Genomic DNA, 53,408 nt, shown 5'->3' with positions numbered 1-53,408 from the left:
CGACACGCTCACCTCCCACTCGCATCGATCACCATCCCGGCAACAGGAAGCGGTGGCACACACGACGGTGCGTGCCACCGCTTCACCATGCCGTCGTTGACAGGCCGACCTCCATATGAGGCGACTACCGCACACAACTGCACACGGCCCATCAACTACTATGTTGCATAGTAATTGAGATGCAATCGTCGAAAGGGTGTGGCGGTGTGACAGCTGATCAAACCCCGGCGCTCACATCGCAGGGACGGTTACGCAGAGCAATCGCTGCGGTGCGCAACAGGTGGCGGCAACTGACCTCGATGCGAACGGCACTGGTGCTGCTGTTTTTGCTCGCTATCGCAGCAATCCCAGGCGCCCTGCTGCCACAGCGCAATCTCAACACCCAGGCGGTTGATTCCTACATCGCAGCGCGCCCGGCTCTCGGGGCCGTCATGGACACGCTGGAATTGTTCGACGTATTCGGAAGCTTCTGGTTCACCGCCATCTACGTCCTACTGTTTGTGTCGTTGATCGGCTGCCTGACTCCCCGAATGATCGAACACGGTAAAGCCCTTCGCGCACAGCCAGTTCGCGTACCCCGAAACCTTTCGCGACTACCGCTTCATCATTCGGGCGCTCTCGCCGGTAGCCCGAAAACCGTCATCGACGACATCGCGCCCCACTTGAGAGGGTGGCGTACTGCCGTTAGGCCCGAGCCCGATGGGGCGCTCACCCTCTCCGCCGAGAAGGGCTATACCCGCGAAGCGGGAAACCTACTTTTTCATTTCTCGCTGATCGGTCTGCTCGCGGCCATCGCCATCGGCAAGCTCTTCGGTTACGAAGGATCGGTCATCGTCATCGCCGACAACGGGCCCGGTTTCTGCAACACCTCGCCCGCCATCTACGACTCCTTCCGGGCCGGCAACAGCACCGACGGAACCGGGCTGGAGCCGTTCTGCATCAGAGTCAAGGACTTCAACGCCGACTACCTTGAGAACGGCCAGGCAGAGATGTTCACCTCGAACATCTCCTACCAGTCCGCCGACGACATCGCCGCAGACACCTGGCGCGACTATCAACTCAAAGTCAACGAACCCCTCCGGCTCGGAGATGAACGCATCTACCTCACCGGCCACGGATACGCCCCGGAATTCACCGTGACCTTCCCCGACGGTCAGAGTCGAACCGAGGCCCTGCAGTTCCGGCCCGACGACGCCACCACGTTCCTGAGTAGCGGGGCGTTGCGTTTCGATCCACCCGGCGGGACCTATGCCACCGCCGATGAGCGACGCCGCGGCCAGATCGCCATCGAAGGCCTCTTCGCTCCCACTGCGCAATTCAACGGAACCCTGCTCTCCTCCCGCTTCCCGGACTTGGTCGATCCTGCTGTGGCAGTGGATATCTACAAAGGAGATACCGGCCTCGACACCGGCATACCCCAGTCGATCTTCTCCCTGGACCAGGAGATGATCAACCAGGGCCGACTTGTCAAGCAGGATCGGGTGAACCTGCGTCCCGGTGAATCGACGACCCTCACCGACGGCACCAACATTCGATTCAACGGCGCCAAGGAGTTCGCCAACCTGCAGGTCGGATACGACCCCGCACAGTTGTGGGTGCTCGTGTTCGCGATCACGATGATGACCGGACTGTTGGTCTCGCTGGTGATCAAGCGACGTCGAGTCTGGTTCCGTGTACTCCCGGCCGAAACAGGCCGATCGAGCGTGGAGATGGGCGGGCTCGCCCGTACCGATCACGCCGGATGGGGACCCGAATTCGAGACCCTCCGCACCGAAATCTGGACGCCGCGGACAAAGAACCACTCCGAGACCCTCGATACAGAAACGGTGTAGCGCCATGCCGATCGACGACAACCTCGCCCGCTGGAGCGACATCAGTTTCGAGACCGCCTTCGTGGTCTACCTTCTCGCCGCGATCCTGTTCATCGCACAACTCGCAACGACACGAACAGCGACTCTGAGCCGGGCCTCGAGTCTGCATCCGCAACTGATCGCAGCGACATCATCGACACCGGGATACGTGCCGGTCCCCGAGCGAAGAGCCCCGTCCGAACGCCTGGGCCGCACGGGACTCGCCCTGGTAATGCTCGCACTCACTTTGCATATCGGGTCGATCGTCCTGCGCGGGATCGCCACTGGCCGCCCGCCGTGGGGAAACATGTACGAATTCGTCTCCGTCACATGCGCGGCCGGCATACTTGCCGGACTGATCGTGCTGCGCTCGGAGCAACTGCGCACACTATGGTTGTTCGTCCTCGTGCCGACCTTGATCCTGCTCTTCATTGCCGGAACTGTGCTCTATGCCAACGCGGCGCCCGTCGTACCAGCCTTGCAGTCGTATTGGCTCCCCGTGCACGTCTCCGTCGTCTCGCTCGGCAGCGGGGTGTTCCTGATCTCCGGTGCAGCCAGCACATTGTTCCTGATCCGGATCCGATATCCCAACAACAACGCCGTCCCCGACAGCAGAGTGGGCCGGATCGTCGCTCGTCTCCCCTCGGCGCACTCGCTCGACGTGCTGGCGTACAAGACCACCATCTTCGCGTTTCCCCTGTTCGGAATCGGTGTCATCCTCGGCGCGATCTGGGCCGAGGCCGCGTGGGGTCGGTTCTGGGGCTGGGACCCGAAAGAGACGGTCTCATTCATCGCGTGGATCATCTACGCCGCGTACCTGCACGCCCGGGCCACCAGCGGGTGGCGTGACACCCGGGCCGCGTGGATCAACATCGCCGGATTCGTGGCCATGCTGTTCAACCTGTTCATCATCAACATGGTGGTCTCCGGACTGCATTCGTACGCGGGTTTGAACTGATGTCGCCTGCTAGCCGCCGCCCTGTGCTTCGGCGAGGTCATGCGGCACCGGTCGCGTCAATCCCGCGTCGACCCGGCCGGTGTTGCCGACCGGGTATCGACCGGACCAGGATCCAGGAGCCACGACCACGATCCGAATCAACTGACTGCCTCGTGTCCGTAGTGCATTCCGGAGAGGGAAGTCACAGTGCCCCGAGCTTCGTCACCGGCCAAGACTGGGGCATCGACCGCGTCACCGATCCCACGATGTTCGAGACATCGGCGCAGATCCGTACTGCAGCAAAGGCGTCGACTTCATGAGACTCGGCCGCCCTACGGGGGCTCGCACACGCGAACAGAGCAGTCTGCCCGCCACGGCAACGGCATCCATCCTTGCCGTTGTACTCCTGGTCTCCGGATGTTCCGCAGGCGCCGACGCCGTGCCCTCCGGAGGTAGCTTCGATTTCGTTGCACCCGGTGGTCAAACCGACATCGTCTACGATCCCCCCGAAACGCGCGGAACCATCGGTGAACTCGCCGGACCCGATCTGATGGAGGAAGGTAAGAACACCGCTCTGTCGGACTATGACGGCGAGGTGGTCGTGATCAATCTCTGGGGTCAGTGGTGCGGCCCCTGCCGCGGCGAAGCCGACGACCTCGAAGAGGTCTACGAAGCAACCCGCGAGCGCGGTGTGCAGTTCCTCGGTATCAATGTTCGAGATCCGCAGAAGGACAAAGCGCAGGACTTCGTTGTCGACAACAATGTCTCCTACGCCTCGATCTACGACCCCTCGATGCGGACGCTGATCGCCCTCGGCGGGAACTACCCGACCAGCGTGATTCCCTCGACGCTGGTACTCGATCGAGAGCACCGGGTGGCGGCAGTGTTCATGCGTGCCCTCCTCGCCGAAGACCTGCTCCCTGTCGTCGAACGGATAGCAGACGAATGACTGTTCTTCTTGCCCAAGGCGGCGTTGGCTCGACGTTCCAAAATCTGGCATCGAGCGGACCTCTGGTACTGGCGATCGCCGCATGTATGCTCGCCGGGCTGGTCTCGTTCGCGTCACCGTGCGTGGTGCCCCTGGTGCCGGGCTACCTGTCGTACCTGGCGGGCATCGCAGGTGCCGACGTGCCGTCGCTCGCCGCCGCCTCGACTGGTGAAGCACCGCCGAAGCTGGCAAGCCGCTGGCGCGTGGCAGGTGCAGCGGGGTTGTTCGTCGCCGGCTTCACCATCGTCTTCGTCCTCGCCACCGCCTCGATTTTCGGGGTCATCGGCACCCTGCGCATCAACGAACAGGTGCTTCAGCAGGTCGGCGGTGCCATCACGATCATCATGGGCTTGACGTTCATCGGGTTCATTCCCGCATTCCAACGCGACACTCGATTCGCGCCGCAAACCATCTCGTCTCTTGCTGGAGCGCCGCTGCTCGGTGGCGTGTTCGCGCTCGGCTGGACGCCGTGCCTTGGCCCCACGCTCGCCGGGGTGTTGTCCGTTGCCGCTGGCACTGAAGGCGCAACCGCAGCGCGCGGCGTCACTCTCATCGTCGCCTACTGTCTGGGACTCGGTCTACCGTTCGTGGTCCTCGCGTTCGGCTCGAGTTCGGCGATGCGCGGTGTCGGCTGGCTACGGCGGAACTCGCAGAGAATCAAAGTGGCAGGCGGAGTGATCATGATCGCCGTCGGTGTCGCCCTGCTGACGGGGGTGTGGGGTCTGTTCATTGCCTGGATACGCAATGAATTCGTCAGTTCGGTTGTATTACCCATCTGAGAAGGAAACCGAGCAGCCGCACGTGCAAGACCACGCCTCCCCAACTGCCAGTGCCGGTGGTATCGAACCCACTCTCTGTCGACGGCGCGCCCCCGCCGGGCCGCGACGACCCGATCCGAGAGCCGCCCCCTGTCCCTACCGCGGATCTGCGTGTCCCAAGGACCCCGCAGGCGGGTGCATCAGCAGGGGAGGGCATGTTTCCGGGGCCGTGTTGATCGGTGTGGCAGCTAAAAGGGCCAGGTCCTTCGAAACCGAAGGGCGGGGCTCGGTATTAGCCGAGCCCCGCCCTACGGTTGATAGTTCCCAGAATTGAGAGTTACTGGGCGAGCAAACTTTCCATTGTGGAGATTTCGCTCTGCTGCGCATCGATGATTGTGGAGGCAAGCTCCTTGGCATCAGCATTGGAGCCGTCGGCCAACTCGATCTGAGCCATCTCGATTGCCCCCTTGTGGTGCTCGATCATCATGGTGAGCCACATGGAGTCGAACTCCGCTCCGTTAGCGGCCGACAACATGTCCATGTCTTCCTGGCTCATCATGCCGGTCATGCCACCGCTCCCCATGTCCATACCGCCCATGTCCATTCCGCCCATGTCCATTCCGCCCATGTCGGCGGACGCTGCGGGCTGTCCCCATGCGGTGAGCAGGGCATTCATCTGCTCCATCTCCGGTGCTTGAGCTGCTTCGATGGCCTGGGCCAGCTCGATGACCTGAGCATTCTCGGTTCGGCCGTCGACAAGTGAAGCCATCTCCACCGCTTGTGCATGGTGGGGGTACATCCCTTCGACGAACGTGACATCGGCATCGTTGAATTCGGCCGATGCTTCGGCGGAATTCTCGGAGGACGACGAGGCCGGTGTATCGCTGCTCGACATGCCGGGCATGTTCATTTCGCCGTCGTTACTGCTGCAGCCAGCGAGAACTGCGGCGGCGACAGCGGAAGCCGCCGTTATCGCGATCGTGAAACGGGTAGATCGATTCGAACGCATAACAAACTCCTGAAATTATGGTGGGGTGGTTCGGATCGACAGGCACACTGACCCGTCGACATCTGTGTCTCACACAACGGTGAGTCACCTGTCAGATCCGAAGCACAGACAATTCGGAGAGAGTGAAAATGGTCCAGGGCGGCGGGTGCCCGGTTCGACGACGAACTGCCGACAGCCGCGCAGCGTGGACGAGAGAACCGGCGAAGCCCACAACGATTGCCCGTAAGACGGCCAACGCCGCGACAGCACCGATGATAGCCAGACACAGATGCATGACCGAGCTGTGATCGCCACAGCCGTTCCCGCAGTGTGCTGCGGAACCACTCTCCGATGCTGTCGCAGATGATGCTCCCGAATGCTCGTCGACGGCAGGTGGAGCGCTCACCGTCGAGGTCATCGAGTGTTCGCCGATACTCGTCGCCGTTGCGAACGACATCGGCGCAGAATGCATGAGAAGGACTCCGAACAGCACTATCGAAGCGCAAACAGCACCTAGGAGCCACTTCTGGTTCATAGGTTCCGTGGCTGAAGTCCTCACCGGTTCGATCTTACCGGTCTGCCACACGGGCATCCGGTCTCCTCGCAGTCGCGGCGTCCGGACCGTGGACATCGAATCAGGTGGCGATGGGCCGGTTGATTGCGGTCACTTCATCCCAGGGAACGGGCGCGACTTTGACGACGTCGCCGCCGGTGGGGGCGTTGACGTATTTCCCGTCGCCGATGTAGATCCCGATGTGTCCGATCGGTGAGTAGAGAGAGATGAAGTCACCCGGTTGCACTGATTCGCGGGAGACAGGTGTGCCCGCTCGTGCTTGGTCTGCGGCCACGCGTGGAACGGTCAGTCCCAGTTGTTTGTAGGCGAAGTAGATCAGTCCGGAGCAATCGAAGGACCCCGGCCCGGTAGCTCCCCAGGAATAGGGTTTGCCGAGTTGGTCGAGGGCGATGCGCATCGCCTCCGCTGATGTTCCACTCGCAGCCGAGACGGCGGCGGGTAGCTCGGAAGGATTCGTGGTGCCGGGGCTGACGATGGCAGCTCGATCCGCATCGGTGAGGGCGGCGAATTGGTCGGTGATTTTGGCGATCTGATCGGCCAGGTCGGTCTGGCGTTGCTCGAGGTCGCGTTGTGTACGTGCGGCGTCCGCCTCGGCTACCGCAGCGGACGCCTGTGCTTGCCGGGCTTGTTCGAGCTGGTCTCGCGCTTCGTCGTCGATCTGTGTCGAGTCGGCGAGTGCAGCGGCTCGATCGGCGAGGATCCGGTCCAACAACACCATCTGATCGAGTAGTTGCTGTGGGCTGTCCGCGACCAGAACGGCCCCGAGAGGGGATTGCGGTACACCTTTGTACGCGGCGTCGACAGCTGTGGCCAGTGCTCGACGGTTGGCAGATGCGGCCACTTCGGCTTCCCGAGCCGCCGCCGAGGTCTCGTGGGCGAATTGAACTGCGGTACTCAGTTCGCCGCGGCGACGATCGAGGGTGTCCTGCGCGGCGTACATGCTCTCGGTGAGAGTGAAGGCGGTCGCATTGAGTTCAGCGAGTTGTCGTACGGCTTCGGATGCGTTCACCGGGGGTGCAGCAGGGTCCGCCGAAGCTGGAGCATTTACCGAAAATGCCGCGGCAACAACGATGATCGAGGCGATCAGGGTAGCGCGGACACGCCGCGTCGGGCCTGAAAAAGAATGCACAGAAGAAATCCTCTGGGGTCGGTGTGGGTTCCCTGCGTCACCAGCGAAGGAAACGGAGCGCGGCGAGAGCCGCATGGGACTGTGTCCGGCCTCGCCGGTCACCATTGTCGGGTATCGGCAGTCGTAGACGGTTCCTCACGGTCGGCTGAGGCTCGCGTCGACGCTCGACGCCTGTGCCGTATGGGCGGCGAGTCGGCGTCGATTGACGCCGACTCACCGCACCTGCAAACTACTATCATTCATAGTAGATGGTGGGGTGGTATCCGCTGACCGGGAGAGGGATGACGACTGTGACGATGCGTGACTGGCCGGCGCGGCGTTGGGTGGCCGCGTTACTGGGCGCGACGGTGGCCGCGCTGGTCGTGGCGATCCCCACCGGGATCATCCACACTGCGTTCTACGTTCGAATGACCCCGGTGTTGTGGTGGAACTATCCGGTGTGGATTGCCACCGCAGTTCTCAGTGGCCTCATTCTTGCGACATACGTGAGCACTGGGCTGGCGTCGTCGGTTTCTTCCCGTGTAGGGGTCAGTGCGAATGCGTTGTCGTTGTTGGCAGTCGGATGTCCGATATGCAACAAACTGGTAGTGGTGGCGGTCGGGGTGAGCGGTGCTCTGGATCTATGGGCACCCGTGCAGCCCGTAATCGGAGTGATGTCGGTGGGGGTGATGGTGTGGGCTCTTCGACTGCGAATCCGCGGGGAACGCGCGTGCCCTACTTCTCGCGTAGGTCAGGAGTTCGGCAACTCCGCTGGCTTTGGCGGTGCAGGCGCAGCAAAATTGTAGGATTTCTCGCCACGTCCTATCCGCGGTCCGGCAGCAACAGACGACGAAGGCGACCGCTTCTCGATGCGCCATCTGCGGTGTTGGGCTGTGCCTGCGACACCGGCAGGCGGGCGTCGGCCAGCAATCCTGCCACCCCGGCGGCCACGCAGGCCGACGTCACCACTATCAATGCCGGATTCGTTCGCCCGGTCAAAGCGTCCCCGAACAGCACCGCGGCGATCGTACCGGGCAGAATCCCCACGACAGTGGCCGTCGTGTAGGGCAGCAGGCGCACCGCGGAGAGTCCGGAGCAGTAGTTGACCAGGGCGAACGGTGCCGGGGCAATGAGCCGCAAGGACCCGACGGCCAGCCACCCCCGCCGAGCCAACCGGGCATCGATGGACTTGACCGCAGGATTCGTCAGCCGCTCCTGCACCGCGGTGCGCCCGAGCGCGCGCACCAGCAGCAACGCCAGCACAGCGCTGACAGTTGTGGCGGCGATCGTGACGGCGACCCCGGTGGCGGGACCGAACAACAGTCCGGCGCTGAGGGTGAACACCGTGCGCGGTACCGGGGCAATCGTCAACACCGCCTGGGTCAGAAAGAACACCACCACGAACGACGGGCCCATCGACTCCGCCCACTCGCGCACCACAATGATCGACGGGCGGGGTACGAGGGCGGCAGCCACTGCCAGTATTGCCAGCGCTGCCACGGTGGCGAGGACTCGGCGATCGCGCAGAATCGCCGATACGGTTTCGGTCATGACGGTCTCTGCCTGCGCCGCCTCGCCGAGGTTTCCGACAAGCACGCGGGAGTGGACGGCGAGGAATGGCTTCGCACTGCCGGTGCTCAGGAGCGGACGAGCCGTGAGATCGCGTCGGTGGCCTCTTTGATCTTCGCGTCGGCTTGGGGACCGCCGGCGATGGCGGCGTCGACCACGCAGTGGCTGATGTGAGCTTCGAGCAGGCCCATGGCCACCGCCTGCAAGGCTTTGGTCATCGCCGAGACCTGGGTGAGGATGTCGATGCAGTACTTGTCTTCCTCGACCATGCGCTGCAGTCCTCGGGCCTGGCCTTCGATGCGCTTGAGGCGTTTGAGGTAGGCGTCCTTTTCGGTGATGTAGCCGTGCGCGGCGTGATCATGGCCGTCGGTCTCGGCGGGTGCCTGCGCGGCCGCGGGAGTGGCCATGGTGTCCTCCTGGAATCCGAGTGTCATGCCGAGCATCCTCGATTATGCCCGCCCGGGGTATGGCGCGAGAGGGTCGGTCCGTCGAGTCGTCGCTGGGCCGCCGCCGCAGCGCACATCACCGCGCAGCGGGCCACCGCTCGGGTCGCCGGGTGCCGGGTGATCTGCACCAAGGTCGTTGTCACGAAGGACATGGCCCTCTCCTTTCGTAGGCTGCATCGGGGTTGTAGCGGTGGGGTGGGGTGGCGCGCCTGCATGCCACGCCCACCCCAGCCTTTTGGGTGCTTGTTCTACCCGCGCGGTTATCCGGTGAGGGACTTGAACCGGCGCAACCGCAAGCTGTTGCTGACCACGAACACCGACGAGAACGCCATCGCTGCACCGGCCAGCATCGGATTGAGCAGCCCGGCCGCAGCCAAGGGGAGGGCGGCCACGTTGTAGGCGAACGCCCAGAACAAGTTGCCCTTGATGGTGCCCAACGTTCGGCGGGACAGGCGGATAGCATCCGCTGCTGCGCGCAGATCACCGCGCACCAACGTCAGATCGCTGGCTTCGATCGCAACGTCGGTACCGGTGCCCATCGCCAGACCGAGGTCGGCCTGCGCCAACGCGGCGGCGTCGTTCACGCCGTCGCCGACCATCGCCACTACCTTGCCCTGCTCCTGCAGCCTTTTGACGACGTCCACCTTGTCTGCGGGCAGCACCTCCGCGATCACTTCGTGGATGCCGACCTGGTCGGCGATGGCACGCGCGGCGGCTGCGTTGTCGCCGGTGAGCATGATCGGCGTCAAACCCAGGCCCCGCAGCTGCTCGATCGCCTCGGCGGAGGTGGGTTTGACCGCGTCGGCGACGACCAGTACTCCGCGAGCCCGACCGTCCCAACCGACTGCGACGGCGGTCTTGCCCTCGGATTCGGCTGCACGCATCGCACTTTCGAGTTCGTCCGGCAGCTGCTGCGCCCGGTCGGCGAGGAGGCGGGCCCGTCCGACGATCATTGCGTGGTCGTCGACTATGCCCTGCACCCCGAGGCCTTCGATATTTATAAACTGCTCCACCGGTGGCAGGGCTCCGACCTTCTCGCGGGCACCTTTGGCGATGGCCTGGGCGATGGGGTGCTCGGACGAATCTTCGAGTGCACCGGCCAGGCGCAGCACCTGCGCGGTGTCCTCGCCGTCGGCGGTGATCACGTCGAGCAGAGTCATCTTGCCGGTGGTGACGGTGCCGGTCTTGTCGAGTACCACGGTGTCGACACGGCGGGTCGATTCGAGCACTTCGGGACCCTTGATCAGGATGCCGAGCTGAGCGCCGCGGCCGGTGCCGACCATCAGCGCGGTCGGGGTGGCCAGGCCGAGGGCACACGGGCAGGCGATGATCAGGACGGCGACGGCTGCGGTGAACGCGGCCGCGATCCCACCGCCGGTGCCGATCCAGAAGCCGAGTGTCGCCGCGGCAAGGGCGATCACGATCGGGACGAAGACTCCGGAGATCTTGTCGGCCAGACGCTGAGCTTGGGCTTTACCGGTCTGAGCGTCTTCGACGAGTTTCGCCATCTGTGCGAGCTGGGTGTCCGAGCCGATGCGGGTCGCCCGGACCACGATTCGGCCACCGACGTTGACCGTCGCGCCGACGACCAGATCATCGGGTCCTACCTCGACGGGCACGGATTCGCCGGTCAACATCGAATTGTCGACCGCGGAAGAGCCGTCGGCGACCACGCCGTCGGTGGCGATCTTCTCCCCGGGGCGGACGACGAACTCGTCACCGACGATGAGTTGATCGGTGGGGATGCGCTGTTCGACACCCTCGCGCAGGACGGAGACTTCCTTGGCACCGAGCTCGAGCAGGGCACGCAGGGCGGCACCGGCGCGTCGCTTGGAGCGTGCTTCGAAGTAGCGGCCGGCGAGGATGAAGGTGGTGACTCCGGCTGCGGCCTCGAGGTAGATGTTGCCGGCCCCGTCGGAGCGGGAGATGGTCAGCTCGAACGGGTGTGTCATGCCGGCCGTTCCGGCGGTGCCCCAGAACAGGGCATACAACGACCACCCCAGTGCTGCGATGGTGCCCATCGAGATCAGGGTGTCCATCGTTGAGGTGGCGTGCCGCAGATTGGTGAAGGCGGCCTTGTGGAACGGCCATGCCCCCCACACCACCACGGGTGCGGCGAGGGTCAGGGAAAGCCACTGCCAGTTGGTGAACTGCAGTACCGGAACCATGGCCATCGCGATCACCGGCACGCTGAGCACCAGCGATATGAGCAGGCGTTGGCGCAGCGAGGCGGTGGGGTCGATCTCGGCTGGCCCGGCCGCGTCGGGGTCGGTGGAGGAGGCGGCGGGCGCGGGGACCGTGGCGGTGTAGCCGGCCTGCTCGACGGTGCCCACGAGATCCTCGGTCGAGACATCACCGACGTAGTCGACGCGTGCTTTTTCGGTGGCGTAGTTCACCGTCGCGGTGACACCGTCGAGCTTGTTGAGCTTTTTCTCGATCCGGTTCGCGCAGGAGGCGCAGGTCATACCACTGATGTCGAGTTCGACCCGGCCGTCGGCGGTGGGGTGGTGCGTGACGGGATTCATCGTCGCTCCTCTCGGGGTGTGGTGGTGTGTCAGTGTCCGTGCCCGGCGGGCATCGGCTCCGAGGCGGCGGGCACCGCGGCGTATCTGCTGTCGGTGACCATCAATCCTCCAGGTCTCTGATTGGCGACGGGCCCGCCCGCAGTGGACACCGCGGCGGCGTCGTGAGTCGAGGTGTCGTGTGTGTCGGGTGGTGCGGCACCTTCGGGGCCGAAGGCGTCCCCGGCTCCGAAGGCGAGCCCGAAGACCGCGGCTAGGGCGATGGTGAATCCGACGAACTTCGATGATGCGTTCATCGTGCGAATCTCCTGTCCGGGTCTGGTGTCGATCAGGAGGCGAGCTGGTAGCCGGCCTCGTCGACTGCGTGGGCGATGGCCGTCTGCTCGATCGGGGTGTCCGAGTCGATATCGACTCGGCCGCTCGCGAGGTCGACATTCACGGCGGTCACACCGGGGATGCCGCTGATCTCCTCTCGGACCGAGGAGACGCAGTGCCCGCAGGTCATTCCGGTGACGGTGACGGTGGTGTTCATCGATGCCCTTCTTTCTTCGATTCGGAATGTGATCGAGGTCGTCGCGACCCACTTACAGATTTACCATACCCCCCTACGGTATGCAACGAGATGTGCCGCACCGGTGCTACGGCATGACCCTGGGCACTGACCGGAACACCGCCCTCGGATGCGGGAGCGGCACCCAGAATCGAACGTCGCACCAGAGCCTGCATCGGCGGGCGTCCTCGACTCCGGCTACTACGAACGCGGATTACGCGCGCGCAGAGATGCCCACAATCTTCTCGATGATGTCGCTTCCGTCCTTGCCGACGTCGAATCTCGTGCGGACAGAGTGTTCTTTGGGTGATGATCATCGTCATCGCCATACTGGCCACGATCATGCTCTTCGTATACGAGCGTTCGGCCATCACACCGGTAGTCGGTACGCAGGCAATCCATTCGGCGTTCTGTCGTGGCTGCGCTCGGCGTCGCTGCACTGACCGTACTGGCGTTCGACCTCGGGATGGGTGGCTGGATGCTGCTGCTGTACTACACCGAGACCATGCCACCGGCCACCGACGCTGCGTTCTGGATGCTCATGCAAATCGGTATCGTCCTCGGGGTGGTCACGGGTTACCCCGTCGTCCGTCGCCTCCAACGTCACCGCAACACCCCCGCCTGAGGCGTGGGTGGCCCGCATTCGTGTGAATGCGGGCCACCGGTCGGTGGATAGTCGTGAACGGTGCCGCGTCACACCCTCTGTTCGGCAACCATCGTCGAGGTCTCGGGTGTGGGCAATGCAGGCCACTTCTCGGCGTGCACTGCCGCTAGCCGGTGGCCGGTACCTCGCCGCTTTCGGTCACCGTGGTCTCGGTGGGGGGTGGGGTGAGCCGGTCGGATCGATCGAGCGCATAGAGAGCGGCCACAGATGCCGCCCCGACCAGGGTCAGTATCGCCCAGATCAGTGCACCCAGATGCGCGTCGCTGAGAAGCCCGAAGACGGCTCCTGTACCCAGGTTGCCGAGCAGGATGCCGACCCCGACGATGGTGTTGTAGAACCCGTAATGGGTGGCCACCAGCTTCCCGCCCGACAGGGTCACCACCGTGTCCATCTCGAACGGAAACACCGCGGCGGTGCCGACCGCCAACAGTGCAGCGGTGAACACCAGGGCACCGGCGGCGGCCCACCCGCCCAGCGCGGCCGGGCTCGGCAGCACGATCAGCGGGAGGAACGCCAGCGCCATGATTGCCATACCGACCACCACGCTTCGCCCCGAACCCCACCTGCGGGACAACCAGGACGTGATCCGGAACTGCCCGGCGATCGCGACCACGCCGGAGACCACGAACAACGAGGTCACCAGAGCGGTGTCGGACCTGCCGTTACCGACTACCACCGCAGCCTGCAGCGGCAGCGCAAGATAGATCTGGAACGAAAGCACGTAGGATCCGATCATCGCCAGCGCGAACAGCACGAAGGGTCGGTTGGCCATCACCACCCGCCAGTCCTCGAGTACCGATGTCGTGGCCCCGGTCGTCTCGGCCCGGTGCGCGGGGAGCGTCCAAATCTGCACGATCGTCAGAACAGCAAAAATCGCGGCCGCTGCCAGTGAGGTGACTCGGAAGTCGAGGGTGGTCAGAGCGAGACCGATCAACGGGCCCAGCAGAATCCCGGCCTGATAGAACACGTTGAACACCGCGAACGCCTCGACCCGCCGTGGCCCTGCGTCGGCGGCCAGATACGCCCGCACGGCCGGGTTGAACAGCGCACCGGCGAACCCGGTCGCGGCCGAGGCGAGCAGGATCGCCGGCAGCGATTCCACGGCCGCGAGCAGTACGAAACCGGCAACTCGCAGCAGGCAGCCGGCGACGATCAGGGGTTTGTATCCGAGGCGGTCGGCGAGGGTGCCGCCGAGCAGGAACATCCCTTGCTGGGAGAAGTTCCGCATCCCCAGCACCAGCCCGACCGCCCACGCCGCCAGGCCCAGGGAACCGGCCAGATACCCGGCCAGGTACGGCATCAGCATGTAGAAACCGACGTTGATGGAGAACTGGTTGACCATCAACACCTGGCTGGGCCGGTCGAAGCTACGGAACTTGGTCAGAAAAGTTTTCATCGAACGCTCTCGGTGGGATCGACGACGGTGGGATCGACGACGGTGGCGCACCGCGTCCACGACGTCACAGTCTCATCGGTGGGGTGGGCGATGGTCGTCGGCTCGGTCGGCGGGTCAACGTCGAGCAGGCCGTGCTCGGTGCAGTAGTCGTCGTTGTAGATGGTGTCGAAGTAGCGCTGCGGTCCGTCGGGGAAGACGGCCGCGACCCGGGTCTCCGGCGGGCTGGTGCGAGCGATCCAGCCGGCCGCGAGGGCGACGGCCCCGACGCTCCAGCCGCCGCTGGCGTGGTGCGTCGCCGCCAGGGTGCGGCACGACCACACCGCTTCGTGCGGGGCCACCCAGTGCACCTCGTCGAAGGCGGGATAGTCGATGTTGTCGGGATAGATGCTCGAACCCAACCCGCGCATGAGCCGAGTGCTGGCGGGTTGCCCGAAGATCGTCGATCCGATGGTGTCGACACCGACCAGTTTCAGGTCGGGGCAGAACTGCCGGAGCACCCGGGCCACCCCGGCGGAGTGCCCTCCGGTGCCCACCGAGCAAACCAAGGTGTCGACGCGTCCGAGCTGGGCGATGAGTTCGTGAGCGAGCGACTCGTACGCCTCGACATTGTCCGGGTTGGTGTACTGATCCGGGCACCACGACCCTGGATGTGTATCGAGGAGCTCACGGACCTTCTCACGCCGGGCCTGCTGCCAGCCGCCGTCGGGGTGCGGTGTGGTGACCAGTTCGACGCGGGCACCGTACGCGGCGAGCATCCGGTGCACGATCGGTTCCAGTCCCGGGTCGGCGACGAGGGTGACGGGGTGGTGATGGGTGATCCCGGCCAGGGCCAGACCCAGGCCGAGGGTTCCGCTGGTGGATTCGATGATCATCGCGCCGGGAGCGAGGTCGCCGCGGGCCTTGGCTTTTTCGACCATGTGCAGCGCGGGGCGGTCTTTCATCCCACCGGGATTGCTGCCTTCGAGTTTCGCCCAGAAGCCGCGGCCGGAGTCCGCGAACGGTTCACCGATCCACAGAACGGGCGTGTTGCCGACCATTGTGCTCGGTTCCGGGCAGTTCTTGGCGGTCGCCAACATGTGGCCGGCGGAGGACGGTGGCACGAGTGTGGAGCGAACAGCACTGTTCATGATGAGTAGTCCCTGTATGTGATCTGCGAGGAGCGCAGTAAGTGAGTGATGGGCAGCACGAACTGGGCCATGAGAGGAGAAGTCCTCGGATGGCCCGCGGGCTGCTGATCAGCACCTGTTGATACAGAGTTCGTTCAAGACGGTTCGGCCGTGCCGGATCGGAATGGGTAGATCCGGTGGGGCTCGCGAAATGCGCGGGGCAGACATCGCCACCAACACCACAGCGAAGGCCATCGCTGCGACCGCGGCGATGGTCGATGGGCGGGGCGGGTTGTCGGATCGGGGCATTGCGATGACGGTGTTCGTATCGTGCGCCATGTGGGGCGATCCGTCGTCGATGTGCGCGTGGTTGGGGGAGAGTTCCGCGGCGGCCTGAGACGAGGACGAAACGATGTGTACGCCGTCGCTGTGATGGTCCTGTTCCCAGGCGATGCCGCATTGAGCGATGGTGTGAGCCAACAAATACAGGACAGCGGCGACTGCGATAACCGTCCGCAGGCGCGGCGGGCCCAGCACAGAGATTCTCACAACGCCTCGATGGTAGCAGCCGGAAACTGGGTTGGCCCAAACCCATTCAGGGTGCCCCTGATGTGCCGCCGCCGAATCGGGCGGTCACACCGCCCGCCCGCAGGCACCACATGTTTCTGGTCACGTCGAACACGGCCAGGACGATCGGGGCGGTGATCATGATGGCCGCCAGAGCAGATGCACCCGCATATGTCGGCGTGCTGCGGCGCGGTAGAAGCCAGTCTCCATCCCGGGGTCCAGCACGCATCTTGTGCGAGCCGAGGGTGGTCCGTGCACCGGTCGATGCCCGGCCACGAAGGGCACCGCGAAGGACAAAGGGCACAGCGAAGGTGCGCGGTCGATATCCCGGGGTATGCATCGACGTCGCAGAGGCGCGGTGTCGGCGGGGGAGCCGGTCCGGGCTCACCGCTGTTACTACTATCGTGCATAGTAGTAACCGAGGGTGGTCAGGTGGCGCTATGCCGTACATGAGAAAAGAGCCATGCAGGCATGCTCGATATCGAGTCCAGCGCAACAACAATGAACCGTCACCGACGAACCCGACGTCGTGCGTTCACCGCGATAGCAGGCAGGTCATCGTCCGCGGTATCTGCTGGTGTGCTGTTGTACGCGGGCTTTCCACCTCGGTCGCTGTGGTTCCTCGCGCCGCTGGGTATCGGGGTTCTTGTTCTCGTCATCCGCGGCCGTTCTATCCGGGCGGCATTCTTCTATGGGTATCTGTCGGGGCTTGCGTTCTTTCTGCCCCTTCTGCCCTGGGTGGGCGTCTACGTCGGCGCCCCGCCGTGGCTGGCGCTCGCGGCGATCCAAGCGATAGCAGTGGCACTGTTCTGCGCTGCAGCGGCCGCAGTGTCCGGGTTGCGCTTCGAAGCGCTGTGGATCGCCGCGATCTGGACCGCCACCGAAGGTCTGCGCGCACGGATTCCGTTCGGGGGATTTCCGTGGGGGAGATTAGCTTTCGCCCAAGCAGACGGCCCTCTGCTCTCGCTTGCCGCGTTCGCCGGTGCGCCCGGTGTATCTTTCGCAGTCGCAGTGATCGGCGCGGCACTGGCAAGTGTGGTCCGCCAGGTACGCTCGCCGACGTCGCGATTCGCAGTCGGATCGGTGGCCACTGTGGTGATCGTGCCAGCTCTGGCTTTCGCGCTCACTCCCGCTGGCGACGCAGGCGCAGCGCGTGCGACGGTCGCCGTTGTGCAAGGCAACGTTCCGCGGTTGGGTCTGGACTTCAACTCGCAACGTCGAGCAGTTCTCGACAATCACATCGAGCGAACAAGGCAACTCGGGGACGACATCACCGTCGGCAGTGTGCCCGCTCCCGACCTGGTGATCTGGCCGGAGAATGCATCCGATATCGATCCGCTGCGCAATGCCGACGCCACTGCCGGGATCGACGCTGCAGCGCGGTCGGTCGGGGTGCCGATTCTGGTCGGTGCGGTCCTTGGCAACGACGACGGCACCTCGACGAATACCTCGATCGTGTGGGATCCGGTACTCGGACCGGGGGAGCGACACGACAAACGCAAACTTGTTCCTTTCGGAGAGTATCTCCCGATGCGATCTGTGATGACGGCGTTGTCCTCGTACGCCTCGCAGGCCGGTAACTTCGTTCCCGGGTCGGGCGACGGTGTCGTCGATATCGCCGGAATTCCGACGGCCGTCGCCACGTGTTACGAGGTCGCGTTCGATGACCTGGTCACTGAGTCCGTGCGTGCGGGGGCGCAGCTGATCACGGTCCCCACCAACAATGCGACGTTCGGGCGCACCGACATGACCTACCAGCAGTTGGCGATGTCGCGGCTGCGGGCGGTCGAGCACAACAGGACTGTTCTCGTTGCGGCGACCAGTGGGGTCAGTGCCGTCATCGACCCACAGGGGAAGGTCGCAGATCGTTCGGGCTTGTTCACTGCGCAGACGTTGGTCGCTGATGTTGCCCTGGAAACGAGATCGACGTGGGCGACAAAGCTGGGACCGCTTCCGGAGTACGCCGCGGTCGTTCTTGCTGTCGTGGGGTGTGCTCTCGCATGGAGAAGGCAGCGTTCGCCGGCCGATGGTCTCCGACCGTCGACGTCCGGTGCTACCGCGCTGTGAGGCACGAAACCACTGCGGGGGACATCGAACTACTAACCATGATAGTAATTACCCCACTCGTCGTGTATCTTTTCGTTATCGCGTCGTGATCCGTTCGATACATCAGTGAGGTGCGCACGTCGATGATTACGCCTCGCTCCATTCGATTTCCGAGGACTCTGCTGTGGCACAACACCGTATGACCCGCATGACCGACCGACGTCGACAGTTGATGGACTGTGACGTGCAGGGAGTGGCGGTGACGCCGAGAGGGCGGCATCGCGCTCGGGCGCGCGCCACCGAGCGCCGCGGCAGTGTCGCTGTCGGTATTGCGGTGGCAGCGGGCGCTCTGGTCACGGCGGGTGCCCAATATGCGAGTCCCGCACAGGCGCAGGCAGTCCCCGTGCACGAAGCGACACCGATGCAGGACCCGGTGGCCGAATACTTGCCTCAGATCCTCGCCATACCGGAGATCTCCAATATCAACGATGCGATCGAGCAGTTGGCGAAGGGGCAACGAAGGGCAGAGGAGAGCGCTGCGCGTGATGCAGCGGCGCTGCGACCACTCGTCGTTCGTCCGGTCGCCGGGACCCTGACCTCGGATTTCGGTCCACGATGGGGGACTACGCACACCGGGCTCGACATCGCCAACGCTATCGGAACTCCCGTCTACGCGGCAGCCGACGCTACCGTGCTCGACTCCGGTCCTGCAGACGGATTCGGCCTCTGGGTACGTCTTCAACATGACGATGGAACGACAACGGTCTACGGGCACATCGATCAAACCTTGGTGACAGTGGGGCAACGAGTACAAGCCGGTGAGCAGATCGCCACCGTCGGCAATCGTGGCCAATCGACCGGGCCTCACCTGCATTTCGAGGTCGTCGACGCGGCGGGGAGCAAGGTCGATCCTCAGGAGTGGCTCGCCTCTCGGGGTGTCGCGCTGTCCGACGCGGCTGTTCGGTCGTAGGCCCCCGTTTCACCTCTCGGGCTCGCAGTAGGTACGGCGAACTTACCGGAATGCGGGCGATCGTACTGCGCTCCCGCTGAACATGTCGAGGCACCGAGGGTTCAGGTCTGATGGTGAAAACGAGACCGCAGAGACGCATCCGAAGTCAGTGCAACAGTGCGGAATTCGTTCCCATCGGCGGGCCGTGCGGTCGAGGCTCGGCTACGAGTCACGATCCGAACCGGTGATGGTGGCTCCGCGTTCCGCGAGCCAGGGTCTGGGGTCGACCTTGTTGCCGGCGGGTGTGTCGACCTCGAAGTGCAGATGTGGACCGGTGGAGATACCCCGGTTTCCTACCGTCGCAATTTCTTCACCAGCAGTGACGCGTTGACCTACGGTCACGAGGTTGTCGTTGTTGTGCCCGTAGGTCGTTACGGTGCCGTCATCGTGGCGTATACGCACCCAGAGTCCGAAGCCCTGGGCCGGTCCCGCGCTGATCACCTCGCCGTCCGCAACGGCGACGATCGGTGTACCGGTGGAGTTGGCGATGTCGATTCCTTGATGGGCGCGGCCGTCGCCGAAGGTCGAGGTCAACGTTCCTGTTGTCGGCGCACGATACTTTCCGTTGCTCGACCCTGTTGTGCCGGTAGGGGATTGCGGGGCGGCCGACGAATGATCGCCCGCCTCGGGTGTCGTGGTTTCGGGTGTCGTTGTTTCAGATGACGTGCCGGGTGCCGACGTTTCAGGCACAGTGGCGTCGGGTTCGAGCGCGGGCAGTTCGGGCGTCGCCGAGTCGGCCGACTCGGCGGCCGACTCGGGGTCCTGAGTGTCCTGGGTGCCTTGGGCGGTCGGTTGTTCGGTCGAGGGCTCGGCGTTCGACCTGCCGGGTGGGACCGCCGCATGTGCGCGCGACGAGGTGTGCGGGGTGGCCGGATCGTGGGGAGTCTCGGCGGCCGCGAGTGTGGATGCAAGTGTGGCGACGTCCATCGACGACACCAGTCGGGGGAGAACTGTGGGGTCGATGTCGTCGATCGGCGCGAGACAGGGGATCAGTCGCGAAAGGGCTCCCGTTGGTCCGTCAGCTGTATCGGTTGGCTCCGATCGTGCCCACGAGGCAGGAGACGATGCGGCTCTGTGGGCCGGCCAGGTCGTCGAGAGCGCCGTTGGCGCGAATCTCGCGTAGTGCGCCGACGACGAGATCGAGGACCTCCTGTTGGACGTGCGGGTCCGATTGGGCCTGCGCGGGGAAGGCAGGCGGCGGCGCAGCCGGATCGGCGTCCGGGGCTGCAGACGCCGTGGGTGCCAGCGCGAGGATGCCTCCCACGAACGCGGTACCGACGAGGATGCGAGTACCCCACCGAGTTCGGTGCGCCATGTACGAGGACGAGGGTAGAGGTCTCATGTCGGTGGTCCTCCTGGACGGCAACTGCATACCTGGCAGTAATTCAGGTCGCCTTCGAGTCAAGGCGACACGCCGCATCACTATTACACTCTTTCCGCACAAGCACCATCAGTCACAGTGAATTACATCGGTAACATTCGCACCCTGCGACCCATTTCGATCGTCGGGTTGTTTCTCGGGAGCCGGGGTTCATGTACGTAATATCTTCTGCGCCAGAAGGACTCGGCGTCGCTGGACGGCCTTCATCGTGCGCCTCGATGGGGGCGGTCGTCTTCGGCGAACGGCCGGAGAGCTGTGTGCTGGCACTGTGAGGCCCGAGGGTGAAGGGGGCCGCGAAAGCGTTGACGGCGTGCAGGATCCACGTTGCTACTATCGAAGATAGTAGATCGTGTAGTATGACGCTGACAGACCGGAAGACATCGTCGAGGTGAACGAGACAGAGGTGCAGGGTGCAGCGGGTGACGACACGCTGGTCCCTACTTGCGATCATCGTCATCGTGACAGTTGTTGGAGCGCTGGCATTGTGGTCTCGAGATCCCTCGACCCAGTCGGTGGGGTCCGCAGGATCGGCACCTCACGTCGAGGACGAGGATCTCCCGTCGGCAGTGATCGCTACCCGTGCTGCCCTCGAGCCGTGCCCGACCTCGTCGCCGGTTCCGTCCCCCGTAACTGGCGAGCTCGTCGGTACGTCCGCACGATGCTTGGGAACGTCGGACTTATCCGATCTGGGGACCTCCCTGGCTGGGCAACCCACATTGCTCAATGTCTGGGCGTCGTGGTGCGGTCCGTGTAGACAGGAGATTCCGGTTCTGGCCCAGTACGCCGCAGAACCGGATGCGGTTCGGGTCGTCGGTCTCAACGTCCAAGACGATGCCGATGCGGCATTGAGCCTGCTCACCGAGCTGGGAGTGCACTATCCCTCGTTCGATCAGGCCGACGCGGCGTTGCAGACACTTGACGCGCCCCCTGTCCTGCCCCTGAGTTTCTTGGTCCAGAGCGATGGAACGATCGAGCGCATCACCTCGACGCCGGTGTTCTACGACCCGAGTCAGGTGCGGGAGGCGGTAACAGCGCTTGTGCGCTGATCTCAGCACGAGCACGAGCACGAGCACCAGCACCAGCAACGCGGCGAGGATCGAACGCCCGCCGGCGGACGGACTTCTACAGAATTGGGAGATGTGTATGACCAGGCAGCGGGCAGGTGCGTTCTCGCTCACGCGCCGCAACTTTCTCGCGCTGAGCGCGGCCGGAACGAGTGCCGTCGTGTTGGGGGCATGCGGCAATGGCTCGTCCGCAACAGCAGTCGTCGGACCGGACTCCGATGTGGTGGGACAGGCCGAGGACGCGCGCCGCTCGGCTACCGGCAGACAAGTCGATATTTCCTTGAGTGCTCAGCCCAGCACGATCGACCTCGGCGGAGTGCAGGTACAGACCTGGACTTTCGGCGACAGACTCCCCGGTGCCGAGATTCGCCTGAGCCGAGGTGATGTGTTGCGCGCACAGCTCGACAACCGCCTCGAGCAGGAGACGACGATCCATTGGCACGGAATCGCCTTGCGCAACGACATGGACGGAGTGCCGGGCCTGACTCAGCCGGCTGTGGCTTCCGGTGACTCGTTCGGCTACGACTTCACCGTGCCCGACGCGGGCACGTACTTCTTTCACCCTCACGTCGGTACCCAACTCGACAGAGGACTGTATGCACCGCTGATCGTCGAGGACCCCGCCGACGGCTCGGACTACGACCTCGAAGCCGTCCTGGTCCTCGACGACTGGCTCGACGGGGTAGCCGGCGACCCCGATCGAGAACTCGAACGGCTGCGCAGCGAGGGCATGTCGATGGGCGGCATGTCGATGAGCGCGCCCACCGCCCAGTCGCCTCTCGGTGGCGACACCGGCGACGTGAGCTACCCGTACTACCTGATCAACGGCAAGATCGGGGCCGATCCCATCGTGCTCGGCGGACGGCCGGGCCAGCGGCTGCGCCTGCGCATCATCAACGCAGCTGCCGACACGGCCTTCCGTTTCGCAGTGGGGGGGCATCCTCTCACTGTTACTCACAGCGACGGATTTCCGGTTCAGCCCGAGCAGGCGCAATGCTTGTTGATAGGGATGGGAGAGCGTTACGACGCAATCATCACCTTGCAGGACGGGGCGTTTCCGATTGTCGCCGCCGCGGAAGGTAAGGACGGGAGCGGGTTCGCTGTGTTGCGTACCGGGCCAGGCGCCGCGCCGCAGTCCTCAGTCCGGCCTGCCGAACTCTCTGCAGCCCCGGTGATGGCTGATCGACTGAGGTCGCTCGATACGGTCCGCTTGTCCGCACGCGAGCCGGATCGCACGTACGACATCGCTCTCGGGATGGAGATGGGCGGGTACACCTGGACGCTCAACGGTGAGACGTACGAGCAGCACACCCCCCTCGACGTTCGCGAAGGCGAAAGAGTACGACTTCGCTTCGTCAACGCCACCACGATGTTTCATCCCATGCATCTGCACGGACACACCTTCGAGGTTGTCAACGGTGCCGGATCAGGCCCCCGGAAGGACACCTCGCTGGTCTTGCCGAACCAAACTGTCGAAGTCGACTTCGACACCGACAATCCCGGCCAGTGGCTTCTGCACTGCCACAACCTCTATCACGGGGAAGCGGGAATGATGACATCGGTGTCCTACCTGGCGTGAGCCTACGGCCGCATTCGTATTCGAGGCATGCAAACCTCTCGGACCAGGGTGCTCGCTACCGAAGGATCACGTAGCTGGCTCGTTCGACGGGATAGAGTGAACACGCGCCTAGGAGGCACTCATGCAGGGTTTGGGAGAGCTCGAAGCTCTGGTGATGGACGTGGTGTGGAATACCAGCGCCGCAGTCCGGGTTCGTGATGTCATCGATCAACTCGAGGACGGTCGAGAACCGGCGTACACCACGATTCAGACGGTGCTCGACAATTTGCACCGTAAAGGCTGGGTACACCGACAACGCAACGGACGGGCATATTGGTACGAAGCCACCCGAAGCAGGGAAGAAGCCGCCTCCGACGCCTTGCGAATACTTCTCGAATCGACCGGCGACCCGACGAGCGTGCTGCTGCACTTCGCCCGCGGCGCTTCCGATGACGAATCGAAGGTGCTCACCCGCGGTCTGAAAGAGCGTCAGAGGTGACTGCCGTACTCCTGTGGGCCCTCGGTGGGCTGTTGGTTGCGGCTGCCGCGCCATTGCTGATGAGGTCGATGATCGACAGAGGTATCGATGCGCACGTCACGCTCTTGACGTGGTCGGCGCTCGTTGTGGGCACCTTGGTCAGCATTGCGGTACCGGTCGTGCTCAGTGCGATCCCCAGTCATGGGGGCGTGACGACCCTGGTCGACATCGCACACCAATGCTGGCTCGCCCTTCAGGGCGACATACCTGCCCGCGTCGAGGCCATCGTCGGGGTTGTCGGGATTGCGATGTTGGGCTGCGGCGCAGTCCGCTGGATCGTCCACCTGAGGCGCGCAGTGTGTGAGCGACGGCGAGTGTACGAGCGGCACATCGATCTGCTGCGCATCATCGCTGGAGGCGTCGGGTTTTCCGGTTCGAATCAACCCGCGTCGACCTTGTGGCTTCCGTTGGACAGTCCTCTCGCGTACAGCGTCGCGGGACGACCGGCGATGGTCGTGGCCAGCGAGGGGCTGCGTACGCAGTTGACGCCTGCTGAAGTCGAGGCGGTCCTCGCACACGAACGTGCACACATCGATGGCCGGCATCATCTGCTCGTAGGCATTGCCGAGTCGGTGGCCTATGCGTTTCCGTGGCTGCCGATCATGCGGCAGTCCCCTGCACTCGTGCGAGCTCTCGTCGAACTCGACGCGGACGCTCGGGCAGCACGCTCGCACGGGCGAGACCCGGTGCGGCGCGCTCTGACTTCTCTTCGCCCGCACCCTGTTCCCCTGCCCGCCCTCGGTATGGTGTCGGACGCGACCGCTGTGCGGCTCGATCGTCTCGCCGTGGACCGAGTGATCCCGCATGCTCCCTTCCGGTGGGCGCGCGCGTTCGCCGCGTGCACCGCCGTCGCCCTGCCCGCGTTACCGGTACTGACTCTGCTGGGGGCCATGACGTTGGCATCCTGCGCCGTGGGATGAGACGAACTGCGACCCTGTCGATCACGTTCGCTGGCCCGCCGTACTCACCCTCTGCTGCCCGGGGTGGGAAGCGATCGTCGTGAAACGACGCGCGGCGAGGACCATCGCCATCGGATGGCCTACCGCGAGATCCTGCCGCTCGGCGTTCGGAAGTGACCCGAAGCTGCCCGAGATGACGTGGGTCGACCCGATCACGACACCCGCTATCAGTGCCACCCAGCCCCGACCTCGACGGCGTCGCTCACGCTCGTACGCCTCGGTGTAGGGGCCGCCCGCGTCTTCCGACGACCGGCCGTCTCGTTCTTCGCCTGACATCGCGCGCTGCCAGCACGTCCATACGTTGTCGATCGTGAGCGAGTCGGCCGACGGAGCCGAACCACCGCCGAGGAGAAGGCAACCTGGGGCGAGGGCACGCCTGCGCTGGTAGCACTGAGGGTGACAGCGGGCGAGGTTCTGATTCGCCGGTACAGGCCGGGGCCCGTTCGACGTCGTTTGCGCCCGCTGGCAAACCGATAGGTTCACTTCCCGGCAGTAGCGGGACCATCGGCGAAGTGTCCGGTCCCGACCTGGTAAACCCTGACCAAGACGATCTCGGCATTCGATTTCACCGGATCGGTTCTGGTGCTCGACCTTCGGGGGCGGTGGTGCGGAACGTGCGTGATCATTCTCCGATGGTTCGTCCGGTGTTTCGCCACGCGAGCATGCCGCCTTGTAGTTCGACGACATCGGTATAGCCGAGAGAGGCCAGTTCTTTCGCAGCGGTGGCGCTCATTGTCCCGGTACGGCAGTAGATCGCCAGCGGCGTGGTCCGGTCGGGCGGCAACGTCGCGGCCTGTTGTCGGATCTGGTCGAAGGGAAGGCTCGAGTCGGTTCCCGGGAGCTGGCCCTCGTCGGGGGTATGGACGTTGATCGTGACTCGGGCGGGATCGGCGATTGCGGCGGCGAAGTCAGCGGGATCGAGCAGTTCCGCCCGTGTAGCAACGGGCATCGACGCGGTGGGCTCAGAGACCTCGCCGCCGGTACATCCAGCGAGTGCAAGGACGAGGACAGTCAGTATCGATGCCGGACTACGGAGCGTCGATCGGGACACCGAATGCGGTGCCATCGCATCGAGGTGATCACCGAAAGGCACACGCATAAAAATACGTTCGGTGATCACGAGAGCACCTGCGACGCTGCGAGGACGCCGATGAGGACCGCGCAGCAGATGAGCGAGACAGTGAGTCGGCCTCGACGAGTGTGCGCGTCCACCCGGAAGAGAAACAGGCCCTGCCGGACCAATGTGTATGCGGCAATACTCCCCAGGAAGACCAGCCCTCCGACGGGAAGGTCGACCTGAAGCACCACTGCGAGCGCAACTCCCGCGATCAACAGGGCTGCAGCGGCCTCGTAGAGCTGAACCGGAATCCTCCTCGTCGCCAGGGTGCGATCGGACGAAAACAGACCCCACCGAGATCGAGTCGGACGCCCCGAACAGCAGCCCGCCAAGAAGCATCCCGGACGACCGATCGCCATGCCGAGAAACAATCCCGGGGTGGTTGCATCCAGGACTGCGCCGACGTCCATACCCCCGAGTGCTCCGCCGATGACCAAGGTGCCGAGCGCAACGAGAAGAAAACCTTGTATGCACGCTCCTGCGCGGATGAAAGTAGATATCGGTCGACGGTGCAAGATCAAGTACCAAACCTTGGCACCGATATATCCCAAAACGCAACTCAGAGCTGAAATTGCAACAGCAGCAGCAACATTGGCATCCATGCGTGAGAGCAGGAATCCCTGAACAATCAATGCAACCACCGCTCCCGCGGCTACCAACGCCGGCCAACTCCACACCCGCACAGCGGGACCGTATGTCAGTAGCGCAGTGCGCGCGGTGAGCACAGAGTTCTGCTGCCGTTCGCTACTGTCTGCGCCCCCGTCGATGCGTCGCGCACTCACCTCCCACTCCCCGCTGGCAATGCCCTGAATACGGGTGGTCGCGGCGAACCGGCCTCCAGCGGCAGGACGTGATTTCACGACCAGAGTCCGATCGAAACCGACCTTCTCGGTCGATGCATGGCCCTCGACTTCCACCCGCGATCCAGTGAAGCGAATCGCCACGTCGTGGCTGGGCTCGGCATCGGCCCCGCCGACACCCCAGTACGTCACCGCAAGCCCCAGCGGCTCGACCTGGGAAATCTCATCGGTACAACTGGTGGCTGGTGAGCGCTTGGGTGCGTAACTCTGCGGTGCGGGCGCAACAGCTTCAGGCGTGCGGGCACGTGGGCGCTCCGGCGGCGCTGCAGTATCGATCGTCGGTTCTGCGGCCTGGGCCGACGCTCGCGGTGGGGTAGTGGAGTCCGGCGCGAAAGCCCGGGCGACAGTGGGATGGAGTGCACCGCTGCCGGGCGAGTGGCCCCTGCTTCGAAGATAATCGGCGGCGGCGACGCTGACCGCAGAATGTGGGGCCACCGCTGAGAGGGGATGCCTTGGCTGGGGCTCAGTACGTATGGCACCGGGGTGGGGAGCCGGTGGGCCGCCCCCGGATCGTGTCGCCGTGGTTCGTCGTTTGTGCGCTTTCGATCGCGACTTGCTGGATTTCTTTCCCACAGGTTGCCTCCATCATCGCCTGTCCGGGCGACGGCGTCTCGACAGCAGTCAACTACTATGCTCGATAGTAGCTGAACTACTAAGCGTTATAGTAGGAGCTGCGGGATGACCACACTCCGCAGGTCAGCAGGTGGCTGGTGCGAGAGTGAGGAGCAGCAATGATGAATATGGGCACCATGAGTGGCGGATGGACGATGATGGCAGGAATGGCCGCGTTCTGGCTGGTCGTGATCGCTCTGTTGATCTGGGGTGCGGTTCGGCTGATGTCCGCTCGCCCGCAATCGGGGGAGGACGCGCAGGAAATCCTCGATCGTAGATTCGCGGCCGGGGAGATAGATCGAGATTTCTATCGCGCAGCGGTCGCAGAATTGGCGACCGCTGCGCTGCGCAAGCGTGCCGACACTCGGTAAAGAGCAACTGCGGTGTGACGGGCAGGCATTTTCACCGCATGTGACCGAGTTTGCGGACTGGATATGTCGGTGCGCGCCGGCTGGCCGGTAGGGCAGGGCTCGCCCGGGGCCGGTGAGCGGCAACTGTCGGCGCGTTCGAAGGCGCACCGAAACGATCAGATCGAAAGTGGAACCGAACGTGAGTGATACACCCATCTACGACTTACTCAACGCTACATCGGCGGCGCCGCAGCCCCATGGTGAACGAGACAGTATCGCTCCACCGTCCGATCTGCGGCGTCAGCGATCGACCGAACGAGCAGTTCCGCGATCTTCGAGAGTCGACACGCGGGCTCGCCATGCGCGCCGTGACACGGCGTAATTCGCCCTGCCCTGCCTCCAGTCGGTGAGAAGACTCGTAACGGAAATCGCAGCGAACGCCGATGATCCACGCGCGTGTGCAGGTACGCCCGTCGCTGTAAGGCTCAGCTGTGCCGCGGATGCATGCGCCCCTTGACCGAATCGGTATCGACATCCATGCCCGTCCGTGAGCATGACAGCGACCGCGGGTGCACCTGGTGGCCAGCCGACTGGCGCTCACGCGTTGACAACACCCTGACGGTTCTTCCCAATGGGATCAGGAAGGGGTATGGTTCGACTTGATCAACATATACCCCTATGGGGTATATGTTGTCCGAGATGTCGAAAGCTACGCATGATCATCACGCACTGTCAGTTACGCCGGTATCGATGTACGGCCACTGTGAGCCGTCGGTCCGCAACGACGTCAACGCCGTGATCGGAATGGACACTGTCGCGTTATCGGCGGCGGCAGGGACATTCACGGTCACCAGTGCAGCCGCGCTCGTCCAGGCGCAGATCATTGTCGCCCTCGACGCCGAATACACAGCCGAACCAGAACCCACGAGTTCATGGGATGAATGGATATCGAACTCGATGGATGAGAGGACTGCACGATGAACGATCACACACACTCCGACGTCGACTCCGCGCGGACGGATCCGCCGAACAGACTGCAGCACAGCGGGCATGAAGAAGGACCCGAAATGCACACGGACGGGGCAGAGAAGGCGACTCCGCAGTCGGACCACGACACCGGCGGGCACAACGCAGAGCACGGCGGGCACACCGGTCACGGTGATCACGTCGGTATGTTTCGTCGCCTGTTCTGGGTCATGCTGGTCCTTGCCGTTCCGGTGATCGTTGCCTCGAACATGTTCGCGATGCTCCTCGGCTACTCATTGCCCGACGCAGCGTGGATTGCCTGGGTCTCTCCGGTGTTCGGAACGGTGATGTACGCCTGGGGCGGGTCCCCGTTCCTCACCGGCGCAGTCAGCGAAATCCGTTCCCGTGCACCGGGAATGATGCTGCTCATCGCCCTCGCGATCACCGTCGCATTCATTGCGTCGATGGGAGCGAGCCTCGGCCTGCTCGATCATCAGCTCGACTTCTGGTGGGAACTGGCGCTGCTGATCGTGATCATGCTGCTCGGGCACTGGATCGAAATGCGATCCCTCGCGCAGACCACCTCCGCTCTGGACTCGTTGGCGGCGCTGCTCCCGGACACCGCCGAACGCGTCGACGGCGACGATGTGGTGCCGGTGTCCCCGGCCGAGCTGCAGCTCGGTGATGTCGTCGTCGTCCGCCCCGGCGGCCGAGTACCGGCGGACGGCACCATCGTCTCCGGATCGGCGAGCATGGACGAATCGATGATCACCGGCGAATCACGCACCGTCCGCCGCAGCGACGGCGACCACGTCGTCGCCGGCACGGTAGCCACCGACTCCGGTCTGCGCGTCCAGGTCACCGCAGTAGGGGAGGACACCGCCCTCGCCGGCATCGGCCGCTTGGTCGCCGACGCCCAGAACTCGACCTCGCGCGCTCAGCGCATCGCCGACACGGCCGCCGGTTGGCTGTTCTGGTTCGCTCTCGGTGCCGCGATCATCACCGCCGCTGTGTGGACTCTGGTCGGGATGCCCGACGACGCCGTCATCCGCACCATCACCGTGCTGGTCATCGCCTGCCCGCACGCACTCGGACTCGCGATCCCGCTGGTGGTCTCCATCGCCACCGAACGCGCCGCCCGCGGCGGTGTCCTGGTCAAGGACCGGCTCGCACTCGAAACCATGCGCACGGTGGACACCGTGCTCTTCGACAAGACCGGGACCCTCACCAAGGGTGAACCCACCGTCACCGCAATCGAGGTGACAGACGGGCGCACCGCCGACAACGTTCTCGCGCTGGCCGCTGCCGCAGAAGCCGACTCAGAACATCCCCTGGCTCGCGCCATCGTTGCGGCCGCACGCGCGCGGAACCTGACCGTCCCGGCTGCAGCAGACTTCCAGTCGTCTCCCGCCGTCGGGGTCGCAGCCGACGTCGACGGCACCCGCGTGCAGGTCGGCGGGCCCGCGCTGCTCGAGCAGGAGCGCGGATCCGAACTTGCTGTCGCCGACCGGTGGCGGGGCGACGGGGCGATCATCCTGCACGTCCTCGCCGACGGGGCCGTGATCGGTGCCCTCGCGCTCGCCGACGAGATCCGGCCCGAATCCCGCACGGCAGTCGATGCGCTCCACGCTCGGGGTATCGCGGTGGTGATGATCACCGGTGATGCCGAAGCCGTCGCGCAGTCCGTCGCCACCGAGCTCGGTGTGGACCGCTACTTCGCGGGGGTGAAACCGGAAGACAAGTCCCACAACGTTGCTGAACTTCAACAGGAAGGGCGCACCGTGGCGATGGTCGGTGACGGAGTCAACGACGCACCGGCTCTCGCGCAGGCCGATGTCGGTATCGCTATCGGCGCGGGTACCGACGTTGCTATCGCGTCGGCCGGAGTGATCCTCGCCAGCGACGACCCGAGGTCGGTGTTGTCGGTGATCGAACTCTCGCGCGCCTCGTACCGGAAGATGAAGCAAAACCTCTGGTGGGCAGCGGGATACAACCTCATCTCGGTTCCGCTCGCGGCAGGAGTGCTCGCGCCGGTCGGGTTCGTGCTGCCCATGTCGATCGGCGCGATCCTGATGTCGCTGTCGACGATCATCGTCGCCGCGAACGCGCAGCTGCTTCGGCGACTCGACCTCACACCCGACACCATCACCGGAGCGGTGAACGAGGGGAGTTCCAATGCTCCGTCGCAGCGCACACCGTCACTGTGAGAGCTGATCTCGTACCGGGAACGCAGCCCTGACAATTGTGGAACGTTGATGGCCGCACCTTCTCCGCCGGAGAGGATGCGGCCATCGTTGTCTATAGCGGGCCGGGTCAGCCGAGCAGCCGCTGCATGGTGTCGATTTCCTGCTGCTGGGTGGCGACGATGGTGCGGGCCATCTCCAGGGCGTCAGGATTGGAACCGTCTGCGATTTCGGTGTTGGCCATCTCGATGGCGCCGGTGTGGTGGGCGATCATCATCGTCAACCACTGGCGGTCGAATTCCGGTCCCGACGCTGCCATCAACGCGTCCATGTCCTGAGCGGTCATCATGCCGCTGCCGGAGCTGTGGTCCATCCCGCCCATGTCACCCATGTCACCCATGTCACCCCTGTCCATGTCGGGCATGGGCTGGCCCCACTCGGTGAGCCAGGTGGTCATCTGGTCCATCTCGGGCTGTTGCGCGGCGGCGATCGCCGATGCCAGCGACAGCACCTCCGGGTTGTCGGTGCGGCCGTTCGCCATGTCGGCCATCTCGACTGCTTGGGCGTGATGCGGGTACATCATCTGCGCGAACATCACGTCGGCATCGTTGAACTGCGCCGTCGAGCTCGCCGGCGCGGACGATGCCGGCGTCGAGGACATCGATCCCATCGAATGGCCATCCATCGACGAATCGGCCCCGTTGTCGCTACAGCCGACGACGAGGAACGCGCTCGCGGCGGCAGCAGCGATCGAGGCAATGACTTTGGTACGCATGAGGAAACTCCTTGCAAGAGTGAGTAGTGCAGAGAATTGGATGTCGTTCGATCCGCCGACAGACACGCGTCTGACGGGCTCCCTGTCACACTCGCAAGGTCACCGATCTGTCCAACTCCCATAACGTCCACGGCGGCGCACGCTCAAGCGTGGAGTCGGCCCGTCCAATGATCCGGTTCACCGATGTCGGCGCCAGGTCGAGGGCTGCGCTCATCGCCGGGACCGTCAGCGCGGGCCACGACACCGTCGTGCCGACGCAGGGATGCATCATCTGGTGCCCCGACGGGCAGTCATGTTCCCCGGTCATCACCGGAACCGTGGCGTCCGTGTGGGACGGTGCTGCGAACGAGGCATGGCCGCCGCTCATTGATGTGGACATCGAGCCGGTCACGGGCATCGACATCGGTGTCACCGAATGCATCAACAGGACACCGAACACCGTCAGTGCAATCAGTAAAGCTGCCGTCGGAGCTGTGCCCCGTCGACCGTGCCGATTCACTGAGTGCATGCGGCCGATGATACCAACATATACCCCCTGGGGGTACGCCTGTCTCGTCGCGTTCGGTCGTCGAAGCATTTCGTCATGTCTTCGAGGTGTCGAGTCCGAGATCTGTTGCGCGGTTGTAGTCGTCGTCGATGAGCACCACGCTGCGATGTTCCCGGTCGAGTAGTGAGGCCGCGATCGAGGCGCGATAGCCGGAGGCGCAGTGCACCCACACTTTGCCGTCGGGAACTTCTGCGAGTCGGTGCGGCAGTTCGTGGAGGGGAATGTTGATCGCACCGGGGATGTGGCCGTCCGCGTATTCGGACTGTTGACGGGTGTCGAGCACTGCAATGTCCGAGTCCTCTGCGGCGAGTCCGGCGAAGTCGGACACTTCGTAGGACCGTACGCGCCCGTCGCTGGCGAGCGAATGAATCTCTCCGACAGCGGAGCCGGAGGGGTGGTCGATGCCGATACGTGCCAACTCCCTTGTGGCCTCGTCGATTTGATCGGATGTGTCGCCGATCAAGGTCAGCGGCGCACCCCACTGGTAGAGCCAGCCGAGGTAGGTGACGAATGTCGTCGACAGCTCGAAGCCGAGGGAACCGTCGAGATGTCCGGCAGCGAAGGCGGTGCGTGCGCGGAGGTCGACGACCCATTGTCCGTCGTCGATGCGGCGGCGTAGTTCGTCGGGGTCGACGGGTTCTGGGGTGGACAGGTCGATCGGTGCGGGGCCTTCGGTGTTGATGACGCCCATGTGGGCGTAGTACGCGGGGTAGGCCGACAGTCCTGCGATCAACTCGTCGACGTAGGTTTGTTCGTCCTGGGTCAGCGCGGGATTGGACTGTTGCTGTTCACCGATGGTCGACGAGTCGCCGCTGGTGGGGGTCGCGGAGCAGAAGCTACCGAATCCGTGGGTGGGGTAGACCTCGACGTCGGCGGGGAGTTCGGCGGCGATTCGACGGACCGAGTGGAACTGGGCATGGGTGAGCTCGTCGGTGTGTTCGGAGCCGAGTAGGTCGGTGCGGCCGGTGGATCCGTAGAGCATCGAGCCGCCGGTGAAGATCGCGATCGGTTCGTCTCCGAGTTGCAGTACGTAGCTGACGTGATGATGTGTATGGCCCGGGGTGTGCATGACCTGAAACGTCGCCGATCCCGCGTCGACGACATCGCCGTCCCCCACTGCCCGTCGCTCGAATTCGACCGGGTCACCCTCGGGCACAACGTATTCGGCTCCGGTGGCGCGTGCGAGTTCGAGTCCGCCGGTGACGTAGTCGTTGTGGATGTGGGTTTCGAGTACGTGGGTGATCGCGGCGTTCTTCTCCGTGGCCAGTGCCAGGACGCGGTCGATGTCACGTTGGGGATCGATCACGACGGCGATGCCGTCGTGGCTGATCAGGTAGCTGCGGTCGCCGAGGCTCGACGTTTCGATGATGGCGATGTCTGGATCGGTGGTGCTCACGGGGTACTCCTACGGTGTAATCGGGTCGGCCTCGTTTCTGACGTGAAACGTCCTCGTTCAGGCCAGTGCGAGGAAGAGCTTTTCCAGTTCTGCTTCGGTCATGGGCTCTTTGTTGTCTGCGGTGTCGCCGGTCATGCATTCACGAAGGCCGGTGGCCACGATCTTGAATCCGGCTTTGTCGAGGGCGCGGGAGACGGCGGCGAGTTGAGTGACGACGTCTCGCAGTCGCGTCCGTTCTCGATCATGCCGATCACACCGGCGAGTTGGCCGTGTGCGCGGCGCAGACGGTTGAGTACCAATGCGATGCTGTCTTCGTCGCCGATCATTGCGGTCTCCTGAGGGTGTGTGATGGTGGTAGTCCTTCCAGATTACCCCCGGGGGCATCGGTTCGGTGTGTGCAGTCGGTCATGAAAGAACGAGGGTGTCGACAAGTACATAGCCCGCGACGGCGAACACCAGGTAGGCGAACCACGTGCGCAGCTTGTCGGTGTCGATGCGTGTGCTCAGTTTTCCGGCGACCAGCGAGCCTGCGATCGCCGCACCGGCGAACGCGGCTGTCAGTGGCCAGTTCCCGCCGAGCCCGTCGGCCTGAGCGATCAGTCCGGCGGCGGAGTTGGCGACGATGACCACCAGCGACGTTCCGACAGCGACACTCATCTCGATTCCCAGCAGCAGCACCAGAGCGGGGATGATGAGAAATCCTCCGCCGACGCCGAACAGTCCGGTGAGGACACCGACCCCGAACCCGGTCGGTATGGACCGTGGTGCGCATCGCCGCCAATCGATCCCGGAACTTCCTGTCTTGCAAGCGGTTCCGACATCGTCGGTGCTGCGCAGCATCCGCGCCCCGGCGATGATCATGACGATCGCGAAGCCGATCATCACTGCGGCCTCGGGCAGATGCTTGCCCAGGGCGCTGCCGACCAGCGTGCCGACGATGCCGGTGGCCGCGAAGATCGCCGCCAGTCGCCATTCGACGAGCTTCGCCCGCACCTTGGGGATGGCCCCGGTCGCCGAGGCGACACCGATCACCATCAACGATGTCGGTATCGCCTCCGACAGGTCCATTCCGAGGGCGTAGACGAGAACCGGGACGGCGAGGATCGACCCGCCGCCTCCGAGGAGACCGAGCAGGATGCCGACGGCGACGCCGAGGACCAGTGCCAGCGTCAGGGTCATCAGCTGTGGGCTGTGTCCTGGCCACCGAGTGCGTCGATGGCGGCCTGGAGCTTGGTGGTGGCCTCGGCCGCGACGTCGGACAGTGCTGGTTCGCCGGTCGCTTGGACCATGATGTCGGGGTTCATTGCTTCGACGATGACCGATCCGGATGTGGAGGTGTCGGCGCGGACGACGACATTGCACGGCAGCAGCAAGCCGATCTGGCGCATGACTCCGACGGCGCGGTGCGCGAGGGTGGGATTGCAGGCACCGAGGATCAGATACTGCTCCATGTCTTCGCCGAGTTTGGCCTTCAACGTGGCCTGCATGTCGATTTCGGTGAGAACACCGAAGCCCTGATCTGCGAGGGAGGCTTTGACGGCGTCGACTGCGGTGTCGAAGTCGGTGTCGGTCAGAGTGGTCGAGAGTGCGATGTTCATAAGGGAAGTTCCTTTCGGTCGTCGAACTGCGGTGATCTGGGCCTACCCGATTCGGGGCTGGCGAATACTCGGCACGCCCACCCTGGTGAGAAGCGCGCTGGCCGGGCACCAGCCGACCGCTGCGTAAAGGGCGAGGTTCGCGGCAGCGAACGCGCTGAGCAGTCGCCACTGCGGTGCGTGGAGTTCGCCGAGGGCCAGGCCGGTGGCGGTGACGCCGGCGGCGAGGGCGGGGACGATACGTTCGATCGGCCAGCCCGCGAACGCGGACGAGCGAGTGGTGTTCGGATCGATCATGATTGCTCCGTTCGGGTTGTAAGGGTGGTCAGTGCGAGAAGCTGATCGAGGGCAACACCTTGCGCAGCCAGGCCGGTGACCACCATGCGGCGTGTCCGCTCAAACGCAGCAGGACCGGCAGCAGGATCAGCCTGATCAGGAAGGCGTCGAGCAGTACCGCGACGCCGAGGATGATGCCCATTTCTTTCGGTGGGAGCGGATCGGAGAGTGCGAAGGTGAAGAACACTGCGACCATGACCGCGGCGGCGGCGAAGATGACCCGGCCGGAGTGGGCGAGGCCGTCGACCTGTGCGGCTTTCGGGTCCCCGGTCTTCTCGTAGTGCTCTTTCGCGGTGGCGAGCAGGAACACTGTGTAGTCCATGGCGATGGCGAAGATCATTGCGAAGAAGAACACCGGACCCCAGCCGTCGAGGAAGCCTTGCGGGGTGAATCCGAGCAGTGATGCGCCGTGCCCGTCCTGGAAGATCAGCTTCGCGACCCCGAACGCTGCGGCGGTCGAGAGCAGACTGACTGCGGTGCCGAGGATCGCGATCAGCGGTGCTTGGAGTGCGACGAGCAGCAGGATGAAACCGAGCGCCAGAATGATGCCGATCACCAGCGGTAGGTAGTCGTTCAGTGCTTGCTGCAGATCGAGGTTCTCCGCTGGGGCACCGCCGACCAACGCCGACTCCGGGAGTTCGGCGCGCAGGTCACCGAGGATGGTGCCCATTCTCTCGTCCGAGGGGTCAACGGTGGGAAGTGCTTGTAGCAGTGAGTAGTTTGAGCCGTTCGCGGCAGGCTGGGGCGGGGTGACCATCGAGATCCCGTCGACGGTACTGGCTGCCGTGGCGGTGGCGGCGGCATCCGCGGAGGGGACGACGATCTGCAGTGCGCCGGGTGCGCCGGCACCGAACTGGGCCTGGACGAGCTCGTAACCCTGGCGAACCGGTGCGTCTTCGGGGACGACGGCGATCGAGGGCATCGCCACTTTCAGTCCGAGGACCGGAAGGGCCAGCGCAATGAGGATGCCGACGGAGACCAGAGCGAACGGCCAGGGGTGCTTGTGGAGCAGTTCACCCCAGGCTGCGAATTTCGGGGAGCGGTGCTGCTGGCGCTTGGCGTAGGGCAGGGAGGCGGCGTTGACCTTGGAACCGAGTGCACCCAGGGTTGCGGGGAGCAGGGTCATGGTGGCGATCAGCACGAAGGTCACGGCGAGCATGATGCCGACGGCCATGGTGCGCACCGCCGGTGCGGGAACGAGCAGGACGGCCGAGAGGCTCACCAAGACCGTCAGACCGGACAGGACCACGGCTTTGCCTGCGGTGTCCATGGTTTCGGCGACCGCGGCACGTGGGTCGGCGTTGCGCAGTGCGTCGCGGAACCTGGCGACGATGAACAGGGCGTAGTCGATTCCGAGGGCGAGGGCGAACATCATCGCGAAGTTCATCGCCCACACCGAGATCGGCGTGACGCCGTTGAGCAGAACGAGTCCGCCTGCGGATGCGACCAGGCCGGCAACGGTGAGTAGCAGCGGCAATCCCGCGGCGACGAGGGAGCCGAACGCGAGCACCATGATCGCCAAAGTGACCGGCCAGGAGAACAATTCGGCCTGAATCATGGCGTCGTGGTTGGCCTTGTTGAAGTCCGACCACAGTGCGGAGGATCCGGTCGGGTAGACCTCGATGCCGTCGCCGGAGAGTTCGGTCAGCTCGCCCTTCACCTCGTCGACGGCCTTGACCATGTCGTCGGTACTCGCGTTTGCGCCGGCGATCAAGATGCCGGTGTGACCGTCGGGACTGATCGTCATGCCCGGCTGGGGGGCGATGACCTCACCGAAGCGAGTGTCACCGTCGAATACGGCCGCGACGTCGGTGAGTGTCTGCTGCATCGCTGCGTCTTCGATCGTGGCGGTGTCGGAGTGAACGACCACCTGCACTGCTGCAGAGGAATTGCCGCCGAAATGCTGCTGGGCGAGCTCGCGGACCTGGACGGATTCGGAACCGTTGGCCTGCCAGCCGGCCCCGGCCAAGGATGAGAACACCGATGGTGCAGCCGATCCCAGTGCAACGAGGGCGATCAGCCAGATGCCGAACACCCACCGGCGGCGGGCGACCATCGTGCTTCCCAGGCGGCCTAGTGCGCCGGGTGCCGGTGGCCGATGGCGGTCGTGGCGGCCGGTGGCCGCCGCGGTAGCGGGCTTGGTCACAATTGCTTCTCCTAATACGGGTGGGGGTATTCAGAAGTGTTGAAGACGCCCAGAGATTCCTGCGAAATGCAGTGGAGTGCTGTTGGGGTGGGGGTCAGCGACGAAACAGGGAACGAAAGAAGTTGTCGCGTGTAGCTGGGGCGGGTGTCTCCATGGAGCAGGAGCACTGCTGCGACCGCGGAACGTTCTTCATGACGCTGTCGACATGTCGACCGCAGCCAGCCCAGGTGGTCTTACCGCATGCCGGGCACGGGACGGGGTAGCACATGGCGGTCCTTTCTGGCGGGTACATCACTACTGTGACACATACCTAGGGGGGTATGCAAGTACCCGTGGGGGTATGAGGGAAGGGGTGGGCCGGAGCCGATCGGTAGACGGCAGTGGTTTTGCCGGATCCAACGCGAGGCTGTGCTGGCGGCCGCAGGAGGCGTTTGATGGTCGCCAGTCTGCGAATGCGGTTGTCCCTCAGGGGTTGATGCTCCACCCACGCGCGAGTTGCGCCGCTATCGTCCGCGAGTTTCTGTGAACCCGCGCAGTTGCGTCCCACTTCCATTCCCACACCCAGGCCGGTCCGGACGGGAGTGGCCCAGGAGTGGCGAGCATCGGAGACAACGGATTCGGGGGCATCGACGACGGATGCCCGCGCAGGGGATCGGCGAACCATCGAAAGCCGACCGCAGGCGGTCGCACGTCCCCTCCGGGGCCGCCCCATATGGGTCACCAATGTGGTCGTACGAGTCGCCCGAGTCTGACATGCCGGGGACCCCGACCAGTCAACCCACGGTCGCAGGCTCCCTCTTCGGGGTTGACAGGCCACCCTCGTCATGTCGATCGGGGACGTCTCATCCGAACCTTTGGAAGGTGTCCCTGCCATGAACAACAACCTGCTCAACGATCACCAGATCATCACCGAGCTCATCGGCAATGCCGCTCAGCTCCCCGCCGAAGATCCGCGCGCGGCCCGGTGGGCCACCGAAGCGCTCGCGCTCGCCAGCGCAGCAGAGCTGCCCATCCTCATCGAGGAGGCCGAGGGAGTGCTCGGCCGGATCGAGCACGACACCACCTGCCGGTGGTGCGCCGGGCAGCCAGGAGCAGCCATCCCGGTCGGGTCCTTCTGGTGCACCCACTGAGCACCAGGCCCTCCGGGGTCCCGGTCCCACCACGGGGCCGGGACCCCCCCCTTTTTGTCTCCCGCACGGGCTGGAATACCACCGACAGCACTGTCGTTGTAGAAGTCGACGGCGTTCGATCCCAATGCCCCGGGTACCAACCATCAGCCGCTACGAGCGGCCACCTGCCGAGAGGCGCACTGGCGAACACCGTCACCCAACATCGAACAGGGCCACGCATCACAGATGCGTGGCCCTGGCTCGTTCGAAACGACCCGTCGACGCGGCCACCGCCGCGCCTCCGAACCTTCTCGTCCAGTCATTCGAGTAAATGACTGCTGCCGGAACCGCCGCACCGCCCCGTGCGTCCAATAAGACATGGACGACGACGAGCGCGCAGCCATCCGATCGGAAGGCCACGACCCCGACCACCCGGCCGTCTCTCACGCCCTCGACCAGGTCAAACACGTCCTCCACCGGTACCGGCACCTCGCCTGGACCTTCACCAAGGATGACCTCGACGGAGTCTCCGTTCCCCGTCGAAAGAGCTGACCAGCACATTCGACAGTCGAACACCCGTTCGATACGCTGGCGGTAGTTCCTACCGGCACGGCGAAAGGTCGATCCTCATGGCCACCGTCGACGCGATCGCAGACCTCACCGGACTCGACAAGGCCACCCAGCTCGACGTTCTGCGCCGCCGGATGGCCACCGTCCCGGGCGGTCGCCGTGACCACGCGCCGACGGACCTCCCCACCATCACCGCACCCGAACCGGCGGCACCCACCGCAAGCAGTACGGACCTCGCGGGCGAGCCCGACGACTTGGAGCCGCTCAGCGGCGCAGTACGCGGCAAAACCCTCCGCACCATGCCCGTACCCCCACCGCTCGCCGCGCTGCTCCCACGCCGAGCCCTGGCCCGCGGAACCGCCGTCACCGTAACCGGCGCCGGGTCCATGCTCATCGCGCTCGTCGCCGAAGCATCCGCCGCCGGCCACCACGTCGCCCTCATCGGTCAACCCCGACTGAGCCTGCTTGCCGTCCACGAACACGGAGGCGACCTCGCGAAAGTCCACCTCGTCGATCCCGGGGCAGGTGACCCGCTCGACGCCGCCTCGATCTGTCTCGACGGGCTGGATCTGGTCGTCACCACCGTGCACGGCCGAGACGTACCCCCAACGCGCGCAAGGGCTTTGCTCGCCAGGAACCGTCGACATGCCAGCATCCTGGTCCTAACGGATGGACACATGCCCGGTACCGATCTCACGATCGCCTCCACCGTCGCCGGTTACGGCGGAATCGAACAGGGCCGAGGGCGCATCAAATCGATCACCCTCGAAACCACCGTCCACGGCCGCGGAACACCACACCGCACCGGCCGCTACACACTCACCGCCCCCACCTTCGGCGAGACAGGGCTGCGCTGGACACCCACACCCGCCGACGACCTCACCGTCCACCGGCCCGTCGCCGTCGCGCAATGACCACCGACAACGAGACCGCAGGCATCTTCGATGCCTGGCCAACCACCTTCGAACCACCCACCCGCCGCATCGTCGACCCACCCAAATCGGTGAACGTCAATATCGCGCTCGCCATCGGGCGATCCGGAAGCGGAGGATTCCGCGACACCACACCTTTGAAAGTCCGGGCCGAGGGCCTGGCCATGGACAGCATCGTCGAAGGAACCTTGTACGCCTGGGCACGGACCGGGACCGGTGATTGGCTTGCTTGTAGCTACAGTTCGTAGCTGACCGTCGACCGCACGGCATGAGCGACAACCGGATGAGCGTCAGCGTTAATTGTGTTGTGGGTGCTGGGAGATTGCTGGGTGATCCCGTGCGATGGGTCCCGTCTTGGCCGCCCCGCCGGGTGATCCGAGGTCGTCGAAGAACAGTGCGTTGATCGAGGTGTACTTCGCCCATTCGTGCGGGAGGTCGTCTTCGTAGAAGATCGCTTCGACCGGGCAGACCGGCTCGCAGGCACCGCAGTCGACGCACTCGTCGGGGTGGATGTAGAGCATCCGTGGGCCTTCGTAAATGCAGTCGACCGGGCACTCTTCGATACACGCCTTGTCCATCACGTCGATGCACGGCTCGGCAATGACGTAAGTCATGGTCGCGTGTCCTGGGGATGATCGAATTCGGTTGCCTGCGAGTCGGTCCTACCTCGAATATTGTTCTCGGAGAAGCGAGCTGGGACGAGACGGGGATAAGTCGGACGTAGGCGACCATCCCGATCAACTCCACCAATGTCTGCGTCACCACAACCACGGCAGCAAGAGACAGCTGTGGTGGCAGCGCAAGCGCCAGCGGCAGAACGACCAACGAATTCCGGGTCGCACCGGAAAAAATCAACGCCCGAGTCGCGGGAACGTCCTGGCGCGTCACCCTGGCCGTCGCCCATCCAACAACCGCCATGACGACCAGGAATGCAACGAAGATCGGCACCACGGGAATCAGCTGGGAGCCCTCGGAGCGGACTGCGTCGATCTGCGACGCCACGACGACGGCAAGAGTGGCCATCATGACCGGCACCATCGCCGCGGCCATCGCATCCATGATCCGGGTGCCGATTCGGCGACGACGTGCGAGCGCTTGCGTCAGGGCCGCCAACACCAGTGGAACAACGATCAGCAGCACGAACGCTTCGACGAACGGTGCAATGTCGATGATTTCCACCAACTCGGACCCGACGAACAACCACAGGTAGAGCGGCAGAAACGCGATCTGCAACAACATCAACAGCGGCGCGCTCGCGAGCAACCGTTCCGATGCCGCGCCCGCCAACCCGCTGAAGACGATGACGTAGTCGATGCAGGGAGCCAACAACACCAGCAGCACACCGACGAGTACCGCCTGGCTGTCAGCGACGAACCGGGTCATAGCGAACACGACGACCGGGACGAGCACGAAATTCAGCACCACGACACTGAGCAAGAACTTCCCGTCGCGCAGCGATGCGCCGATGGCGGAGAACGGAACCGCGAGGAACGTGGCGTAGAGCAACACGATCAGTACCGGGTTGATGGCGATCTCGAACGAATGCGCCGACGACGGCGCACCCGAGCCGACAACGGCACCGATGAGCAGGGCCAGCAGGTAGAGCGGGATCTGGAACTTCTCCATCCAGGCCACCATCGAGGTGGCGCTCGATGTGTTCACGAGGTGCCCACTGCAGTGTTCGCAGAGATCAGCCAGGTGCACTCTGGATTGCATGGCGTCGACGCGTCGGGTGTGTCCCCAAGGCGGGACAGTGCATCGGTCAAACTGTCACGCAGTGCGGTCAATTGAGCGATCGATTCGTTCGCGTGAGCGATGTGCGATTCGATGGCGGGGCCGAGTTCGGCTTTGACTGCGGCGCAGGAGTCTTTCTCCCAAACACGAAGGAGAAGTTTGATCTCCGGCAGCGACAAGTTCAGGCTTTTGGCGGCTGTGATGAACGCCAAACGTTGCTGAGCACGGTCGTCGTAGACGCGGTAGCCGTTCGCCGAACGGTCCGCCGGGAGCAGGCCCTCGCTTTCGTAGAACCGTAGCGTGGTCGCGGGGACGCCGGTCACCGACGACAGCTGTGAAATGCGCAGAGCGGACATGCACCGAGGATAAACCTTCGAGTCGGGTGGAAGGTCAAATCCTTGACCTTCCACCCAGCTACTGGGTCTAACGTCGGGCCATGTACCCAGTTCGACCGCGCCCGGACGCCCGGACACTCATCCGTCTCGACCCGACGCCTCTCCGCGAGATGAAGGCCCCGTCGGCATGCACGCTCTCAACAGCCGTCCAACCTGGGCGGATCGAGCTGTGGGCATTGATCCTCGCCTCCGTTACCAGCCGCCGGCGTGTCGATGAAGGACTCGAATTCACCTTCCCGCCGGATACGGCGTTCATCGCTCGCCTGTCCGATGCAATCGCCTCGGAACTGGCGTGCTGCTCCTTCTACGTCTTCACGGTGAACTTCACCGCCACGGCAACAACGATGACAGTAAAAGCCCCCGGCCACAGTGCGGAAGTGGTTGACCAACTGTTCGGCGATACGGACTCATAGAGAATCAAAGCCTCTACGGCGCAGAATGATTCGTGCCATCAAGTCGCGCAGCCATGACAAGCCGGTCAATGACCGGGTATGCACAAGCTTGCTGCCGTGTCGTTCTCGATCCCCACCGGCAACAAGAAAGGCCGACTCGACCTCGAACGGCAATGGTGCCCCGCCGCCGCCATCACACCCATCACATGACCGACACCACCACCGCAGTGGCCACCCGACAGATGGCCGATCACCCACAATCGACACACACCACCGCAGCAGCACAGGAGACACCGTGAAGATCGGCGACCGCTACCACCTCGCACCCGGAGCACCCGGCATCGTCGTCATCCGCGAAATCCAAGACGCAGGCCTCGTCCTCGTCGAAAACGAAACACCAGGCCTAGGCGTCTACCCCTACCTCGTCAAACCCGACACCCTCGTACCCGCCACCACCTGACCGCTCTAACCACGACGCCGACGGAGCCGCCGAAGGTTCGCAGCATGAAGCCTCGCCGCCCGCTCCTCCGAATCGACCCGCAACGGATACCTGCACTGAGAACAGAAGTTGTCCAACGGCAACGGAATCGGGCTACTGCACCTGGGACAGTTATCGAGATGCGACCGGTTCGTCACCGCCGCCGTCTGTGTATCCATAGGCAGCGACAATGCCATAGGCCACCGACACCCTCCTGCCTGTCGCCAGCTGACAATCCAGCCCAGTCCAATACGGTGACTGGCGCAGCGCTAACCGGAGGGTCAAACGAAAAATTGGATTTGGATAGACCGATGAGTTAAGAAGGAATCTTAGGAAGTTTCACTTGCGGGCATAAATTCTTGTTGGCAAGAACGAAACTGTCATTGATGCCATATTGGGTCGAATCTGGCTCAAACGTGCTGTTCGGATCCCAGTTCTGTGAACCTTCGTAGCCAGTGCAAAAGTTGTACCCCGCCCCAATCATGTCAGCCTGCATCTTCGGCGAATCCCTGTAGCTCTCGACCTGAATGCCTTCCATCGGAATTCCCAATTCCATACCTGCGTTGACCATCAGCTCGCACGAGTCGTCCAGATACTGCTGCTGGCCACCAGTGGGAGTGCTGGCTACCAAGTTCCTGGCGTCTTCAGGAAGATGAAACATCGTATCGTCGCCAAGCGACACTTGCTTGAGCTCGTCATACGTCAAGTTCTGACCAATCGTGCCGCAATCACCGCTCGACGAACTGCCAACATCCGATCCGCCAGCTGCGCTGCTCGAAACACTGCCCTCAGGAGCCTGTTCCGCACTCCTCTCAGTACCGGACTCGCTGCCAGCACACGCAGCAAGCATCAATACGAAAGCAATACCAAAAACCGATGTCGTCACTTGTGATCCAGCCCGCATGGCCCGGAGCCTAAAGGTCACCGCGATGCCATACAAGCGATCGAATGAATGACCCGTACCCTGACTCGCCCAGTACTCCTCCTCATCGGCCCTGCCAGGCCACGACACCGTCAACGAAAATGTCGGCCTCAAGGGGCAGCTCGACATCTGCCACACCACCGTAAATACGAGCTACCGCCACACCGAGCGTCGTCACCCTCCGTCGCTCCCGCACAATCACGTTCACAGTCGTACCCCACACCGCGCCGCCGTAGAGCACCAGCTCCGGCGGCGTTCCGCGTCCCACCACCCGAAGCCGGCCACGTTTACAAGCAGGCCCTGGCGGGCCACACGCACCCCTACGGGCTGCACCGAACCGAACTCCGCTTCGCTCCGCACTCACAAGAGCGAAAAGAATCAATTTCTTTCGACGTAGGTGGCTTCTCCGAGCATCCATCACCCGTGCCCGCGGGCTCAACCCCTCGCTCCGCTGCGCTACGGCCAAGGCTCCGAACACTTTTCGTCGAGCAGTCGCTGCGCTCCCACGAAAACTGTCCGAGACGAGGGGTTGCCCCGTCGTTCCCGTGCGCTGGTTTCTCTCCCCAGCCACCACGGCGAAAGAAAATTGGCAGGGCGAAGGTCCGGCCGCCAGTCGAGAGGGACAGGTCACCATGCGAGCACAGCACCCCACCACCGCCGACGAAATCGACATCATCGTCCACCGAAACGGCAGCCGCAAAGTCCGGCGGACCGTCAAACGCGCCAGCGCACGCCGCGACCGCCGCACCGCGCGACGCGAACTCCGCCACTGAAAACAGCGCTACCCCAACCACACCCGCACACACCGAAAGGCTTTCGCCATGACCCAACATCGCATGTCCCTCACCACCGCCGCCGACACCCTCGCCGCCATCCCCGCCCTGCTCGGCTTCACCCCCGACAACTCCGTCGTCATCATCGCCCTGGCCGACGACGGCAACGGCTCGCATCTCGTCGCGCCCACCGCCCGCGTCGACGCCCACCAGGCCGAAGCCGCCGCAGGCATCATCACCGACGCGCTCACCCGGCAGGACACCCCCGTCACCGCCGTCATCCTCGCCGCCATCGCAGACACCACCCACGCAGGCGCAGCCCTGCTCGGACTCGACGCCATCCGCGACGCGCTCGCCGCCGCCGGAATCCGAACCATCCGCGCCCTGCACACCTACAGCCTCACCGCAGGAACGACCTTCACCGACCTCGACCGCTTCACCGACGGCACCATCCCCGACCCCGCCACCACCGAACTCGCGACCGCCCGCACCGCAGACGGAGCCGTCATCGCCGCATCACGCGCCGACCTCGAGGCCCGATACGCCCCCACCACGGAGATTCCCGAATCCCTCGCCCTCGCCGCCGCCGCCACGATGGGCGCCGACTTCCTGCCCGTCACCTTCGACGAGCTCGCCGCCGTCATTTACGCCCGCGAGATCCCCAGCGCCGACCTCACCGCCCGCGTCGGCCTGGCACTGGCCACCGGCCACGCCGAAGTCCGGGACGCGTTCCTGGCCCTGTCCATCCACGGAGACGCCGACGCAGCCGACGCGTTCACCCGCATCGCCGCCCCGCTACGCGGCACCGCCCGCGCGAACGCTCTCACCATCGCCGCCTACTTCGTGTACTGCACCGGCGACGGAGCAGCAGCTCACGCAGCACTACAGGCCGCCGAACGCACCGCCGAACGAGCCAACGTGCCGCTGCCGAGCCTGACGGGAATCCTCCTCCGCGTCCTCAACGCCGGAATGCCACCGGAAGAGGTCAGGGGGATCGGCGCAGTCATCACCCCCGACTACATCGCCGCCCACATCGGCGCAGTGCAGAGCTACACCTGACACCCGCCGCCGAGCGTGGCCACCGGTTCGAGGTGGCCACGCCCGGCAACCGCAGGTCGCGGGCGCGGGGCCGGTGCATCGGGCATCGAGCCCTCACACCGACAAACGCGCCACCCGCAGCAACGACAGAAGAGCAGGCGGGGGGCGGTGAGGTCAGGCGTGGCAGAGAAAGAGCGGAACAGCGCTCAGAGGGACGTCGGACGGGCCGGCCACGCCATATCGACGTCGGCGGCGGGTGGACGAGTGTCCTCAACCGGAACACCGGCGACGATCGCATCGAGCGCCAGCTCCGACGGCGGCGGCTCAGCGTTCACCACAGCTTTGGACAAGGCATGTTCGATCCGCGAGCGCTCCATACCGCAGCACCCTACCGACCAGCACGAACGCAGCCACCGCTACGAGTGCAGCGACACCGAGAGGGGGAGGTTCTTTTCGGTCCGTCTGACTGCGCAACGAGAATGCATCACCCGTCGTCTCCCGGATCAACCCCTGGCTCCGCTCACGCTTCGGCCCACAGGGCCCAGCACGACTGTTCGCCCGACCCGTACTCGCTGCGCTCCCTGGCGAACACTCGCACCGGCCAGGCATTGACCATCGACGCCGTGCGCCGCCGTCTCTTCTCCGCGCCACCCGTAAGCGAAAAGAACGCAATAAAGGCAGCCCGATACAAGTATCTACACCGTTTTCGAGGGGCCCGTCGGGCATAGCAATGGGTAGGTACAAAACACTGAAATACGTTATAGGGCAACGTAAATGACTGTATTTACACCTGGTGCAAAAGTTATTTGTGACGTAGAATAGAAGCCAATAGGACAATTCCGAGAAGGAGGCAACCATGTCGATCACCGTGTACACGAAACCGAATTGCGACCAATGTGATGCAACGAAACGACGGCTCGACAAGCACGGTCTCCAATACCGAATCGTCGACATCACCGAAGACGACACCGCCCGCCACTTCGTCACCTCCGAGCTCGGCTACCTCCAAGCGCCCGTCGTGGTCGTCGACCGAAGCGACGGTGACCGCGAAGACTGGTCCGGTTTCCGAATCGGCCGACTCGACGCACTCGCAGCCTGACACCCCCACCGACACAGGAGAACCGCCATGCACCTCGTCCCCGCCTACATCCCCGACGCCGACTACATCGACCGCCAGGTCGATGCCGAACTCGCAGCAGAGCGCGACACCGAACAGAACGACACCCTGTACGGCGACGCCGAGCAAGTCGCATCGTGACCATCCCCGAAGGCGTGGCCGCCAGTAATCCCGTATCCGTTCACGACGACTTCTGACCCGACACCGACACGAACGCGAGGCCCGACGATGAACGCACTACGCGCAGTCCCCACACCCGGCGACGACCCGGCAGCGCAGGCACGCGCGGACCTCGCACCCGTAGAGGACCTCGACACAGCGGTCGAACCCGGGTACGACCCGGCCACCGACCCCGAAGCAATGCTCCTGTGCGCCCTGATGGATGTCCGCAACCAGAGCAACGGCGGAACCGACATCGAGCGGATCACCAGCACGCTCACTGCGGCGGACTTCGAGGATCCCGCGCACGCACGCATGTACGGCCACATCGTCGACCTCATCGCCGCCGGCCAACCCCACGACTTCGCCTCCGTCACCGGTGCACTCATCCGATCCGGAGCCGACGGAGCCAAAGATGCCCCGCTACGCAAACGCCTCATGGGCATCGTCACCGCCGGCGCGCACTCCGTCGCCGCCGTGCACTACGCCGACAACGTCCTGTCCCAGTCCTACCGCCGCAGCTTCCACATCGCCGGTGGGCGACTGGCCCAGGCCGCCGAAGAGGCACCCGAAGCCGACCTGTTCGACTACATGGTCGAACTCGGCACCCGGCAGCGTGCAGCATTCAACCGGCTCAACAGCTTTCGGCAACCACCGACCTCCTGAACGAACCCGCACGGATACCGGTCGGCGCGTGGACGACGCCGAGGGCACTACGGTGCTCTGCGGGCCACAATCGAAAGACGAGGACAGTGACAGAGACAGGTGAGCATGCCGAACGGCCGCCACACGACGCGCCGGACCGCACGAACGCACCGACGACCGGTGCCGCTGTCGATGCGGGTCTGCCCGTGCACGTCCGCGAGCAGATCGCTGCTGTCGTCGACGCGTCCGGCGACCTCGAGCGCGTCCCGACCGGTAGCGGCGCACTGACTGTGCAGGTGTGCTCGGCATCGGAAACCTCGTACGACGCCGCGACGTGGAGCACCCTGGGCACCTACCGCGCTGCGGACGCGGCAACCTTGGCCGAACGGCTGCTCGACGCTCTCGGGGACAGTGCGAACATCGGCACTGACCTGGGAGTCCTCATCGTCACCCACACCCACACCGACATCCTGGAGGCACCGGCCATGACTGCACCCACCGCCGACGGAACCCGCGCGCCGGCCGCCCCGCTGCTCACCCTCGACCTCGCGAAAGCCGACGTGCTCGACGACGACTTCGAGTGGCCCGAACCGGGCAGCGCGCAGGCATTGTGGACTCCGCACTGGCTGCTGCAGGCCGCGATCAACTCCGGTGCCGTCACCTACGACCGGCGACTATGGGGCGAGCTCGCACTGTCGGCCGAGTTCACCGCCCCGAACCGGCACGAGCTCCAATTCGTGATCACCTACGAAATCGACGGCGCACCGAACATCGTCGACGGCGACACCACCGACTACCCCGCCGACTTCAACGAACTCTCCGACGAGGAACAGAACGCCGTCCCGTCGACGCTGGTCCCGAACCCGGAGACCGCAGCGTCGTGGCTGACGTACCTCGTCGACGCCTTCAACGCCGTGCACGCGAGCACCGACAAGCTCGTCCGCGGCTGGCCCCAGCACTAGTTCCCCGCCGGACAGCAGAAAGCCCCGACCATCATGCGTGGTCGGGGCTTTCTGATGTCTCGCGGACCGATTCAGGTGGCGTAGGTCAGTCCTGGCGGATGGTGCGCAACAGCTGAGCGAGCGCGAGCGCGGTGATCGGATCGTCGAGCGTGGGCGCGGCCGCGACGACCAGCGCGAGGTCGCCCGAGTCCTGCACCGCGTCGAGCAGGTTCAACGACGCGTCGACGGCAAAGTTCGCCCCTGAAATGTCGTTGATGATCGCCAGCAGCTCGGCGAACCGCGACCCGGTCTCCACCGGAACGGCGGCGTGCAGCATCTCGAACGCGGCCACCGCTTCCGGTGAGCGCAGTTCGGCGAGGATCGCGAGTTCGATGCTGTCGAGGTCGGACAGGGCGGGGGAGTCGGGTGTGCTCATGGTGTGGGTCCTTCGGTCGGTGCGTCGCCGGTGGGCGGCGAGGTGGGAGGGACGAGAGACAGTCGGGCCACCGCGGCTTCGGCGATCCCGAGATGTCCGGCGACGGTGTCTATGGGGTGGGTGGCCACCAACCCGGTGATCAGATCGCGATGGATCAGGGCAGCGAGGCGGTGCTGATGGGACAGGTAGGCGAGCAGTTCGGCGGTGAGCAGTGCCGCACCGGTAGGTCCGCCGTAATCGTGCGCCCAGTCCTCGCCGTCGCGTTCGGGGGCGTACAGCAGCGAGTCCGGGGCGCTGAGAACCTTGTCGAGGATCTCCGAGGTGATCCCGCACGCCTGCAGGCGCTCGATCACACCGGGGATCTCGGCGGCGGTGCGGTGCCCGACCAGGCTGAGGTGCCACTGGATATCGATCACGCCACTGCGCCCGATTCGTCGTCGAACGACCGGCGGGTATGGCTTTCCAGGACATGCAGCTCGGCAGTGAGGCCGACTGCGCATTCGGCGTCCGCCACCGGATCGAGGGCCGCGATGTTCGCCCGCAGTTGCGTGATCCGGGTGTAGCGGGCGACCGCTGCGGCATCGGCGTCGTAGACCTCCACCGGGTGTTCGACGACGAGCCTGCGTTGCCCGGGCACTGTCTTCACGGTCGCCTCGCTGTGGCCACCGCTGCGCATCGTGATCTCGCGAGCGAGAGCGCCGGCGAAGATGTGCGCCGAGTGAGCGGGGAAGTCGCCGGCCACCGTGGTCGAGTCCGGCAACGGATCGGGACGAGTCGACCGCACGGTGACGTCGATCAGGTCGGCCGGGTCGACGCCGGGAAGCGGCTCGATCGGTGTGGCGGTCCAGACCCCGATCGCGGTGGTGACGTAGCCCGGTGGCGGTAGTTCCGCCGAGCGGACACCCGCTGCGTAGGCCGGCATCGACGCCAGAGCACACGCAATCTCGCCGGGGGTCCCGATGAGGCAGAGCGAGTCGTCGACGGTCTGGGTGAAGGTCGCGGCGACGGTATCGACCTGGCGGAGGTCCGCGACGGTTTCTGCTTGGCTCACCGCGAACCGGGCTGCGGTCGAGGGGGAGTGGAAGTGCCCGCGGGTGTGTACGAACCCGGGGTCGCCGTGTTGGTCGAGGGTGGAGATCTCGACTTCGATCAGCGTACGAGTCGAGGGCGCGGCTGAGGGGGACTCTGCGGCCGGCTGGAGTGAGTGGGGATCGGTGGTGTCCATGAGGGTCTGCCTTCGAGAGGTCCGGGCAAGGAAGCGGTTATGCGAGGGCGACGAGCGCGGGTGCAGCGAGTCCGCACACCGCAGCGGCCGCAGACAGGGCGGTGGTGGTTCGATCCATCGGCTCGCAGCTATCGGCGAGAGCCAGGCGTAGCCCGGCTGCTCCTGCTGCGATGACACCGACGAACACCAGAACCCAGGTAGAGCCGACCAGGTACGTCATCGGTCAGCTCGCGTTCGGGTAGCTCTCACCCGGCGAGTTCTGCTCGGCGTCCGTACCGGTCGACTCGGCAGCGTCGGGCTCGGTCTTCGCCGGTGACGACGGCTGCAGCCGCGGGGGCCGAGGCGACGTCTTGGTAGCCGCAGTGGTGGCGGTCTTCTTGCCGGCGACGGCGGAGGTGGGGACTTTCAGCCCGGCCTTGCGGAGCTCGGGGGCGGACCAGCCGCCGTCGAGCGCGGCTTTGATCGCGGCAAGCTCAGTCGCGGCAGCGGTGCGTTCGGCGGCTTGCGCTTCGGCGACCTTCGCGGCGGCGGCGGCTCGCTCGTTCTGCGCTTGGACAATCGCGTCGATCAAACCGAGACGGGCATCGAGAGCAGCCTGTGCAGCGGCGCGAACAGTGTTGGGATCGAGAGGGGTGAGCGACATGTGTGGGACCTTTCGGAGACGGCGTGCAGCGCGCGCGAGAGAGTGGCGCAGCGCTGAGTGACAACGCGGTCTCGGGCGGCCCACACGCCGTCCGATATCCGAGGGCAACGCTATCGAATCGGCCCGACAGATGCACGCCACAGACGGCGCTATACCTTGCGCGGTATATGCCGTGCACGGTATACTCGGGTGGTGGACGTTGATGCACCGGAAGAGTTCTTCGACTGGCTCGATCGAGTGGAGGCGAAGGCCGACGCCGGGGATGCTGCGTCGGTGCGGGTCCTCGCTCGGGTGACCGATGCATTGGTGCAGTTGCGTGAGCTCGACGGCGTTCCGGTGGAGGATCGGCCGGACCTCAAAAGGGTGCGGCAGTCGAAGAAGTTTCCGGTGTGGCGCACGGCGCATCCGTTCGATGCGCAGATTGCGCTGCGGTTGATCTGTTGGTTCCCGCCCGGCAGTAGCTCGGTGGTGGTGGCGTTGTTCGCGGCCGACAAGGCGCGGATGGGTGATGTGTTCTACGACGGTGTCGGCGCGAGGGCCGATGTCGCGATCGAGCGTTGGTTGCGGGAGACCGCGGAAGGGGAGCAGTGATGAGCGAGAGCGAGAAGAAGTCGTTCCGGCGTGCGAACGACCGGATCGAGCAGTTGCGCACCAAGCCCGCGATTGCGGAGACGGTGCGCGAGTTCGCGGCCGAGCGGGAGACGATGAACCGGGTGTACGCCGACGGGTTGGCGGACATCCGTAAGGCCGGCAACCTCACCCAGGTTCAGATGGCGGCATTACTCGGGACCAATCAGGGTGCGGTGTCGCGGATCGAGGGCCGCGACGATCTGTTGCTCTCGACGCTGCGGCAGTACCTCGCTGCGACCGGTGCTGTGCACCCGAAGATCGTCGTCGAGAAAGACGGCGTCGAAATCGCACTCGACCTCGACGCCTTCGTCTGAGTCTTTCGCTTGAGAGCGGGTCAGTGCTGGCGGCTAGGTTGCCGGTGACGAGCGCAAATCTTCGGAGCCTTCCCACCATTCTTCGGCGCGCTGCCTGAAATACGCTCCGTGTTCGTCAGGTAGTGGGAAGACGACCGTCGTCGCGGCTCCTCCCACTCCATTCATGCTCGCCCCGAGCATTCGCACTGATAGTGGATCGACGATGTAGCGGTCGTGAAGCATGTCGTGAGGAGCTTGTCGTACGGCGAGACTTTCGTACCCGGGTGTGGCGAGCAGGACCTTCAGCTCGGTCACTGCACTCTTGCCAATTTTCGGGCCGATCAGAACTCGATGTACGTCTGCATGTTCGACAAGCTGCACGAGTTGCTCGGCGCGTAGATACGGGTCAACGATGTAGACCTCTTCGAGTTCGGAGATGCTGCCAACCAGCTTGCCCCACGCAAGGGGATCGCGACTTTGCAGCACAAGAACCCCGGTCTCGTCGACGCCGGCCTCTTTGCTCTCATCGGAGTTGAGCAGGGCACGACCGAGAGGGGTGACGGTGAGTCCCTTGTTACTGCCCTTTTGCATCCAACCGAATCGCACCAGTTGCTTCACGACATGCTCCGGCGGGCCATCCGGCGCGTATCGGGCCGGACGGCCCGGTGTTGGTGCCGTGCCACCGAACATCGAGGCAATGCCTGCGGCAGCTCGAAAGTCCTTCCCGAAGGTACTTGCGAAGTCGATCGACGGCGTGGCGTAGGTCTGTTGGTTTTCTCGCAGGAACCTCAGCACGGGTGACTCAATGGATGCGGTGAGGGACTGCATGAATGGAGATGGGATTCCCGGCTTTGCCGGTCTGGCCGGCCTGATCATCTTTCCCCGTTTGCCAGGGCGGGGGTCGGGTCGGTCGACCCACTCCCGCACTTCTTTGCTCGACGGTTGATATCCGCCGCGATTTGCAGCGAGTACGAACTGCAGTGTGCGGCGTTGCAAGTCCGTAGTGATCAACATGGGCAATGCCTATCAGACCGCTCAGCGCGTGTCAGGTTGGTCGCACGGGACTGCCCCAGCTTTGGTTGACATCTGATCTGTGAGGATCGCTCCTCACGGTGGAAGGATGTTCACCATGCCGAAAGCATTTCCCGAGGAGTTCCGCCGCGACGTCATCGCCGTCGCACGCGAGGGCGAGGCCCCGTTGCGTCAGATCGCGAAGGACTTCGGAATCTCCGAAGGTTGCCTGCACCGCTGGCTCAAGATTGCCGATCGTGAAGACGGCGTCGTCCGTGACGGCCGGCAGAACCCTGGTGACGAGTCCGCTGAGCTGCGGGAGCTAAAGAAGCGCAACCGGCTGCTCGAGCAGGAAAACGACGTTCTGCGGCGAGCCGCCGCCTATCTGAGTCGAGACATACTCCCAAAATGATCTACCCGCTGGTCCTCGACCTTGCTGGCGACGGAGTACCCGTCACAGTGACCTGCCGGGTTCTCGGTTTCTCAACCCAAGCGTTCTACAAA

65 protein-coding genes and 3 pseudogenes are annotated in these 53,408 nt (G+C 64.4%); 30 read left to right on the top strand and 38 right to left on the bottom strand.

Annotation, left to right across the window (positions count from 1 at the left end):
- Positions 1-179 precede the first annotated feature (179 nt).
- Both KVY23_RS22445 and ccsB read left to right on the top strand, forming a co-directional pair.
- Positions 180-1,832 carry a cytochrome c biogenesis protein ResB gene (locus KVY23_RS22445; RefSeq protein WP_052061714.1) on the top strand — a complete coding sequence of 551 codons (1,653 nt, stop codon included), beginning with the start codon at positions 180-182 and terminating at the stop codon, positions 1,830-1,832.
- A 4-nt stretch (positions 1,833-1,836) separates the two neighbouring features.
- The gene (ccsB, locus tag KVY23_RS22440; protein WP_032375699.1) at positions 1,837-2,808 is read left to right on the top strand and encodes a c-type cytochrome biogenesis protein CcsB; all 972 of its coding nucleotides are present in this window, start codon (positions 1,837-1,839) and stop codon (positions 2,806-2,808) included.
- Positions 2,809-2,817: 9 nt separating this feature from the next.
- Here the strand turns inward: ccsB and KVY23_RS22435 are convergent, their stop codons facing one another.
- Positions 2,818-2,949 (bottom strand): DUF3703 domain-containing protein, encoded by a 132-nt coding sequence (locus KVY23_RS22435; RefSeq protein WP_080733457.1) that lies wholly within the window; start codon positions 2,947-2,949, stop codon positions 2,818-2,820.
- An 11-nt stretch (positions 2,950-2,960) separates the two neighbouring features.
- Here KVY23_RS22435 and KVY23_RS22430 point away from each other — a divergent pair, with 11 nt between their 5' ends.
- The 3 genes from KVY23_RS22430 to KVY23_RS22420 are packed head-to-tail and all read left to right on the top strand — an operon-like array spanning position 2,961 to position 4,554.
- Positions 2,961-3,107 carry a hypothetical protein gene (locus KVY23_RS22430; protein WP_155288776.1) on the top strand — a complete coding sequence of 49 codons (147 nt, stop codon included), beginning with the start codon at positions 2,961-2,963 and terminating at the stop codon, positions 3,105-3,107.
- A complete protein-coding gene (locus tag KVY23_RS22425) occupies positions 3,104-3,736 on the top strand; it encodes a TlpA disulfide reductase family protein (RefSeq protein ID WP_080736598.1) in 633 nt (210 codons plus the stop codon). The genes KVY23_RS22430 and KVY23_RS22425 overlap by 4 nt, the downstream gene beginning before the upstream one ends.
- Complete coding sequence (locus tag KVY23_RS22420) at positions 3,733-4,554, top strand: cytochrome c biogenesis CcdA family protein (protein WP_032375700.1); 822 nt, start codon at positions 3,733-3,735, stop codon at positions 4,552-4,554. The genes KVY23_RS22425 and KVY23_RS22420 overlap by 4 nt, the downstream gene beginning before the upstream one ends.
- 316 nt (positions 4,555-4,870) lie before the next feature.
- Here the strand turns inward: KVY23_RS22420 and KVY23_RS22415 are convergent, their stop codons facing one another.
- From KVY23_RS22415 to KVY23_RS25215, 3 genes are all read right to left on the bottom strand, one after another.
- Positions 4,871-5,542 (bottom strand): DUF305 domain-containing protein, encoded by a 672-nt coding sequence (locus KVY23_RS22415; protein ID WP_032375701.1) that lies wholly within the window; start codon positions 5,540-5,542, stop codon positions 4,871-4,873.
- A gap of 91 nt (positions 5,543-5,633) precedes the next feature.
- Positions 5,634-6,056: a DUF6153 family protein gene (locus KVY23_RS25315; RefSeq protein ID WP_353806439.1), complete on the bottom strand. Its 423-nt coding sequence runs from the start codon at positions 6,054-6,056 to the stop codon at positions 5,634-5,636.
- A 100-nt stretch (positions 6,057-6,156) separates the two neighbouring features.
- Entirely contained in the window at positions 6,157-7,224 is a 1,068-nt protein-coding gene (locus KVY23_RS25215; RefSeq protein WP_206511183.1) for an NlpC/P60 family protein, read from the bottom strand.
- A gap of 281 nt (positions 7,225-7,505) precedes the next feature.
- On the opposite strand from KVY23_RS25215, the gene KVY23_RS22405 reads away from it, so the two are divergent.
- Positions 7,506-8,009 carry a hypothetical protein gene (locus tag KVY23_RS22405; protein ID WP_176457804.1) on the top strand — a complete coding sequence of 168 codons (504 nt, stop codon included), beginning with the start codon at positions 7,506-7,508 and terminating at the stop codon, positions 8,007-8,009.
- A gap of 16 nt (positions 8,010-8,025) precedes the next feature.
- Here KVY23_RS22405 and KVY23_RS22400 read toward each other — a convergent pair whose 3' ends face one another.
- From KVY23_RS22400 to KVY23_RS22375, 6 genes are all read right to left on the bottom strand, one after another.
- The gene (locus KVY23_RS22400) at positions 8,026-8,754 is read right to left on the bottom strand and encodes a TVP38/TMEM64 family protein (protein ID WP_045841173.1); all 729 of its coding nucleotides are present in this window, start codon (positions 8,752-8,754) and stop codon (positions 8,026-8,028) included.
- Positions 8,755-8,840: 86 nt separating this feature from the next.
- Positions 8,841-9,179 (bottom strand): metal-sensitive transcriptional regulator, encoded by a 339-nt coding sequence (locus tag KVY23_RS22395; protein ID WP_032375786.1) that lies wholly within the window; start codon positions 9,177-9,179, stop codon positions 8,841-8,843.
- 23 nt (positions 9,180-9,202) lie between these two features.
- Positions 9,203-9,370 carry a hypothetical protein gene (locus KVY23_RS22390; RefSeq protein ID WP_155288777.1) on the bottom strand — a complete coding sequence of 56 codons (168 nt, stop codon included), beginning with the start codon at positions 9,368-9,370 and terminating at the stop codon, positions 9,203-9,205.
- A 108-nt stretch (positions 9,371-9,478) separates the two neighbouring features.
- A complete protein-coding gene (locus tag KVY23_RS22385; protein ID WP_032375703.1) occupies positions 9,479-11,743 on the bottom strand; it encodes a cation-translocating P-type ATPase in 2,265 nt (754 codons plus the stop codon).
- 29 nt (positions 11,744-11,772) lie between these two features.
- Entirely contained in the window at positions 11,773-12,036 is a 264-nt protein-coding gene (locus KVY23_RS22380) for a hypothetical protein (RefSeq protein WP_032375704.1), read from the bottom strand.
- 32 nt (positions 12,037-12,068) lie between these two features.
- The gene (locus tag KVY23_RS22375) at positions 12,069-12,272 is read right to left on the bottom strand and encodes a heavy-metal-associated domain-containing protein (RefSeq protein ID WP_032375705.1); all 204 of its coding nucleotides are present in this window, start codon (positions 12,270-12,272) and stop codon (positions 12,069-12,071) included.
- A 418-nt stretch (positions 12,273-12,690) separates the two neighbouring features.
- On the opposite strand from KVY23_RS22375, the gene KVY23_RS22370 reads away from it, so the two are divergent.
- Positions 12,691-12,915, top strand: coding sequence for a DUF4396 domain-containing protein (locus tag KVY23_RS22370; RefSeq protein WP_094648397.1), 225 nt, complete (start codon positions 12,691-12,693; stop codon positions 12,913-12,915).
- Between the two features lie 145 nt (positions 12,916-13,060).
- On the opposite strand, the gene KVY23_RS22365 is transcribed toward KVY23_RS22370, so the two are convergent.
- From KVY23_RS22365 to KVY23_RS22350, 4 genes are all read right to left on the bottom strand, one after another.
- Positions 13,061-14,350 (bottom strand): MFS transporter, encoded by a 1,290-nt coding sequence (locus tag KVY23_RS22365; protein WP_032375707.1) that lies wholly within the window; start codon positions 14,348-14,350, stop codon positions 13,061-13,063.
- On the bottom strand, positions 14,347-15,477 hold the full coding sequence (locus tag KVY23_RS22360) for a PLP-dependent cysteine synthase family protein (protein ID WP_032375708.1): 1,131 nt from the start codon (positions 15,475-15,477) through the stop codon (positions 14,347-14,349). Before KVY23_RS22360 ends, KVY23_RS22365 begins: the two co-directional genes overlap by 4 nt.
- Positions 15,478-15,585: 108 nt before the next feature.
- Complete coding sequence (locus KVY23_RS22355; RefSeq protein WP_230558238.1) at positions 15,586-16,005, bottom strand: hypothetical protein; 420 nt, start codon at positions 16,003-16,005, stop codon at positions 15,586-15,588.
- A gap of 46 nt (positions 16,006-16,051) precedes the next feature.
- Positions 16,052-16,252: a hypothetical protein gene (locus tag KVY23_RS22350; protein WP_141215005.1), complete on the bottom strand. Its 201-nt coding sequence runs from the start codon at positions 16,250-16,252 to the stop codon at positions 16,052-16,054.
- Positions 16,253-16,494: 242 nt separating this feature from the next.
- Here KVY23_RS22350 and lnt point away from each other — a divergent pair, with 242 nt between their 5' ends.
- The gene (gene lnt, locus KVY23_RS22345; protein WP_373454000.1) at positions 16,495-18,090 is read left to right on the top strand and encodes an apolipoprotein N-acyltransferase; all 1,596 of its coding nucleotides are present in this window, start codon (positions 16,495-16,497) and stop codon (positions 18,088-18,090) included.
- A 187-nt stretch (positions 18,091-18,277) separates the two neighbouring features.
- Positions 18,278-19,039, top strand: a complete 762-nt coding sequence (locus KVY23_RS22340) for a M23 family metallopeptidase (RefSeq protein ID WP_176457818.1) — start codon at positions 18,278-18,280, stop codon at positions 19,037-19,039.
- A 201-nt stretch (positions 19,040-19,240) separates the two neighbouring features.
- Here KVY23_RS22340 and KVY23_RS22335 read toward each other — a convergent pair whose 3' ends face one another.
- A complete protein-coding gene (locus KVY23_RS22335) occupies positions 19,241-20,005 on the bottom strand; it encodes a M23 family metallopeptidase (RefSeq protein ID WP_094648452.1) in 765 nt (254 codons plus the stop codon).
- A gap of 91 nt (positions 20,006-20,096) precedes the next feature.
- Positions 20,097-20,420 (bottom strand): hypothetical protein, encoded by a 324-nt coding sequence (locus KVY23_RS22330; RefSeq protein ID WP_149408140.1) that lies wholly within the window; start codon positions 20,418-20,420, stop codon positions 20,097-20,099.
- Between the two features lie 458 nt (positions 20,421-20,878).
- On the opposite strand from KVY23_RS22330, the gene KVY23_RS25210 reads away from it, so the two are divergent.
- The 4 genes from KVY23_RS25210 to KVY23_RS25205 all read left to right on the top strand — a co-directional run bounded on the left by KVY23_RS25210 (position 20,879) and on the right by KVY23_RS25205 (position 24,539).
- Entirely contained in the window at positions 20,879-21,505 is a 627-nt protein-coding gene (locus KVY23_RS25210) for a TlpA disulfide reductase family protein (RefSeq protein WP_032375710.1), read from the top strand.
- Between the two features lie 97 nt (positions 21,506-21,602).
- Complete coding sequence (locus KVY23_RS22320; RefSeq protein ID WP_149408141.1) at positions 21,603-23,102, top strand: multicopper oxidase family protein; 1,500 nt, start codon at positions 21,603-21,605, stop codon at positions 23,100-23,102.
- Positions 23,103-23,223: 121 nt separating this feature from the next.
- Positions 23,224-23,580, top strand: a complete 357-nt coding sequence (locus KVY23_RS22315; RefSeq protein ID WP_032375711.1) for a BlaI/MecI/CopY family transcriptional regulator — start codon at positions 23,224-23,226, stop codon at positions 23,578-23,580.
- On the top strand, positions 23,577-24,539 hold the full coding sequence (locus KVY23_RS25205) for a M56 family metallopeptidase (RefSeq protein ID WP_230558237.1): 963 nt from the start codon (positions 23,577-23,579) through the stop codon (positions 24,537-24,539). The genes KVY23_RS22315 and KVY23_RS25205 overlap by 4 nt, the downstream gene beginning before the upstream one ends.
- 21 nt (positions 24,540-24,560) lie before the next feature.
- Here the strand turns inward: KVY23_RS25205 and KVY23_RS22305 are convergent, their stop codons facing one another.
- The 3 genes from KVY23_RS22305 to KVY23_RS25200 all read right to left on the bottom strand — a co-directional run bounded on the left by KVY23_RS22305 (position 24,561) and on the right by KVY23_RS25200 (position 26,990).
- A complete protein-coding gene (locus KVY23_RS22305) occupies positions 24,561-24,854 on the bottom strand; it encodes a hypothetical protein (RefSeq protein ID WP_094661921.1) in 294 nt (97 codons plus the stop codon).
- A gap of 346 nt (positions 24,855-25,200) precedes the next feature.
- Positions 25,201-25,698, bottom strand: coding sequence for a rhodanese-like domain-containing protein (locus KVY23_RS22300; protein WP_230558236.1), 498 nt, complete (start codon positions 25,696-25,698; stop codon positions 25,201-25,203).
- Complete coding sequence (locus KVY23_RS25200) at positions 25,695-26,990, bottom strand: prolipoprotein diacylglyceryl transferase family protein (protein ID WP_230558235.1); 1,296 nt, start codon at positions 26,988-26,990, stop codon at positions 25,695-25,697. Before KVY23_RS25200 ends, KVY23_RS22300 begins: the two co-directional genes overlap by 4 nt.
- 296 nt (positions 26,991-27,286) lie before the next feature.
- On the opposite strand from KVY23_RS25200, the gene KVY23_RS22290 reads away from it, so the two are divergent.
- The 3 genes from KVY23_RS22290 (at position 27,287) to KVY23_RS22280 (ending at position 30,690) form a co-directional block, all read left to right on the top strand.
- A complete protein-coding gene (locus KVY23_RS22290; RefSeq protein WP_032401334.1) occupies positions 27,287-27,538 on the top strand; it encodes a hypothetical protein in 252 nt (83 codons plus the stop codon).
- A 678-nt stretch (positions 27,539-28,216) separates the two neighbouring features.
- Entirely contained in the window at positions 28,217-28,498 is a 282-nt protein-coding gene (locus tag KVY23_RS22285) for a hypothetical protein (protein ID WP_052061725.1), read from the top strand.
- The gene (locus tag KVY23_RS22280; RefSeq protein WP_374108757.1) at positions 28,495-30,690 is read left to right on the top strand and encodes a heavy metal translocating P-type ATPase; all 2,196 of its coding nucleotides are present in this window, start codon (positions 28,495-28,497) and stop codon (positions 30,688-30,690) included. Before KVY23_RS22285 ends, KVY23_RS22280 begins: the two co-directional genes overlap by 4 nt.
- 106 nt (positions 30,691-30,796) lie before the next feature.
- Here KVY23_RS22280 and KVY23_RS22275 read toward each other — a convergent pair whose 3' ends face one another.
- From KVY23_RS22275 to KVY23_RS22240, 8 genes and pseudogenes are all read right to left on the bottom strand, one after another.
- Positions 30,797-31,441 carry a DUF305 domain-containing protein gene (locus tag KVY23_RS22275; RefSeq protein ID WP_206497462.1) on the bottom strand — a complete coding sequence of 215 codons (645 nt, stop codon included), beginning with the start codon at positions 31,439-31,441 and terminating at the stop codon, positions 30,797-30,799.
- A gap of 85 nt (positions 31,442-31,526) precedes the next feature.
- Complete coding sequence (locus tag KVY23_RS22270; protein WP_027494146.1) at positions 31,527-31,949, bottom strand: DUF6153 family protein; 423 nt, start codon at positions 31,947-31,949, stop codon at positions 31,527-31,529.
- Positions 31,950-32,022: 73 nt separating this feature from the next.
- Complete coding sequence (locus KVY23_RS22265) at positions 32,023-33,384, bottom strand: rhodanese-like domain-containing protein (RefSeq protein WP_008720030.1); 1,362 nt, start codon at positions 33,382-33,384, stop codon at positions 32,023-32,025.
- Positions 33,385-33,441: 57 nt separating this feature from the next.
- A pseudogene (locus KVY23_RS22260) lies at positions 33,442-33,710 on the bottom strand (metal-sensitive transcriptional regulator).
- A 79-nt stretch (positions 33,711-33,789) separates the two neighbouring features.
- Positions 33,790-34,563 (bottom strand): sulfite exporter TauE/SafE family protein, encoded by a 774-nt coding sequence (locus tag KVY23_RS22255; protein ID WP_230558234.1) that lies wholly within the window; start codon positions 34,561-34,563, stop codon positions 33,790-33,792.
- Positions 34,563-34,982, bottom strand: coding sequence for a DUF302 domain-containing protein (locus KVY23_RS22250; protein ID WP_230558233.1), 420 nt, complete (start codon positions 34,980-34,982; stop codon positions 34,563-34,565). The genes KVY23_RS22255 and KVY23_RS22250 overlap by 1 nt, the downstream gene beginning before the upstream one ends.
- A gap of 42 nt (positions 34,983-35,024) precedes the next feature.
- Entirely contained in the window at positions 35,025-35,276 is a 252-nt protein-coding gene (locus KVY23_RS22245; RefSeq protein ID WP_027494151.1) for a YgaP-like transmembrane domain, read from the bottom strand.
- Positions 35,277-35,304: 28 nt separating this feature from the next.
- Positions 35,305-37,371: an MMPL family transporter gene (locus tag KVY23_RS22240; RefSeq protein ID WP_230558239.1), complete on the bottom strand. Its 2,067-nt coding sequence runs from the start codon at positions 37,369-37,371 to the stop codon at positions 35,305-35,307.
- 962 nt (positions 37,372-38,333) lie between these two features.
- Here KVY23_RS22240 and KVY23_RS22235 point away from each other — a divergent pair.
- The 3 genes from KVY23_RS22235 to KVY23_RS22225 all read left to right on the top strand — a co-directional run bounded on the left by KVY23_RS22235 (position 38,334) and on the right by KVY23_RS22225 (position 40,054).
- The gene (locus tag KVY23_RS22235) at positions 38,334-38,591 is read left to right on the top strand and encodes a hypothetical protein (RefSeq protein ID WP_048320462.1); all 258 of its coding nucleotides are present in this window, start codon (positions 38,334-38,336) and stop codon (positions 38,589-38,591) included.
- A gap of 357 nt (positions 38,592-38,948) precedes the next feature.
- Positions 38,949-39,122, top strand: a complete 174-nt coding sequence (locus KVY23_RS22230) for a hypothetical protein (RefSeq protein WP_179276683.1) — start codon at positions 38,949-38,951, stop codon at positions 39,120-39,122.
- Between the two features lie 77 nt (positions 39,123-39,199).
- Positions 39,200-40,054, top strand: a complete 855-nt coding sequence (locus tag KVY23_RS22225) for a hypothetical protein (protein WP_230558232.1) — start codon at positions 39,200-39,202, stop codon at positions 40,052-40,054.
- A gap of 314 nt (positions 40,055-40,368) precedes the next feature.
- Here KVY23_RS22225 and fdxA read toward each other — a convergent pair whose 3' ends face one another.
- From fdxA to KVY23_RS22210, 3 genes and pseudogenes are all read right to left on the bottom strand, one after another.
- A complete protein-coding gene (gene fdxA, locus KVY23_RS22220) occupies positions 40,369-40,686 on the bottom strand; it encodes a ferredoxin (RefSeq protein ID WP_008720000.1) in 318 nt (105 codons plus the stop codon).
- A 205-nt stretch (positions 40,687-40,891) separates the two neighbouring features.
- Positions 40,892-41,698, bottom strand: a pseudogene (locus KVY23_RS22215) (arsenic resistance protein); the annotation flags it as partial.
- A gap of 32 nt (positions 41,699-41,730) precedes the next feature.
- Positions 41,731-42,162 (bottom strand): MerR family transcriptional regulator, encoded by a 432-nt coding sequence (locus KVY23_RS22210; protein ID WP_008719991.1) that lies wholly within the window; start codon positions 42,160-42,162, stop codon positions 41,731-41,733.
- A gap of 80 nt (positions 42,163-42,242) precedes the next feature.
- On the opposite strand from KVY23_RS22210, the gene KVY23_RS22205 reads away from it, so the two are divergent.
- Together KVY23_RS22205 and KVY23_RS22200 are read left to right on the top strand one after the other, a co-directional pair.
- Positions 42,243-42,614, top strand: a complete 372-nt coding sequence (locus KVY23_RS22205) for a hypothetical protein (protein ID WP_008719986.1) — start codon at positions 42,243-42,245, stop codon at positions 42,612-42,614.
- Positions 42,615-42,888: 274 nt separating this feature from the next.
- Positions 42,889-43,053: a hypothetical protein gene (locus tag KVY23_RS22200; RefSeq protein ID WP_157889900.1), complete on the top strand. Its 165-nt coding sequence runs from the start codon at positions 42,889-42,891 to the stop codon at positions 43,051-43,053.
- Positions 43,054-43,387: 334 nt separating this feature from the next.
- Here KVY23_RS22200 and KVY23_RS22195 read toward each other — a convergent pair whose 3' ends face one another.
- Entirely contained in the window at positions 43,388-43,957 is a 570-nt protein-coding gene (locus KVY23_RS22195) for a hypothetical protein (protein ID WP_141214906.1), read from the bottom strand.
- A gap of 668 nt (positions 43,958-44,625) precedes the next feature.
- Here KVY23_RS22195 and KVY23_RS22190 point away from each other — a divergent pair.
- Positions 44,626-44,766, top strand: coding sequence for a hypothetical protein (locus KVY23_RS22190; protein ID WP_155289314.1), 141 nt, complete (start codon positions 44,626-44,628; stop codon positions 44,764-44,766).
- Positions 44,767-44,814: 48 nt separating this feature from the next.
- A complete protein-coding gene (locus KVY23_RS22185; RefSeq protein WP_230558231.1) occupies positions 44,815-45,825 on the top strand; it encodes a DUF4192 domain-containing protein in 1,011 nt (336 codons plus the stop codon).
- Positions 45,826-46,010: 185 nt separating this feature from the next.
- On the opposite strand, the gene KVY23_RS22180 is transcribed toward KVY23_RS22185, so the two are convergent.
- A complete protein-coding gene (locus KVY23_RS22180) occupies positions 46,011-46,181 on the bottom strand; it encodes a hypothetical protein (protein ID WP_155289019.1) in 171 nt (56 codons plus the stop codon).
- Between the two features lie 479 nt (positions 46,182-46,660).
- Here KVY23_RS22180 and KVY23_RS22175 point away from each other — a divergent pair, with 479 nt between their 5' ends.
- The 4 genes from KVY23_RS22175 (at position 46,661) to KVY23_RS22165 (ending at position 48,687) form a co-directional block, all read left to right on the top strand.
- Positions 46,661-46,903, top strand: coding sequence for a glutaredoxin domain-containing protein (locus tag KVY23_RS22175; RefSeq protein ID WP_008719967.1), 243 nt, complete (start codon positions 46,661-46,663; stop codon positions 46,901-46,903).
- Between the two features lie 27 nt (positions 46,904-46,930).
- Entirely contained in the window at positions 46,931-47,062 is a 132-nt protein-coding gene (locus KVY23_RS25020) for a hypothetical protein (RefSeq protein WP_268995348.1), read from the top strand.
- Between the two features lie 87 nt (positions 47,063-47,149).
- Positions 47,150-47,746 (top strand): DnaB-like helicase N-terminal domain-containing protein, encoded by a 597-nt coding sequence (locus KVY23_RS22170; protein WP_206499087.1) that lies wholly within the window; start codon positions 47,150-47,152, stop codon positions 47,744-47,746.
- An 86-nt stretch (positions 47,747-47,832) separates the two neighbouring features.
- Positions 47,833-48,687, top strand: a complete 855-nt coding sequence (locus KVY23_RS22165) for a hypothetical protein (protein ID WP_008719963.1) — start codon at positions 47,833-47,835, stop codon at positions 48,685-48,687.
- Positions 48,688-48,772: 85 nt separating this feature from the next.
- Here the strand turns inward: KVY23_RS22165 and KVY23_RS22160 are convergent, their stop codons facing one another.
- Genes KVY23_RS22160 through KVY23_RS22140 form a run of 5 tightly spaced genes read right to left on the bottom strand, consistent with a single transcriptional unit; the run spans position 48,773 to position 50,970 of the window.
- Positions 48,773-49,102, bottom strand: a complete 330-nt coding sequence (locus KVY23_RS22160; protein ID WP_008719961.1) for a hypothetical protein — start codon at positions 49,100-49,102, stop codon at positions 48,773-48,775.
- Positions 49,099-49,518 (bottom strand): hypothetical protein, encoded by a 420-nt coding sequence (locus KVY23_RS22155; protein ID WP_008719959.1) that lies wholly within the window; start codon positions 49,516-49,518, stop codon positions 49,099-49,101. The genes KVY23_RS22160 and KVY23_RS22155 overlap by 4 nt, the downstream gene beginning before the upstream one ends.
- Positions 49,515-50,327, bottom strand: a complete 813-nt coding sequence (locus KVY23_RS22150; RefSeq protein WP_206499086.1) for a methyltransferase — start codon at positions 50,325-50,327, stop codon at positions 49,515-49,517. The genes KVY23_RS22155 and KVY23_RS22150 overlap by 4 nt, the downstream gene beginning before the upstream one ends.
- A gap of 37 nt (positions 50,328-50,364) precedes the next feature.
- A complete protein-coding gene (locus KVY23_RS22145; protein WP_042940224.1) occupies positions 50,365-50,547 on the bottom strand; it encodes a hypothetical protein in 183 nt (60 codons plus the stop codon).
- 3 nt (positions 50,548-50,550) lie between these two features.
- On the bottom strand, positions 50,551-50,970 hold the full coding sequence (locus KVY23_RS22140) for a hypothetical protein (protein WP_042940223.1): 420 nt from the start codon (positions 50,968-50,970) through the stop codon (positions 50,551-50,553).
- 192 nt (positions 50,971-51,162) lie between these two features.
- Between KVY23_RS22140 and KVY23_RS22135 the strand changes: the two genes are divergently transcribed.
- Complete coding sequence (locus KVY23_RS22135; RefSeq protein ID WP_042940222.1) at positions 51,163-51,561, top strand: hypothetical protein; 399 nt, start codon at positions 51,163-51,165, stop codon at positions 51,559-51,561.
- Positions 51,561-51,914: a helix-turn-helix domain-containing protein gene (locus tag KVY23_RS22130; RefSeq protein WP_008719949.1), complete on the top strand. Its 354-nt coding sequence runs from the start codon at positions 51,561-51,563 to the stop codon at positions 51,912-51,914. The genes KVY23_RS22135 and KVY23_RS22130 overlap by 1 nt, the downstream gene beginning before the upstream one ends.
- A 33-nt stretch (positions 51,915-51,947) precedes the next feature.
- Here KVY23_RS22130 and KVY23_RS22125 read toward each other — a convergent pair whose 3' ends face one another.
- Complete coding sequence (locus KVY23_RS22125; protein ID WP_157226195.1) at positions 51,948-52,688, bottom strand: hypothetical protein; 741 nt, start codon at positions 52,686-52,688, stop codon at positions 51,948-51,950.
- 334 nt (positions 52,689-53,022) lie between these two features.
- On the opposite strand from KVY23_RS22125, the pseudogene KVY23_RS22120 reads away from it, so the two are divergent.
- Positions 53,023-53,408, top strand: a pseudogene (locus KVY23_RS22120) (transposase); the annotation flags it as partial.

This window comes from Rhodococcus sp. I2R, from assembly GCF_020889545.1.
Lineage (GTDB): Bacteria > Actinomycetota > Actinomycetes > Mycobacteriales > Mycobacteriaceae > Rhodococcoides.
The sequence above is the reverse complement of the archived record's forward strand: the minus strand, read 5'-3'. Positions and strand labels throughout refer to the sequence as shown.

Coding starts and splice junctions, on each gene's coding strand:
- KVY23_RS22390 (WP_155288777.1), bottom strand. CDS start 9,370: ATGTCCTTCGTGACAACGACCTTGGTGCAGATCACCCGGCACCCGGCG.
- KVY23_RS22160 (WP_008719961.1), bottom strand. CDS start 49,102: ATGAGCACACCCGACTCCCCCGCCCTGTCCGACCTCGACAGCATCGAA.
- KVY23_RS22255 (WP_230558234.1), bottom strand. CDS start 34,563: ATGACCCTGACGCTGGCACTGGTCCTCGGCGTCGCCGTCGGCATCCTG.
- KVY23_RS22420 (WP_032375700.1), top strand. CDS start 3,733: ATGACTGTTCTTCTTGCCCAAGGCGGCGTTGGCTCGACGTTCCAAAAT.
- KVY23_RS25020 (WP_268995348.1), top strand. CDS start 46,931: ATGCACCTCGTCCCCGCCTACATCCCCGACGCCGACTACATCGACCGC.
- fdxA (WP_008720000.1), bottom strand. CDS start 40,686: ATGACTTACGTCATTGCCGAGCCGTGCATCGACGTGATGGACAAGGCG.
- KVY23_RS22175 (WP_008719967.1), top strand. CDS start 46,661: ATGTCGATCACCGTGTACACGAAACCGAATTGCGACCAATGTGATGCA.
- KVY23_RS22235 (WP_048320462.1), top strand. CDS start 38,334: ATGAACAACAACCTGCTCAACGATCACCAGATCATCACCGAGCTCATC.
- KVY23_RS22385 (WP_032375703.1), bottom strand. CDS start 11,743: ATGAATCCCGTCACGCACCACCCCACCGCCGACGGCCGGGTCGAACTC.
- KVY23_RS22245 (WP_027494151.1), bottom strand. CDS start 35,276: ATGATCGATCCGAACACCACTCGCTCGTCCGCGTTCGCGGGCTGGCCG.
- KVY23_RS22405 (WP_176457804.1), top strand. CDS start 7,506: ATGACGACTGTGACGATGCGTGACTGGCCGGCGCGGCGTTGGGTGGCC.
- KVY23_RS22280 (WP_374108757.1), top strand. CDS start 28,495: ATGAACGATCACACACACTCCGACGTCGACTCCGCGCGGACGGATCCG.
- KVY23_RS22395 (WP_032375786.1), bottom strand. CDS start 9,179: ATGGCCACTCCCGCGGCCGCGCAGGCACCCGCCGAGACCGACGGCCAT.
- KVY23_RS22335 (WP_094648452.1), bottom strand. CDS start 20,005: ATGGACGTCGCCACACTTGCATCCACACTCGCGGCCGCCGAGACTCCC.
- KVY23_RS22210 (WP_008719991.1), bottom strand. CDS start 42,162: ATGTCCGCTCTGCGCATTTCACAGCTGTCGTCGGTGACCGGCGTCCCC.
- KVY23_RS22270 (WP_027494146.1), bottom strand. CDS start 31,949: ATGCACTCAGTGAATCGGCACGGTCGACGGGGCACAGCTCCGACGGCA.
- KVY23_RS22350 (WP_141215005.1), bottom strand. CDS start 16,252: ATGCGTGCTGGACCCCGGGATGGAGACTGGCTTCTACCGCGCCGCAGC.
- KVY23_RS22205 (WP_008719986.1), top strand. CDS start 42,243: ATGTACCCAGTTCGACCGCGCCCGGACGCCCGGACACTCATCCGTCTC.
- KVY23_RS22380 (WP_032375704.1), bottom strand. CDS start 12,036: ATGAACGCATCATCGAAGTTCGTCGGATTCACCATCGCCCTAGCCGCG.
- KVY23_RS22225 (WP_230558232.1), top strand. CDS start 39,200: ATGGCCACCGTCGACGCGATCGCAGACCTCACCGGACTCGACAAGGCC.
- KVY23_RS22130 (WP_008719949.1), top strand. CDS start 51,561: ATGAGCGAGAGCGAGAAGAAGTCGTTCCGGCGTGCGAACGACCGGATC.
- KVY23_RS22330 (WP_149408140.1), bottom strand. CDS start 20,420: ATGAGACCTCTACCCTCGTCCTCGTACATGGCGCACCGAACTCGGTGG.
- KVY23_RS22285 (WP_052061725.1), top strand. CDS start 28,217: ATGTCGAAAGCTACGCATGATCATCACGCACTGTCAGTTACGCCGGTA.
- KVY23_RS22250 (WP_230558233.1), bottom strand. CDS start 34,982: ATGAACATCGCACTCTCGACCACTCTGACCGACACCGACTTCGACACC.
- KVY23_RS25315 (WP_353806439.1), bottom strand. CDS start 6,056: ATGAACCAGAAGTGGCTCCTAGGTGCTGTTTGCGCTTCGATAGTGCTG.
- KVY23_RS22150 (WP_206499086.1), bottom strand. CDS start 50,327: ATGGACACCACCGATCCCCACTCACTCCAGCCGGCCGCAGAGTCCCCC.
- KVY23_RS22170 (WP_206499087.1), top strand. CDS start 47,150: ATGAACGCACTACGCGCAGTCCCCACACCCGGCGACGACCCGGCAGCG.
- KVY23_RS22275 (WP_206497462.1), bottom strand. CDS start 31,441: ATGCGTACCAAAGTCATTGCCTCGATCGCTGCTGCCGCCGCGAGCGCG.
- KVY23_RS22180 (WP_155289019.1), bottom strand. CDS start 46,181: ATGGAGCGCTCGCGGATCGAACATGCCTTGTCCAAAGCTGTGGTGAAC.
- KVY23_RS22340 (WP_176457818.1), top strand. CDS start 18,278: ATGACCGACCGACGTCGACAGTTGATGGACTGTGACGTGCAGGGAGTG.
- KVY23_RS22290 (WP_032401334.1), top strand. CDS start 27,287: ATGATGAATATGGGCACCATGAGTGGCGGATGGACGATGATGGCAGGA.
- KVY23_RS22400 (WP_045841173.1), bottom strand. CDS start 8,754: ATGACCGAAACCGTATCGGCGATTCTGCGCGATCGCCGAGTCCTCGCC.
- KVY23_RS22230 (WP_179276683.1), top strand. CDS start 38,949: ATGGACGACGACGAGCGCGCAGCCATCCGATCGGAAGGCCACGACCCC.
- KVY23_RS22415 (WP_032375701.1), bottom strand. CDS start 5,542: ATGCGTTCGAATCGATCTACCCGTTTCACGATCGCGATAACGGCGGCT.
- KVY23_RS22375 (WP_032375705.1), bottom strand. CDS start 12,272: ATGAACACCACCGTCACCGTCACCGGAATGACCTGCGGGCACTGCGTC.
- lnt (WP_373454000.1), top strand. CDS start 16,495: ATGCTCGATATCGAGTCCAGCGCAACAACAATGAACCGTCACCGACGA.
- KVY23_RS22305 (WP_094661921.1), bottom strand. CDS start 24,854: ATGTCAGGCGAAGAACGAGACGGCCGGTCGTCGGAAGACGCGGGCGGC.
- KVY23_RS22240 (WP_230558239.1), bottom strand. CDS start 37,371: ATGGTCGCCCGCCGCCGGTGGGTGTTCGGCATCTGGCTGATCGCCCTC.
- KVY23_RS22360 (WP_032375708.1), bottom strand. CDS start 15,477: ATGAACAGTGCTGTTCGCTCCACACTCGTGCCACCGTCCTCCGCCGGC.
- KVY23_RS22425 (WP_080736598.1), top strand. CDS start 3,104: ATGAGACTCGGCCGCCCTACGGGGGCTCGCACACGCGAACAGAGCAGT.
- KVY23_RS22320 (WP_149408141.1), top strand. CDS start 21,603: ATGACCAGGCAGCGGGCAGGTGCGTTCTCGCTCACGCGCCGCAACTTT.
- KVY23_RS22315 (WP_032375711.1), top strand. CDS start 23,224: ATGCAGGGTTTGGGAGAGCTCGAAGCTCTGGTGATGGACGTGGTGTGG.
- KVY23_RS22185 (WP_230558231.1), top strand. CDS start 44,815: ATGACCCAACATCGCATGTCCCTCACCACCGCCGCCGACACCCTCGCC.
- KVY23_RS22190 (WP_155289314.1), top strand. CDS start 44,626: ATGCGAGCACAGCACCCCACCACCGCCGACGAAATCGACATCATCGTC.
- KVY23_RS22445 (WP_052061714.1), top strand. CDS start 180: ATGCAATCGTCGAAAGGGTGTGGCGGTGTGACAGCTGATCAAACCCCG.
- KVY23_RS22145 (WP_042940224.1), bottom strand. CDS start 50,547: ATGACGTACCTGGTCGGCTCTACCTGGGTTCTGGTGTTCGTCGGTGTC.
- ccsB (WP_032375699.1), top strand. CDS start 1,837: ATGCCGATCGACGACAACCTCGCCCGCTGGAGCGACATCAGTTTCGAG.
- KVY23_RS22140 (WP_042940223.1), bottom strand. CDS start 50,970: ATGTCGCTCACCCCTCTCGATCCCAACACTGTTCGCGCCGCTGCACAG.
- KVY23_RS22365 (WP_032375707.1), bottom strand. CDS start 14,350: ATGAAAACTTTTCTGACCAAGTTCCGTAGCTTCGACCGGCCCAGCCAG.